The organism is Spirillospora sp. CA-108201 (genome assembly GCF_050936235.1).
Lineage (GTDB): Bacteria > Actinomycetota > Actinomycetes > Streptosporangiales > Streptosporangiaceae > Spirillospora.
On the sequence record NZ_JBNJNE010000001.1, the window covers coordinates 3754426 to 3810471 of the forward strand.

Here is a 56046-nt window from a genome sequence, read left to right on the forward strand (position 1 = left end):
ATCGCGTCCCGCACGCGGGGCCAGCAACGCGCGAACGGCTCGAACAGCTTGCGGTCGGTGACCTCTTCCGCGCGCACCCATTCGGCTCTGCGCGTCTCCCGCGACGCGGGCAGCACCCGCGCGCGCTCGGGCAACGAGCCCATGACCGAGGTGAACGACCATCCGCCGTGGTCCTCGACGCTCGTTCCGTGGACGCTGACCGTTCCCGTGTCGAGCGTGCACTCCTCGGACGTCTCGCGCAGCGCGCCGGCGACGACGTCCTCGTGGCTGTGCAGCGCGCCGCCGAACATGCCCCACGTCCCGCCGCCGAGCCCCCACCACGCGCGCTGCTGGAGCAGCACCCACATCTGTCCGGAGGAGTCGCGGTGGTAGGCCAGCAGGCCCGCGGCACCGAACCGCCCCCAGTGCGTGTGCCCCAGGCCGCAACTGGCCCAGCCGTCGCCGTCTCCCATGCGTCCGACGATAGCGCCGCGGACCCGTGACGAAGGGCACAGTGCCCTCACCCGGATCGCCGAATAGCATTCGGGGGTCACCGTGATCAGGGAGAGCGAGTTGAGCGTCGAGGCGACCCCGCAGGACCTGTGGAACACCCTGTCGGGCGCCGAGCTGATCCAGGCGATGGCGGACGGGCGCTTCCCGCAGATCTCCGACGTCAACGACCACATCGGCCAGGTCGTCACCTCCGCCGAGCCGGGCCGGGTCGCCATCGCGTGGACTCCGGGCGAGCGGCTCTGCAACCCCGGCGGCACCGTGCACGGCGGCTACATAGCGATGATCCTCGACAACGCGGTCTGCCTCGCGGCGAGCAGCACCTGCGAGCACTTCATGCCGATGCTGACGCTCAACCTGAACGTCGACTACCTGCGCGGCGTCCGGGCGGGCGAGACCTACACGGTGACCGGGACGTGCGTACACCCCGGCGGCACCCGCATGGTCTCCAACGCCCTGGTCGCCGACGGCCGCGGCCGCCCGGTCGCCCAGGCGTCGGCGAGCGTCATCCCCAACAAGGCGTTCGCGCGCTGACCCGCCGCCGTGCACCGGCCCGCCTCCGTGCACCGGCCCGCCTCCGTGCACCGGCCCGCCTCCGTGCGCGGGCCCGGCCGGTGGGCGGGAGCGGCGCCGGGCGAACGCATAGGCTGGGGCCATGGTGGATCCCGGCACAGTCGTCAACGTGATCAAACAGGCCCGCGACCGGCGGACGGCCCCGCTGATCCTCGAACTCGACCTCACCGAGGGCATCGTCGAGACCGCGCCGGCCGACCCCGTCTCGGCACTGCTGTCGATGCGCCGGCCGGGCCTGCGGGACGTCCTGGACGGGCTGCGCCGCGCCCGCTCCGACAGCCGGGTGCGCGCCCTCGTCGTGAAGGTCAGCGGCACCGTCGGGCTGGCGCTCGCCCAGGAGCTGCGCGAGGCGGTCCAGGGCCTGCGGGACGCGGGCAAGCACACCGTCGCCTGGGCCGAGACGTTCGGCGAGGGAGGCCGCGGCACCGTCCCGTTCTACCTGGCCACCGGGTTCGACAAGGTCTACCTGCAGCCCACCGGCGAGGTCGGGCTCACCGGCGTCGCGCTGGAGGAGCCGTTCTTCGCCGGCGCGCTGGAGAAGGCGGGCGTCCGGCCGCGGTTCGCCAAGCGCCACGAGTACAAGACCATGGCGAACACGTTCATGGAGAAGACCTACACGCCCGAGCACGAGGAGTCGTCGCAGCGCCTCGTCACCTCGCTCGGCGAGCAGATCACCGCCGGGATCGCCGACTCCCGCGGCCTGGCGCGGGAGAAGGTCCGCGAGCTCACCGACCGCGGCCCGCTGCTGGCCGACGAGGCGCTGGAGGAGGGCCTCGTCGACGGCCTCGCCTACCGCGACGAGATCTACGGCCGCCTGCGCGAGGAGTTCGGCACGGAGGCGCAGCTGCGCTACGTCTCCCGCTACAACCGGGCGCACGGCCTGGCGAACCGCCTCCCGCAGCCCGGCAGGCAGGACGTCGTCGCGTTCATCAACGGGCAGGGCCCGATCCGGCTCGGCCGCAGCGGCCGCGGCGGCCCGCTCCCGAACTCCGGGCCCGCCATGGGCTCGGACACGATCGGCGCCGCGTTCCGCGCCGCCGTGAAGGACGACCGGGTCAAGGCGATCGTGTTCCGCGTCAACAGCCCGGGCGGCTCCGCCGTCGCCTCCGACTCGATCTGGCGCGAGGTCGTCCTCGCCCGCCGCGCCGGCAAGCCCGTGGTCGTCTCCATGGGCAACGTCGCCGCGTCCGGCGGCTACTACGTCGCGATGGCCGCCGACACGATCGTCGCGCAGCCCGGCACCATCACCGGGTCGATCGGCGTCGTGGTCGGCAAGGCCGTGGTGAACGACCTGCTGGAGCGGGTCGGCGTCGGCCTCGGCTCGGTCGCCGACGGCGACCACGCCCGCATGTTCAGCGCCACCAAGGACTTCAGCGACTCCGAGTGGGAGCGCGTCAACGCCTCCCTCGACAGGATCTACGACGACTTCACCGCGAAGGTCGCCGAAGGCCGCGACCTGTCCCGCGAGCGCGTCCACGAGCTGGCCCGGGGCCGGGTCTGGACGGGCGCGGACGCGCGCGAGCGCGGCCTCGTCGACGAGCTCGGCGGCATCGACCTGGCCCTGGACCTCGCCCGCAAGAAGGCGGGCATGGCCTCCGACGCGCCGGTCCGGATCTACCCGCACACCTCGCCGCTGGAGCGGCTGCGCCCGCCGGAGTCCAGCGAGGACCGCACCGCCGCGTCCGCGCGCCTCGACGGGTGGGGCTCCCTCGGCGGCCTCGCCGCGCGGCTCGGCCTGCCCTCCGCGGGCCCGCTCACCCTGCCCGGCGCCTGGGAGATCCGCTGACCGCCGACTTCGTCGAGGCCGTCGCGGGCTTCGCCACCGGCGTGGTCGTGCTGACCGTCCGCGACGGCCGCGACGACCTCGGCACCACGATCACCTCGTTCATGTCGGTGTCGCTGGACCCCCCGATGGTGCTGGCGAGCGTGGCGTCCTCGTCCTACCTCACCGAGGTGCTCGGCCGGTGCCCGCGCTGGGCCGCGACGATCCTGTCCGCGGACCAGCGCGCCCTGGCCGGCCGGTTCGCCGCCGAGGGGCGCCCGAGCGCCCGCATCCTGCTGGCGAGCGAGCCCCACCACCGCGGCGGGCACTCCGGCGCCCTCATCCCGGCGACGGGCGTGTCGGCCCTGGAGTGCGAGACGCGCCAGACCGTCGAGGCGGGCGACCACACCCTCTTCGTCGCCGAGGTCGTCTCGACCGACTACGTCGGCGCCGGGCGAACCCCCCTGGTGAGGTCGGCCCGGCGCTACCTCCCCACTTAGGACTTCGGGAAGCGCTCCAGGAAGCCGCGCAGGTCGTCGGCGTGCTCCTCCTCCTGCGCGAGGATCTGCTCGAAGACGCGCTTGGTGGTGGGGTCGCCGTCGCCGAGCTGGACGATCCGCTCGGCCAGCATGTCGGCGTGCTGCTGCTCCTCGGCCGCGTGCTGGAGGAACTCGCTCGCGACGGTCTCGGCGTGGATGCCGGTGGCCGTGTAGTAGTGCCGCTTGTACCGCAGCACGCACACGATCTCGGTGGCCAGGGCCTCGTTGCAGACCTGGATCACGCGCTCGACGTCGGCGCCGTACGCCTCGGTGATCGGACCTTTGTCGATCTCCTGCCGAGCACGCTCGCGCAGGGTCTTGACGTCCGTCAGGAACTCCGCCATCCAGGGGCCTCCACAGTCGACTACAGGAGCCCCTTTACCCGGCGCCCGCGCTTCCACACGGCGTGTGTCTGGGGTACGCCCGGCCGGTAGGCGAGGTGGATGTAGGAGGGAGCGTCCAGAACGTGGACGTCGGCGCGGGCGCCGGGCGCCAGGTGCCCCACGTCGGTGCGGCGCAGGGCGCGGGCGCCGCCCGCGGTGGCCGACCAGACCGCCTCGGCGGGAGTCATGCGCATGTCGCGGACGGCCACGGCGATGCAGAACGCCATGCTGGAGCTGTAGCAGGATCCGGGGTTGCAGTCGGTGGCGAGGGCGACGGTGGCTCCGGCGTCCAGGAGGCGGCGGGCGTCCGGGTAGGGCTGGCGGGTGGAGAACTCGACGCCGGGCAGGAGCGTCGCGACCGTCCGGGACGACGCCAGCGCGTCCACGTCGGCGTCTCCGAGGAACGTGCAGTGGTCGGCGGACGCGGCCTCCAGCTCGACCGCGAGCCGCACGGCGGGTCCCTGCGTGAGCTGGTTCGCGTGGAGGCGCGGCATCAGGCCCGCCTTCACGCCCGCCGTGAGGACCTCCCGGGCCTGGTCGGCGTCGAAGGCGCCCTCCTCGCAGAAGACGTCCACCCAGCGGGCGTGCGGGGCGCAGGCGGCGAGCATGTCGGTCGCGGCGAGCCGGGCGTACCCGGCGGCGTCGCCCGCGTACTCGGCGGGGACGACGTGGGCGCCCAGGTAGGTGACCTCGTCGGCGTACTCGGCCGCGATGCGGACGGCGCGCGCCTCCTGGTCGACCGTGAGTCCGTAGCCGGACTTGCACTCCACCGTCGTGACCCCCTGCCGGGCCATCTCGTGCACGAGGCGGCGCACGTTGGCGCGCAACTCGTCGTCGGACGCGGCGCGGGTGCGCTCGACGGTCGTGCGGATGCCGCCCGCGGCGTACTTCTCGCCGCTCATCCGGGCGGCGAACTCCTCGGCGCGCTCACCGGCGAAGACCAGGTGGGCGTGGGAGTCCACGAAGCCGGGCAGCACCGCCCGGCCGGCGGCGTCGAACGACTCGTCGGCGGCGGGCGCGCGCGAGGACGGGCCCGTCCACGCGACCGCGCCGTCCTCGATCACCAGTGCGGCGTCGCGGACGACGGCCAGGCCGCCGCCCCGGTGATCGGCTGCGGCGGGGTCGTTGGTGACGAGCTCTCCGATGTCGGTGATGACCGTGCTCACCGAGGAAGGATCTCACGGACGCGGTCGCGCGACGACAGGCGGCGGCCCGGACCGACCGCCGCCGCCTCACCCCTGGCTGACCAGCACCGGGGTCCCGGTCACCCTGACCATGCCGCCCGGTGCGACCGTCCGCTGCGTCCCGTCGAGGTGCTCCACGGTCACCGGCCTCGGCCCGGCGGGCATCCATGCCTCGCCCTCGTGGGTCCAGCGGGCGAACGCGGTGGTCCGGCGCCCTTCGCGGCGGACGCCGAACTCGCACTGCCAGACATTGTCCGGCAGGCCGTTCCCGGCGCCGTGACCGCAGCCGCGGATCTCGGCGTCGTCGAGCCACCGCTGGAGCCGCTCGACATTCAGCGCCGCGCGGGTGGGCGCGCCGCCGTCCGGCTGCAGCACGATCGGGACGCGGTCGCTGCCCCAGCTGTACAGGTACATGCGCCGCAGGCTGTAGCGGTGGGCGTACAGGCCCGTCAGGTAGAAGCGGGCCGCGTATTCGGCGGCGACGGCGGGCGCGGGTTTGGCCTGGAGAGGAAGGCTGAATGTGGTGCCGGTGTTCCAGATCTCGGGGTGCACGCCCGCGGCGTGGAACTCGTGGTCCGCCAGCTCCAGGGCCTGGAGCATGAGCTCCGGGGGATCCTTCGCCTGCGGCTGGTAGAGCTTGACGCCCGCGGCCGTGCAGTGGCGGTAGCCGCCGAGTTCCGCGAACCGCCGGAGGACCCGGCGCCCCTCCGGTTCCCACAGCCGTCCCATCGACGGGCACACGATCTCCGCCCGGGGGTCGTGGCGACGGATGATGCGGCCCGCCCGGCGCGTCATGGCGACGAGGGTCTGCACGCTGCCGTTGTAGTAGTGCGGGTCGTTCGCCATGACCCAGAGCTCGTAGGCGCCGATGCGGCCGCGGGCGCGCTCGGCCAGCGCGGCGATGAACCGGTCCCAGTCGCGGAGGTCGTCGGGCGGCGCCGCCCGGGACCCGTCGGGGTAGGCCGCGCGGGGCGCGTCCGGCGCGGCCCACGCCGGGGTCCCGCCAAGGACGAACAGCGCCGGCAGCCCCGCCTTCTGCGCGCCGTCCAGGAGGCGGTCGAGCGTCGTCCAGTCGTACTCCCCCCGGGCCGGTTCCAGGCTCGCCCAGCGGGTTTCGCCGTCCCACAGCCGCACTCCCCCGACGAGGAAGGTCGGCATGGCGCCGCTGCCGCTGTTCACGGTGACCCCGAACATGGTCCGGGGCACGGGGGACGGCTCCGCCGCCCAGCTGGGCGCCGGGATCACGCGCGCGGACCTCGCCGCCCGGGCCTTCCCGTCGTCGCCCGCGCCCCTGTGGTCGCGGACGACGTCGCCGATCAGCACCACGGCGAGGGCGCACACGAGCAGGACGCGCACCGGAACGCTCCGGACCCGCGTGATAAGCCGGACGCCCCCGGCCGCACGGCGGTCCGGCGCGGGCCGTCCGCCGACCCCCGACGCCGACGGATGGCTCTCCGTCCGCACGGGCGGCGTCTCCTGCGGGGGGTTCGGGGGCTGACCCCCCACGCCGGACGGCACCGCGGTCGCCGCCCGCCAGAACCGGAGAAGGTCACCGAGTTCCTCCGGGGCCGCGCCGCATTCCTTCGCGATGCTCGTGACGAGCGCGTAGTCGGCGGGCACACGCGCGCCTCCGCAATAGCGGTGTAAAGCGGCACGGCTCGTGAACGTGCGACGCGCCAATTCCTGATAGCTCAGCCCGCTGCGCTCTTTGAGGTTCGTCAATAACGCCGAGAACTCGCTCACGGCCGCGGCTCGGTCCATGAACCCCCCTCATTCACGTACCGGGTGAAGTTTCCCATACCGATCAAGGCTTGGCCATCAGCGTCCCCGTCCCCGGGGACACGGCCAGGTCAGCGTGAGGTCGGGCGTCCCCGGCCCGGCGGGGACGCCGGGCGTCTTGCCGCTGTCGCCGGACGCCGGGGACGCTGGGCCCGTCCCGGTGGCGATCAGCGGCGCCGGGGCGTCATCGAGCAGCGTCCGGCGCCCGCCCCCGGGGGGACGGGGCCGGCAGCACGACACGGGGAGAGTCCATGCCATCGAAGGCCGTCAGCGTGACCGCCGCCGCCATCGGCGCGTTCGCCTTTCTGGTGATCGCGCCGTCCCAGGCCCAGGCCGCCGCGAGCGAGAACTGCGCGAAGAACGCCCTGAAACTGTGCGGCGAGGTCCACAACGGGTCGCACCTCACCATGCACACCACCGTCGATCTCGGAAAGGGAACGGACCACTGCGACGTCTGGAACTACGACGGCGGAACCATGAACAAGTGGGTGTACGCCAAGTGCACCCAGAAGTCGTTGGTTTCAGGGGGGAGCCGGGGAGGCGGCACGACGGACGTCGACGCCCTGACGTTCAACAAGGACGCCTACATGCTCGACTTCCACGGCACCCTGCTGTGGAAGGACAAGGGCGTGTGGACGAAGATCCACAACAACGAGACGGCGTCGTGCGGCACGGACGCGAGCTTCGGCATCCCCTTCTGCCGCATCGTCTGGGACTTCTGACCGCATGACGGGGACGAGGTGCCGGCCCGTGTCGGCGGGGCGGCACCTCGTCCGCTGCGTCAAGGCGTCGAACGACTCGTCGGCGTCGGGGGCGGGCCGGCGGTGACGGCGGCGATGGAACGGGCCAGGGCGGCGGGGACGTCGTCGACCAGCAGGTGCCGGCCGTCGTGGACGATCTGGCGGCCGGAGACGACGACGTGCCGGACGTCGGCGGCGGTGGCGGCGAACACGGCGGCCTCGGCGGCGTGGTCGGGGGCCGCGCCGGCGGTGCGGACCGAGTCGAGGGCGACGGTGACGAGGTCGGCGTAGGCGCCGGGCTCCAGGCGTCCCGCCTCGGGCCAGCCGAGCCCGTAGTGGCCGCCCGACGTGGCGGCGGTCAGCAGCTCCCCCGCCGTCCAGTGCCCCCGGGCGCGGGTGCGGAGCCGTTCGTCCAGCTCGACCGCGCGGGCCTCCTCGAACAGGTCGACGACGGCGTGCTGGTCGGAGCCGAGGCAGAGCGGGGATCCGGCGTCCGCCAGGTCGCGGGCGGGGCCGATGCCGTCGGCGAGGTCCCGCTCGGTGGTCGGGCACATGCACACGCCGGTCATCGTCGTCCCGAGCAGGCCGATGTCCTCCTCGGACAGGTGCGTCGCGTGCACGGCCGTGGCGAGCGCGCCGAGCGCCCCGGCCTCGGCCAGCAGGCGGGTCGGCGTCATGCCGTAGGCGTCCAGGCAGTCGCGGTTCTCGGCGGGCTGCTCGGACAGGTGGACGTGCAGCGGAGCGCGGTGCTCCCGCGCCCACGAGGCGACGGCGCGCAGCTGCTCGCGCGGCACGGCGCGGACGGAGTGGATCGCGGCGCCGACGCGGGCGTGGGAACGCCCGGCCTTGCCGGTCTGCTCGTGCAGGCTGTCGACGCGCCGCGCCCAGTTCCCCGCGGTGCCGTCACCGAACCGCAGCTGCGGCCCGGCGAGCGGCCGGCCGATGCCGCCGGTGAGGTAGCAGGTGTCGAGGAGGGTGATGCGGATGCCCGCGTCGGCGGCGGCGGCGATCAGCGCCTCGCCCATGGCGTTCGGGTCGGCGTAGGGGGCGCCGCCCGGCCGGTGGTGCAGGTAGTGGAACTCGCCGACGCAGCTGATCCCCGCGAGGGCCATCTCGGCGAACACGGCGGTCGCGAGCGCGCGGTAGGAGGCCGGGTCGAGCCGGTCGGCGACCTGGTACATCTGCTCGCGCCAGGTCCAGAACGTCCCGGAGTGCGCCTGCACGCGGGAGCGCAGGGCACGGTGGAACGCGTGGGAGTGGGCGTTGGCGAGGCCCGGCAGGGTCAGGCCGGGCAGGTGCGGGACGCCCGGCGGGGCCGGGACGCGGGGGGTGACGCCGGAGATGCGCTCGCCGTCGGCCTCGACGAGCACGTCGGCCGCGACGCCGTCGCCTAGCCAGGCGAACTGGGCATGCCACTGCATAACGGACTTCCTACCCGCGCGCCAGGTCGTCCAGTACCGCGGCGAGCGCCTCGACTCCGGCCAGGCGGTCGCCCGGCTCGGCGAACTCCTCGGGCGCGTGCGACACCCCGGTCGGGTTCCGCACGAACAGCATCGCGGTCGGCAGCCGCGCCGACAGGACGCCCGCGTCGTGGCCCGCGCCCGTCGGCAGGACGGGGACCCCGCCGAGCGTCGCCCGGACGCGATCCCGCAGCGCCAGGTTGAAGTCGACGATCTCGGTGTAGGACTCCTCGGCGAGATCGACGCACACCCGGTGCGGGCGCGCCGCGACCCGCGCGGCCTCGTCGACCTCCAGCACGGTCCGGCGGACGGCCTCGTCCGCGGGCCCCCGGGCGTCCAGCCAGGCGGTGACGGCCGACGGGATCGCGTTGACGCCGTTCGGCTCGACCCGGACCTTCCCGACCGTCGCGACGGTCCCGTTGCGCTCGGCGGCCTCCCGCGCGGCGATCACCATGTGCGCGAAGGGCAGCATCGGGTCGCGCCGGTCGGGGAGCCCCGTGGTCCCGGCGTGGTTGCCCTCGCCCGCGAAGTCGAACCGCCACCGGCCGTGCGGCACGATCGCGCTCGCGACGCCGACCGGCTCCTCCAGCGCCCGGCCCTGCTCGACGTGGAGCTCCACGTAGCAGCCGATCCGGCCGAGCAGGTCCTCGTCCGGGCCGATCGACCGCGGGTCGAGCCCGGCGTTGTGGACGACCTCGGCGAACGTGTGCCCGTCGGCGTCGGTGAGGCCGCGCGCCCGGGCCGGGTCGATCGCCCCGGCCAGCAGCCGGGAGCCGAGGCACGCCACCCCGAACCGCGCGCCCTCCTCCTCGGCGAACGCCGCGATCCCGATCGGCCGGGCCGGCCGGGCGCCGCGCTCGCGGAGCCGGTCGACCGCCGCGAACGCCGACACGATGCCGAGCGGCCCGTCGAACGCTCCCCCGCCGGGCACCGAGTCGAGATGGCTGCCGGTCAGGACGGCGTCCGCGCGGGCCCCGTCCTCCGGGTACCACCAGGCGACCATGTTCCCGTTGGGGTCGTGCTCAAGGGCGAGGCCGCGGCGGCGCGCCTCGTCGGCGAACCAGGCGCGGCACTCCAGCTCCGGCGGCGTCCACGCGAACCGGTGGTAGCCGCCGGTCGCCGCGTCCCGCCCGACCGGCAGCAGCTCCGCCCACATCTCCTCGAAGCTCATGGCCGCATCGGGACGCGCACGCCGCGCTCGTCGGCGACCTCGGCGGCCCGCTCGTAGCCGGCGTCGACGTGCCGCATGACGCCGGTGCCGGGGTCGTTGGTCAGGACGCGCCGCAGCTTCTCCCCGGCGAGTGCCGTGCCGTCGGCGACGCAGACCTGCCCGGCGTGGAGTGAGCGGCCGATGCCGACCCCGCCGCCGTGGTGGATCGACACCCACGTCGCGCCGGAGGAGGTGTTGAGCATGGCGTTCAGCAGCGGCCAGTCGGCGATGGCGTCCGACCCGTCCTTCATGCCCTCGGTCTCCCGGTACGGGCTGGCGACCGACCCGCAGTCGAGGTGGTCGCGGCCGAGCACGATCGGCGCGCTGATCTCGCCGCGCGCGACCAGGTCGTTGAACACCTCGCCCGCCCGGTCGCGCTCGCCGTAGCCGAGCCAGCAGATCCGCGACGGCAGGCCCTGGAAGTGGACCTTCTCCTGGGCCATCCGGATCCACCGGGTCAGCGGCTCGTTGTCGGGGAAAAGGTCGAGGATCGCCCGGTCGGTGCGGGCGATGTCCTTCGGGTCGCCCGACAGCGCCGCCCACCGGAACGGGCCCTTGCCCTCGCAGAACAGCGGCCGGATGTAGGCGGGCACGAAACCGGGGAACTCGAACGCACGCGTGTACCCGGCGAGCTGCGCCTCGCCCCGGATCGAGTTTCCGTAGTCGAACACCTCGGCGCCCGCGTCCAGGAAGCCGACCATCGCCTCGACGTGGACGGCCATCGAGGCGCGGGCCTTGGCGATGAACCCGTCGCGGTCCTTGTCGCGCTCGGCGGCCATGTCCTCGAAGGCGACGCCCTGCGGCAGGTAGGCGAGCGGGTCGTGCGCGCTGGTCTGGTCGGTGACGATGTCGATCGGCGCGCCGCGCCGCAGCAGCTCGGGGACGATGTCGGCGGCGTTGCCGAGCACCGCGACCGACAGCGGCCTGCGCTCGGCCCTGGCCGCCTCGGCGAGCCGCAGCGCCTCGTCCAGCGAGTCGGCCCGCACGTCGCAGTACCGGTGCGCGACCCGCCGCTCGATCCGGGACGGGTCGCACTCGACGCAGATCGCGACGCCGCCGTTCATCGTGACGGCGAGGGGCTGCGCGCCGCCCATCCCGCCGAGCCCGGCGGTCAGCGTGATCGTCCCGGCGAGGGTGCCGCCGAACCGCTTCTCGGCGACGGCGGCGAACGTCTCGTAGGTGCCCTGCAGGATCCCCTGCGTCCCGATGTAGATCCACGACCCGGCGGTCATCTGCCCGAACATCGTCAGGCCGAGCGACTCCAGGCGGCGGAACTCCTCCCACGTCCCCCACTGCGGGACGAGGTTGGAGTTGGCGATGAGCACGCGCGGCGCCCACTCGTGCGTCTGGAAGATCCCGACCGGCTTGCCGGACTGGACGAGCAGCGTCTCGTCCCCCTCCAGGTCGGCCAGCGACCGGAGGATGCCGTCGAAGGCGTCCCAGTTCCGGGCCGCCTTCCCCGACCCGCCGTAGACGACCAGCTCGTCCGGGTGCTCGGCGACCTCGGGGTCGAGGTTGTTCTGGATCATGCGCAGGGCGGCCTCCTGCGGCCACCCCTTGGCGGCGGTCAGCGAGGTGCCGCGCGGGGCGCGGACGGGGCGGGGACCGGACATGTGGGACTCCTTCAGGAGAGCGGGCCGGTGACGGCCTCGGCGGCGGCGACCAGTGAGCCGTCCCGGACCAGCGCGGTCGCGGCGGCGATCTCGGGGGCGAGGTAGCGGTCCGGGCCGGGAGGCGGGACGGCCTCGCGGAGCCTGGCGACCACGGCGGCGGTGGCCGGGCCGGGAAGCAGGGGCGTGCGCAGCTCCAGCGCCCGCGCGGCGGTGAGGATCTCGACGGCGACCACCTGGGCGAGGCCGTCCACCGCGCGGCGCAGCTTGCGGGCCGCGCTCCAGCCCATCGAGACGTGGTCCTCCTGCATGGCCGAGCTCGGGATCGAGTCGGCGCTCGCGGGCACGGCGAGGCGCTTCAGCTCCGACACGATCGCGGCCTGCGTGTACTGGGCGATCATGTGGCCGGAGTCGACGCCCGGGTCGTCGGCGAGGAAGGCCGGCAACCCGGCGGAGCGCCCCTTGTCGAGCATCCGGTCGGTGCGGCGCTCGGACATCGAGGCGACGTCGGCCGCCGGGACCGCGAGGAAGTCCAGCACGTAGGCGACCGGGGCGCCGTGGAAGTTGCCGTTCGACTCGACCCGCCCGTCCGGGAGGACGACGGGGTTGTCCACGGCGGACGCCAGCTCCCGTCCCGCGACCAGCTCGGCGTGCGCGAGCGTGTCGCGGGCGGCGCCGTTCACCTGCGGGGCGCAGCGCAGCGAGTAGGCGTCCTGCACGCGGGTGCAGTCGGGCCCCCGGTGCGACTCCATGATCTGCGAATCGGCCAGCAGCGCCCGCAGGTTCGCGGCCGACGCGGCCTGGCCGGGGTGGGGCCGCAGGTTCTGCAGGTCGGCGGCGAAGACGCGGTCGGTGCCGAGCAGCGCCTCGACGCTCATCGCGGCGGCGAGGTCGGCGGTCGTGAGCAGCCTCCGCAGGTCGGTGATGGCGAGGACGAGCATGCCGAGCATCCCGTCCGTGCCGTTCAGGAGGGCGAGCCCCTCCTTGGCGCCGAGCTCGACCGGCGCGATGCCCGCGTCCCGCAGGGCGTCCGCCGCCGGCCTCAGTTCGCCGGCGGCGTCCCTGACGGACCCCTCGCCGATCAGCGCGAGCGCCACGTGGGCGAGCGGCGCCAGGTCGCCTGAGCAGCCGAGGCTCCCGTACTCGAAGACCTGCGGGGTGATGCCGGCGTTGAGCAGCGCGGCCAGGGTCGTGGCGGTGACGGGCTGGACGCCGGTCCGCCCGGTGGCGAGCGTCCGCAGCCGGAGCAGCATCAGCGCCCGGACGACCTCCCGCTCGACCTCGGCCCCCGACCCCGCCGCGTGCGACCGGACGATGTTCAGCTGGAGCTGCGCCCGCATCTCGGGCGCGATGTGCCGGGTGGCGAGCGCCCCGAAACCCGTCGAGACGCCGTACACCGGTGTCGGGCGCACCGACAGCTCCTCGATGTGGGCCCGCGCCTCACCGACGAGCTTCAGCGCCGCGTCCGACAGCGCGACCCCGGCGCCGTCCCGCGCGACCGCCGCGACCTGCTCGAACGCCAGCGGTTCCGGCCCGACCACGACCCCTGCGTCCCCCATACTGAAACCCATACCCACCATTGGAGCGTTTCCCGGGCCGCGGCCCCAGCCCCGGACCGCGCTCTGTGTCTCGGATACGAGACAATCGGAGCATGAGCCAGGTCCCCGCCGCCCGCCGCGCCCTCGCGGTGCTGCGCCTCCTGGCGGGCGCGCCCGGCCCGCTGCCCGCCTCCGCGATCGCCCGTTCCCTCGGCCTCCCCCGCTCCAGCGCGTACCACCTGCTCACGGCGATGACCGAGGACGGCTTCGTCGCCTACCTCCCCGAGGAGCGCCGCTGGGGCCTCGGCGTCGCCGCCTTCGAGATCGGCTCCGCCTACCTGCGCCACGAGCCCCTGGAGCGCCTCGCCCGCCCCCTCCTGCGCCGCCTGGTCGACCGCGTCGGCGAGATCGCGCAGCTCGGCGTCCTGCACGGCGCCGAGACCCTCTACCTGCTGAAGGAGCAGCCGCCCCGGCACGCCACCCTGGTCACCGACGTGGGCGTCCGGATGCCCGCCCAGCTCACCGCGAGCGGCCGCTCGATCCTCGCGCACCTGCCGCCCGCGCAGGTCAGGGCCCTGTTCCCCGGCCGCTTCGTGGACCGCACCGGCCGGGGCCCGGCCACCCTGCGCGACCTGCGCCGCACCCTCGCCGAGGACGCCCGCCGGGGCTGGGCCGCCGAGGACGGCCACATCACCGAGGGCTTCGCCAGCATCGCCGCCTGCGCCTTCGACCACACCGGCCGTCCCACCGCGGCGATCACCGTGACGTTCCGCCGCGAGGACCATCCGGAGGAGGCGTGGCCCGCCCTGGCGAACCAGGTCCGCGCCACGGCCGCCGCGCTCACGACCCGCCTCACCGGCCGCCCGCCGGCCTGACCGCTACGCCCCGAAGCGGTCCGCGACCAGCCGGTCCGCCCAGCGCCGAAGCGCGTCCTCCACGGGCGGATGGCCCAGCCCCGCCGCCTCGGCCAGCGCGTCCGCCGAACGCGTGTCGTACCGCTCCTCGGACAGGAAGGACAGCGTCTCCGGCTCGACCCCGGTGAGCGCACGGGGCAGCCGCCGCACGAGCCCCACCGGCAGCGTCACCCGGGGCGGGCGCACCTCAAGGTGCCGTGCCAGGAGCCCGACGAGTTCCGGCAGGTCCGGGGTGGCATCGTCCAGGATCCAATGGGCGCGGTACGGCCCTTCGTCGTGCTCCGGCACGGCGGCCAGGAAGCGCGCCAGGTGGTCGACGGTGACCACGGGCACGAACGTGCGCCGAGACCCGGCCAGCGCGGGCAGGCGCCCGGCCCACAGATCCCGCACCATCGCGGCGAGCCCGATGTACTGCCCGGCCTCCCCGGTGACCGAATGCCCGATCACGGTCGCCGGATGCACAGCGGTGAGGGGCACGCCGCCCTCCTCCGCGACCGCGCGCACCGCCGCGTCCCCTTCGAGCTTGGACGCCTCGTACGCGCCCAGGCGCCGGTACAGCGCGTCCGTCTCCTTCGCGGGCGCCGGGTAGGCGAGCCTCTCCTCGGAGGCCACGCGATACCCGGACACATGGACGAGACGCCGCAGCCGGGGACGCGCGGCGGCCCACCGCACGACGTTCACGGCGCCGTCGACGTTCGCCCGCCGCGCCTCCTCCCGCCCCAGCCCGAACCGGAACAGGGCGGCGGCGTTGAACACGTCCCGCACGGCCTCCAGCCGCTCGCGGTCCTCCTCGTCCAGCCCCAGGTCCGGCCGGGTGATGTCGGCGCCGACGACCATCAGCCCCCGGTCGTCGACACCGTGCTCCCGCAGCCATCCCCGCAACTCGGCACCGCGCTCGGCGCCGCCCCGGACGGCCACGGCCAACGACCGCCCCTGGTTCAGCAGCTCCGCCGCCAGCCACCGCCCGACGAACCCCGTCGCCCCGACCACCAGGGCGTCGGCACGCCTCGACCCGGTCTCGCCCTCACTGAACATCATAGAGCGAAATTAGACCGGTCTACCTATTTTGTCGAGTGGTCTCCCAGCCAGGCCCGGACCGTCGCGACCTCCGCGGACGTGAACACCTCGCCGTCGGCGCGGCTGAGCACGTTCTCCACGAACGCCGCGCCGATCTCCGCCGGCTCGGGCGGCGGCTGCCGGTACAGCGGGCAGCCGCCGTACGAGGCGCCCCGCGCGATGACGCCGAGGCTGTTCCGGTTGACCGAGAGCCCCCGCTCGCGCAGCCGGTCGCGCGACCACCGCGTGCACTCGGTCAGGTTGAACCCGTGGGAGCGCGCGTACTCCGCCAGGGTCTCGTAGACGGGCGGCCACCACTCCTGCGGGAGCCGCGGCAGGCCGAACAGCTCCACCAGCCGCTCGACGGGCTCGGGAAGTTCGGTGCGCGGCAGCACACTCCCGGTGCTCTCGGGCGCGGCATGGCGGGCCCCGTCCCAGAGGTGGTGCTGCGAGACCCGCACCCCGGGCAGCCTCAGGCTGCCGACCGCGCGGGCGAAACTGCCGAAACCGAACCACCGCGTCTGGCCGACCGCGTCGCCCAGCCGGTCGCGGACCTGGTGCGCGAGGGTGGCGAGGATCAGCGGCTCCCCCGCGTCCTCGTACTCCGCGACGATGATCGAACGGAACAGCTCGTACGCGTCGTTCTGCTCGACCGGCACCGCACCCGCGTGCGCGGCGCCCTCCCCGAAATCGGCGGCCCCGTCGTCGTGGTCGTCGTCGAAGTCGACCGGCTCCCCCTGCACGAGCGCCAGCAGCCGCTGGCTGTCGAGGATCCGGTCGGCGATCGAGCTGAACGCCTCCGCCGTGTCCGCCGGGGAGACGATCATCGTCCGCCGGTCGGAGCGGCGCAGCCGCTGCAGCAGGGGCGTCATGTCGGAGTCGCCGGACGCGATGACGAACTCCTCGTACACCGTGTCGGCCGCCAGGGCGTCGACGGCGTCCACGACCATCCTGATGTCGGCGCCGTTCTTCGTGGCGTTGTAGCGGGGGCAGTCGATCACTTCGAAACCGGCGCGGACGAAGGACGTCCGGAACTTGGAGAAATACAGCCGCCACGGCTCGCCGTCGGCATCGCGATGACTCACCCAGCCGGCCGGATTGAGGTAGCACCGTAGAATCAGCCAGCGGCGCTCCGCATCGCCGGTCAACGCGGTGGACAGGTGGTGCAGCCAGGTCCCCGGCTCCGTGGCGAACCGGATCGCCATCTCCGGGTCGAGCTTGAAAAGCCCGCTGAAAACATTATCGAAGTCAAGATAGAGCGCAGCGCGGACATATTTCACGAGCGCAATATATCAGCCAATCGATTAATAGAGCAACTTCATCCCGAATAGCGACCACTATTCAATCGAAACCGCGTCACCCTCTCAACCGCGGACTTCTTCGTCGCCGAGGACGCCGATCCGGCAATGATCGACTGATCAAAGTGATCCTCATGTGACGACCGCGAGCCCGCCGACGCGGCCGGCGGGCCCGCCGAAGGGGCGTCAGCGCTTCTTCTTGGGGGTCACGCGGAGGCGGTGGTCCAGCTTCCAGAACCAGAGCGCCTTGCCCTTGCCCACGTAGACGTCATGCAGGCCGACGCACTGGCTGCGCCCCGACCCGGACAGGTCGGCCATCCAGGTGCCGGTCGGCTCGTACACGTCGAACTGGTAGATCTTGTACGCCCGGCCGATGTCGAGCCGGTAGTGCTTCTTCTGCGTCAGCGTCGGCGTGTACCCGAGGCTCCTCTGCCACTGCTTGTTCCCCTGGTACCCGAGGACGGCGTTGACGCTCTCGACCGTGGCGCCGAGGGAGATGGTGACCGTGTGCCCCACCGTGTACGAGGTGGCGGCGTTGAGAGTGCCGGGTCCCCAGCCCGACACGGTCCACGGGTCCCGGTTCTCCCAGCGGGTCCAGGTGCCGGCGAAATGCCGCTTCCCGCGCGCGACCCGCTTGTCGGTGCATTTCTGGCCGTTCTTCTTCGCCGACTGCCCGGCCTTCCCCGACTGCGCGCCCTGCCCCGACTGCGCGCCGAGCTCCTTCTTCGCCGCGACGCTGGCGGTCGGCCTGGCGTCCCCGCCGGACACCACCGTGGTCCCCACCACGGCCGCCGTGCCCAGGACGGCCACACCGGCGAGCGTCAACCCTGCCTTCTTCATCCGGGACTTCCCCTCTGTGACTCAGCCCAGCCCCTGGGCCGCACGAGCCATTCTTTTGAGTGGGCCGATCCCGAAATCAGGGCCTTAGGGCCCCAACCCTCCACAGCCGGGCCCTACCCCCGGCGGAAGCTCAGAGGCCGGATCGGCGCCTTTCGCTCTCGCGTTCCCTGGGGCGGGACCAGTCGGCGCGGAGGAGTTCGTATTCGACCTCGCCGTGTTCGGTGCCGGGAATGGGGTCGTCCCAATGCTGGTGGAAGGTGCGCAGGTAGGTCAGGCCGGACTTCTCCATGACGCGGCGGGACGCGGCGTTGACGGCCATGGTCTGGGCGAAGACGCGGTGGACGCCGAGGTCGGCGAACGCCTTGGCGATCAGGGCCCGCGATCCTTCGGTGGCGTAGCCCCTCCCCCAGCTGGCCGCGCGCAGGCAGTAGCCGAGCTCGGCCTGCCGGAGGTCATGGCCGTCTCCCGGTTCGAGGGCGAGCCAGCCGATGAAGTCGCCGCTGGAGCGCTCGACCGCGGCCCAGCGGCTGAGCGGGCCCCGCTCGTACCAGGCGAGGATCCTGGCGAGGGTCTGGTCCCTCAGGTGGGCGCGGGGGGTCGGCCTGCCGCCGGTGAGGAACCTCGTGACCCGCGGGTCGCCGTCGAGCCGGACCAGATCATCCAGGTCGTCCTCGGTGAAACGGCGCAGCAGCAGCCGGTCGGTGGTGAGAAATGCCCGCACGGGCCCCTCCGATCCGCGACCTCGCCCCGTGAGGTCGCCATCTGATGGGCGTTCCATCCTTTGCGTCCTTGGAACGGTCCTATTCGGACCGGGAGTCGCAAATGATCGAAATCGTCCGAGTTTCGCCCCTACACTCTCATGCGATCGGATACCCGGACAGGGAGGTCCGTCCGTGAGCGGTGAGCACCATCCGGAGTGGGTGGCCGATTCGGAAACGCCCAGCGTGGCCCGGATGTACGACTACTACCTCGGCGGCAAGGACAATTTCGCGGTGGACCGCGAGGCCGCCGACCAGGTGGTGGCGGCGATGCCGAACGTGCTGGAGTTCACCCGCGCCAACCGCGGGCTGCTGTCGCGGGCGGTGACGATGATGGCCGATCGCGGCATCCGGCAGTTCCTCGACATCGGCTCCGGGCTGCCGACGCAGGAGAACGTGCACCAGGTGGCCCAGCGCGCGGCCCCCGGCTCCACCGTGATCTACGTCGACAACGATCCGATCGTGCTCTCCCACGCGCGGGCGCTGCTGGCCGACAACCCGCTGACGACCGTCATCCAGGCCGACCTACGCGAACCGGAGGGCATCCTGGACGACCCCGAGGTGAAGGCCAGGATCGATTTCGACCGGCCGGTGGGCCTGCTGCTCCTGGCGATCCTGCACTTCGTCCCGGACGAGGCGCGCCCGGCCGAGATCGTGGCGAGGCTCCGCGCGCCGCTGGCCCCCGGCAGTTGCCTGGCCATCACGCACGGCCACCGCGGCGAGGTCACCACGCAGGTCGAGGAGCAGGTCCGGGGCGCGTACGGCAGGACGGGAGCGGGCGACATCATTCCGCGCGGGATCGACGAGGTCATGACGTTCTTCGAGGGCACCGAGCTGGTCGGCCCCGGCCTGGTCCAGGTGGCCGACTGGCGGGCGGACGCCGAGCCGTCCCCGCCCGACATGTCCCGGCCGGGCTTCCTCGCCGGCGTGGGAAGGGTGATCTGATGCTGCCGACGCACCTGCTGTTCGGCCGGGCCTTCAGCGAGGACCCGTACGCCGTGTACGCGGAGCTCCGGGCGGCGGGGCCCGTCCATCCGATCGACTTCCCTCCCGGCGCCGCCGCCTTCCTCGTGGTCGACCACGAGCACGGCCGCGCGGCCCTGAGCGACCCGCGCCTGTCCAAGGACACCGCGAACAGCACCGTCCCCGTCAACGCCGAGTTGTTCTTCGGCGGGACGATGCTCGGGATGGACCCGCCCGACCACACCCGGATGCGCGGTCTGGTGGCCAAGGCGTTCACCGCTCGGCGGGTGGAGCGGCTGCGCCCCCGCGTCCAGGAGATCGCCGACGGGCTGCTGGACGCCGTCGCGGCCCGCGGCGAGGCCGACCTGATCGAGGACTTCGCCGTCCCGCTGCCGATCCAGGTCATCTGCGAGCTGCTCGGCGTGCCGGCGGGCGACCGGGCCCGGTTCCGCGAGTGGACGGCCGTGCTGACCGTTCCGGCGCTGACCGCCGAGGCCCGCGAGCGCCGCCGCGAGGCGGCCCGGGCGTTCAACGGCTACCTGCTGGAGGTCATCGCCGAACGGCGGGCCCGCCCCGAGGACGACCTGGTCAGTGCCCTGATCAGCGCTCGGGACGGGGACGCCGCCCTGACCGGGGCCGAGATGCTCGGCACCGTCGCGCTGCTGCTCATCGCCGGGCACGAGACCACCGTCAACCTCGTCGGCAACGGGGTGCTGGCCCTGCTCCAGGCGCCCGGCCAGCTCGAACTGCTCCGGGCGCGGCCCGAGCTGATGCCGTCCGCGGTCGAGGAGCTGCTGCGGTTCGACGGCCCGGTGGAGCGGGCGAGCCAGCGCATCGCCCTGGAGGACATGGAGATCGCCGGGACGCCGGTCCCCAAGGGCGCCTGGGTGCACGTCGCGCTCGGCGCAGCGGACCGCGACCCCGCGGTGTTCGAGGACCCCGACCGGCTTGAGGTGACCCGGGCGCCCCAGGGGCACGTCGCCTTCGGCCACGGCCCGCACTTCTGCCTCGGCGCGCCGCTGGCCCGGCTGGAGGGGCGGATCGCCATCGGCGCCCTGCTCGACCGCTTCCCCGATCTCGCCCTCGCCGTTCCGGCCGAAGAACTGCGCCACCACCGCACCGGCTCGATCGTCCGCGGCCTGGTCTCGCTCCCGGTGCGGGTCTGAGCGCCATGTCCGGATCGCAGGCCGCGATCTATGCTCAAGGCGGTGGCAGGACGGGCGGGTGGTGACATGGCGACGGACGAGGGCGGCCTGCTCCGGCGCGTGCAGGCGCCGGGTGCGTGAGGACCGGGGCGGCCCGGCGACTGCTGCGCCGGCGGTGGTTCCTGCCCGCGGCCGCGGCCGCGGCGATCCTGCTCGCCTCCGGGTTCGTGCTGGTCGAGCCCCGGGCGGCCGGCGACGGGTCCGTGCGGGTCATGACGTACAACCTGCGCGGCGTGAACGATCCGCCGCCGCGCGACTGGAAGACCCGGCTGCCGCTGGTCAGGCGCCTTCTGCGGGAGCACGACCCGGATCTGCTCGGGGTGCAGGAGGCCCGGTGGCACCAGGTGCGGGATCTCGCCCGGACGCTGCCGGGGTACCGCTGGATCGGGCTCGGCAGCCAGGGCGGCACCCGCGACCAGTTCCTGGCGATCTTCTACCGCGAGCGGCGGTTCGAGGTGCTGGACTTCGACCACTTCTGGCTGTCCGACACGCCCTCCGTGATCGGCTCGGCCACCTGGGGCAACCGGTACGTCCGGATGGTGACGTGGGCGAAGTTCCGCGACCGGCGCACCGGAACGGTGTTCTACCAGGCCAACACGCATCTGGACAACCTGTCGGCGGACTCGCGGGTGAAGAGCGCCCGGCTGATCCTCGACCGCGTCCGCGCCTTCCAGCCGGGGGCGCCGGTCGTGCTCACCGGCGACTTCAACGACGCGGCCGGGGCGTCCCCGGCGTACGCGATCCTCACCGGTCCCGGCGCCCTGCGCGACACCTGGACGGCGGCCGACCGGCACGGGCCGCAGTACCGCACCGAGAACCACTGGAGACCCCCGGAACCGGGCGGGAGGCGGATCGACTGGATCCTCGTGCGGGGCCCGATCAGGACGACCTGGGCCGAGATCGACCCGTACCGCGCCGGCGGCGTCCACCCGTCCGACCACGATCCCGTGATCGCCCGCCTCGCCTTCCGGGACTGACCGCCACGCCGCGAGGAACTCCGGCAGGGCGGCGGTGAGCCCGGCGGGGCGGTCCTCCGGCAGCAGGTGCCCGGCCCGGTCGATGACGCGCAGGTCCGCACCGGGGACGAGGGGGGCGCCGGGCGCTGAGAGCACCCTCGGACGGCGAACGGCCGAGCCCCGGGCGGGGCTCGGCCGTCGGCGGTCTGCGAGGGGTCAGGCGAGGCCGGACTTCTTCAGCCACTCCTCGGCGACCTTCTCCTGGTCGTCCTTGTCGATGGCGACGCGCTTCATCATGTCCAGGAGGTCCTGGGTGGTGAGCTTGGCGGAGACGCCGTTCAGCGCCGCCCTGGCCTTCTCGTCCACCGCCTTCGTGTTGACCAGCGGCGTGACGTTCTGGGCGGAGAAGACGTTCTCCGGGTCCTCCAGGACGACGAGCTTGTTCTGCTGGATCGTCGGGTCGGTGGTGAACAGGTCGGCGGCCTGGACCTTGTTCTCGGTGAGCAGCTTCACCAGGGTGGCCTGGGCGCCGGCGTCGAACGGCTGGAACTTCTTGAACTTCAGGCCGTAGGACTTCTCGAGGCCGACGAGGCCCTGCTGGCGGGTCTTGAACTCCGAGGGGCCGGCGATGACGAGGTCCTTGGCGACCGGCTTGAGGTCGGCGATGGACTTCAGGCTGTACTTCGCGGCCGTCTGCGGGTTGACGGTGACGGAGTCCTTGTCCTCGGCCTTCGCCGAGTCCAGGATCTCGACGCCGGCGGGCAGCTTGGCCTTGAGCGCGGCGTTGATCTCGTCGGTGGTCGCGGCCGTGCTGGTCTTGTCGACCGAGGTGGTGAGCAGGGCGCCGTTGTACTCGGGCATCACGCTGATGCCGCCCTTGACGACCTGGTCGTAGTAGATCTCGCGGGCGCCGATGTTGAACTTGCGGGTGACCTTGACGCCCTTGGCCTCCAGCGCCTGCGCGTACAGCTCGCCGAGGAGGTTGCTCTCGGGGAAGTTCGCGCCGCCGACGGTGACGGTGCCGTTCCCTCCGCCTCCGGAGAGCGGGTTGCCGTCGTCTCCGGAGTCGCCGCCGCCGCAGGCGGACAGCGACAGGGCGGCCACGAGGCCGACGACCGCGCCCCTGATGAGTTTGTTCATGTGCTCTTCCTTCGGTGTCAGGAGGATCGGGCGGAGCCGAGCAGGCCCGGTGAGACGAGGAGGCGGCGCAGCGCCGCGAAGGCCGCCTGGACGATCAGCGCGAGCAGCACCACCAGGACGGTGCCCCCGACGACGAGCTGGTAGTCGTTGCGGGCCAGGCCGTCGATGATGTAGCGCCCGAGTCCGCCGAAGCCGGGATAGGCGGCGATGGTGGCGGTGGCGACGACCTGGATCGCGGACGTGCGCAGCCCCAGCAGGATGAGGGGCAGGGCCATCGGCAGCTCGACCCGCCACAGTACGCCCCAGCCGGTCATGCCCATGCCGCTGGCCGCGTCCTTGGCGTCGGCGTCGACGCCGCGGATGCCCTCGAAGGTGTTGACCAGGATCGGCGGGACGGCGAGGGCGACGAGCGCGACGAGCACCGGTGTGATGCTGTACTCGATCACTACGACGATCAGCACGAGGCCGAAGGTGGGGACGGCACGGGCGACGTTCGCCAGGCTGATCGCGAGGAACCCGCCCCGGCCGGTGTGCCCGACGAGCAGGCCGAGCGCGAGGCCGATGACCGCGGCGCACACCAGCGCCACGCCGCTGTAGTAGACGTGCTGGAGCAGGCGGTGCGGGATGCCGTCGCCGCCGTGCCACTGGGAGGACGTGGTCAGCCACGTCCAGAACAGGTCGATCTGGTTCCACAGCTCGTTCATGAGGTCATCCGGGCTCGGGCCCACGGGGTGAGCAGGCGTTGGACGGTGACCAGGATCGCGTCGGTGACCAGGGCCAGCAGGACGATCAGGACGGTGGCGGCCACGATCTGCGTCTGGAACTGGAGCTGGTAGCCGCGGATGATGTCGTAGCCGAGGCCGCCCTGGCCGATCAGCTGGCCGACCGCGACGAGGCTGATGGAGGAGACGGCGGCGACGCGCGTCCCGGCGATGACGATGGGCACGGCGATCGGCAGCTCCACCTGGAGCAGGCGCCGCAGCGGGCCGAAGCCCATCGCGGTGGCCGCCTGCCGGACGGGGTCGGACACCGACGCCAGCCCGTCCACCACGTTCGGGACGAGCACCGACAGGCTGTACAGGGTCAGCGGGATCATGACCGTGGACGCGGTCAGCCCGGTGTACTGGATGAAGACCATGAACAGCGCGAGCGACGGGATCGCGTAGAAGATGTTCGAGACCGTCAGCGCCGGCGGGTAGATCCAGGCCCAGCGGCGGCACAGCATGCCGACCGGCAGCGAGATGATCAGGCCGAACAGCACCGGCAGCAGTGCGAGCCGCAGGTGGATGAGGGCGTGCTCGGTCAGCGTGTCGGTGTGCTCGCCGATCCAGCCCCAGTCGATGTCCATCAGCCGGCGCCTCCGGCGTCGGCCTCCTCGGCATCGGCGGCCCGCTCGGCCTCGCCGGGCTGGTCGGGCTGGTCGGGCTGGTCGGCCTCGCCGGTCCGCTCGGGCTCGCCGGGCGCGGACGCGGCGGCGTCGCGGCCGTGGGTGGGGACGGCGAGCAGGTCGGTCCCGCTCGCGGTCCCGACGACCGCGCCGGTCTCGTCGACGCCGACCGCCAGCCCCGACGGGGACAGCACGGCCGCGTCCAGTGCGGTCCGCACGGTGTCGCCCCCGACGTGGAACGTGGAGCCGACCGGGCTGAGCTTGGCCTTCCCGAGCGGACCGGCCGCCTGCGCCGGGCGGGTCCAACCGAGGGGGCGGCGGTCGTCGTCGACGACGAGCACCCATTCCGTTCCGGCCGCCTCCGCCGCGTCGGCGCTCGCCGCGCGGACCGCGTCGTCGTTCAGCCGCAGGCCGCCGGTGTCGGCGAAGGAGAGGGTGCGGATGCCGCGGTTCTGGCCGATGAAGCCGGCGACGAAATCGTCGGCGGGGTGGGCCAGGAGGTTCTCGGGGCTGTCGATCTGGACGAGCCTGCCGCCGGTCTGGAACACCGCGATCCGGTCGCCGAGCTTGATCGCCTCGTCGATGTCGTGGGTGACGAACACGATCGTCTTGTGCAGTTCCTCCTGGAGGCGGAGGAACTCGTCCTGCAGTTCGGCGCGGACGACGGGGTCGACGGCGCTGAACGGCTCGTCCATCAGCATGATCGGCGGGTCGGCGGCGAGGGCCCGCGCGACGCCGACGCGCTGCTGCTGGCCGCCCGACAGCTGGAACGGGTACCGCTTGCCCATCGCGGGGTCGAGCCCGACCCGCTCCATCAGCTCCAGCGCCCGCTCCCGCGCCTTCTTCTTGTTCCAGGAGAGCAGGTACGGGACGGTGGCGATGTTGTCGAGGATGGTGCGGTGCGGGAACAGCCCGGCGTGCTGGATCACGTAGCCGATGCCGCGCCGCAGTTCGGCGGGCTTGCGCTCGCGGACGTCCTTCCCGTCGATCAGCACGCGCCCGGAGGTCGGCTCGACCATCCGGTTGATGGTCCGCAGCGCGGTGGTCTTACCGCCGCCGGACGTGCCGACGAACACGGTGATGCGTCCCGTGGGGCATTCCAGGCTCACGTCGTCGAGCGCGACGGTGCCCCCGGGATAGCGCTTGGTGACGCCCTCAAAGGTGATCAACAAATCACGTCCTCGCCGGGCGCCCCGCGTGACGCCGTTGCTCGAATTCCGTCTGGGTACCAACCGTAACCAAGGGGTACCGTCATCTCGATGTCCCGGCATGTCCGGAACGTCGAGCATGAAAGCATATCTACCGGGAATGCAGGGAAAGTAGCGTGTCGGCGTGGAGAACAGCCGAATCGTTATCGACGGGACTTTGCTCACATGCGCTCAGGTGGCGCGCGCGGCCCGTGAGGATGTGACGGTCGCCATAGCGGCGGCCGGCGTGGAGCGGGCGCGCGACGCCTGGCGGGTCGTCCGCGAGGTCACCGAGGCGCAGCCCGTGTACGGGCGGACGACCGGGGTCGGCGCCAACCGCGTCGTGGACGTCGAGTGGGAGGACGCCGACGCCCACGGCCTGCGGCTGCTGCGCAGCCACGCGGCCGGGGCCGGGCCGCTGCTCGCCCCGGAGATCGTCCGGGCGATGCTGACCGTCCGGCTGAACCAGATCGCGGCGGGCGGCTCGGGCGTGGAGCCGGGCGTGCTCCAGACCCTGGCGGACGTGCTCAACCTGGGCCTGCTCCCCCCGGTGCCGGTGTACGGGGCGATCGGCACGGGCGACCTGACGGCGCTGGCCTCGACCGCGCTGTGCCTGCTCGGCGAGCGGCCGTGGCTGCCGGGCCCCGACGGCGGGCAGGAGCGCGGCCCCGGCTACCGGCTCCGCTCCGCCGACGCGCTGGCCTTCATCAGCTCCAACGCCGCCACGCTCGGCGAGTCGGCGCTCGCGGTCGCCGACCTGCGGGAGGCGCTGCGCGCCTCGACGGTCGTGGCGGCGCTGTCGCACTTCGCCGTCCGGGGCTCGGAGGAGCCGTTCGCGCAGCCGGTGCAGGACGCGTGCCCGCATCCGGGCCAGCAGCAGGTCGCGGCGGCGATGCGCGGGCTGCTCGCCTTCGACCGGCCGGCGCCCATGCGCATCCAGGACCCCTACGGCTACCGGGCGTTCCCGCAGGTGCACGGCCCCGCGGTGGAGGCGGCCGGCTACGCCGAGGAGGTCGTCACGCGGGAGATCAACGCCGCCTCCGAGAACCCGCTGGTGGACGTCCCCGGGCGGACGGTCTGGCACAACGGCAACTTCCACACCGCCTACGTCGGGCTCGCCCTGGACGCGGCCCGCGCCGCCCTGTTCCAGACGATGGCGCTGGCCGCCGCACGCCTCGGCACGCTCGCCGAGCCGTCGTTCACCGGCCTCTACGCGTTCCAGGGCGAGACGGAGGCCTCGTCCGGGATCATGATCCTGGAGTACGTGGCCCACTCGTGCCTGGCCGACGTGCGGCGCCTCGCCACCCCCGCGGCGCTCGGCAGCGCGGTGCTGTCGCGCGGCGTCGAGGAGCACGCCGGCTTCTCGACGCAGTCGGCGCGGGCGACCACCGACGCGGTCGCCGCCTACCGGCTCGGGCTCGGCTGCGAGCTGGTGGCCGCCGTCCGCGGGCTGCGGATGCAGGGGCGGGCGCCCTCCGGCGGGCCGCTGCGCGCGGCGTGGGACATGGCGGGCGCCGTCCTGGACCCGCGGATCGAGGACCGGCCGCTGGACGCCGACATCGCCGCCGCCGCGGACCTCCTGCCGCACCTGGCCCGGCTCCACCCCTGACCCTCAGCCCGCCGCGGTCTCGCCGGTCGAGGCGCGGACGCGCAGCGACGGCTCGCGGACGACGCGGCGCTTGCGCGGCTTGCCGTCGATGACGTCCACGACCAGCCGGACGGCGGAGTGGACGATGCCCTCGATGTCCCACTCGACGCTGGTGAGCGGCGGGGACAGCAGCGCCGACATCGGATGGTTGTCGTAGCCGCAGACGGCCACGTCGCCGGGGACGTCCAGCCCCAGCTCGCGGGTGGCGGCGTAGACGCCGTAGGCGATGGAGTCGGCGAAGCAGAAGACGGCCGAGGGGCGGCCGGCGCCGCCGAGCACCCGCAGCGCGACCTCGGTGGACTCGGCGAGGGACTGCGGCACGACCACGACGTCCACCGACAGGCCGAGCCGCTCGGCCTCGGCGTTGACGTACACGTCGGCCGGGCGGTCCGGCGTGCTGTCGAGCGTGGGGGTGAACACGGTGAGGCGCTCGTGCCCGAGCGCCCGCAGGTGCTCCAGCGCGAGCGTCACGCCGCGCCGGTTGTCGAAGACGACCTCGCCCTGCGCCTGGCCGCCGTGCAGGGCGTCGCCGATGGACACGACGGGGATCGCTGCCGCCAGCTCCGACCACAGCGCGGCGGACGGGTCGAGCGGCTGGACGATCAGGCCGTCCACCCGCTGGTCGCGCAGCCGCCGGGCGAGGGCCAGCTCGCGCTCGGGGTCGCCGCCGGCGTCCACGATCAGGGCGTAGCGGCCACGGGCGAGCAGCGCCCGCCCGATGCCGACCGCGAGGGACTGCTGCCAGTAGTCCTCCAGCGAGCCGCACAGCAGGCCGACCTGATCGGTGCGCCCGCTGGCCAGCGCGCGGGCGATCGGGTGGGCCTCGTAGCCGAGCTCGCGCGCCGCGGCGCGGACGCGCTCCTGCGTCTCCTCGGAGGTCTGGATGCCGCGCAGCGCGTAAGAGACGGCCGCCGGCGACAGCCCCGTCGCCTGCGCCACTTCCCGGATGGTCGCGCGCTTGCGCTTTTCCGACATCCCTCCAAGCCTAGAGGCCGCCACCGACAGACCACGGCACCCCGCCCTTGACGGGAGCGTCACTGAAGCGGTTCACTGAAACGGTTAACTGATGCGGTTCAGAAGCCTTGGCCTGCCGATTCGCGACGGGTTGCGGGCGTAACGGGCCGCACCCACCGACAGTTTCGGAGAGGAGCGAACCCCGTGTCTTCCGAGGTCCTGCCCCGTCCCAGCGGCCTGGAGCGCCTGCCCGGCCGCGCCCTCGACAAGCGGGAACTGCGGGAACTGGTCGACGACCTGGCCGAGCGGCCCGGCCTCTGGCGGCCCCACGTGGCGTTCCCCGAGGGGCGCCGCCACTACGTCTCCCTGCACAGGGACGAGCACGTCGACGTCTGGCTGCTGTGCTGGACGCCCGAGAACGACACCGGCTGGCACGACCACGACGTCTCCTCGGGAGCCGTCCGCGTCGTCGCCGGCGCCATCGAGGAGAACAACCCGCGCATCGGCGGCGACCCCCTGCGGACCGTCATGCCGGAGGGCGCGTCCTTCTGCTTCGGCCCCGAGCACATCCACCGGCTCACGGGGGTGGAGGAGGCCAGCGTCTCGATCCACGCCTACTCGCCGCCGCTGTGGCGGCTCGGCCAGTACTCCGTCGACGAGACCGGCGTGATGCGCCGGACGCCGGTCAGCTACACGGAGGAACTCCAGTCGCCGGACGAGGCGGCCTGAGAGTCTCCGGCGGGCCCGCCCGGGGGTGACGGGGCCGCCGGAGACGGGGGCGTACGGCCGAAGCCCGCTCTCCTCGGCCGGACGCTCCTGTCCCCCTCAGCGCGGGCAGCCCCGAATGTGTCACAGGGCCGTCCGAAACAGCGGTCGCTCAGCGCGCAGACGGCGATGACGACGGCGAAGCAGGAGGCGGCGCCCCTCAGCAGGCCCGCCTCGTAATAGGTGTCCGTGACCAGGCGGACGGCGGCGTGGCCGGTCGCGGCTCCAGCGAGAAGCGCCACCGCCGCCTGGAGGGCCCAGAACGCGATGCGGGCCGCCCCAGCGCCGCTGAACGCGTTCCGCAGAGCGCATGCGGCGGCCGCCCCGCAGACGAGCAGCCCGGCCGCCGCCGCCAGGAGCGGAGTGCCGAAGTTCACTCCGTAGCGGATGGCGAGAGCCGGGACGAAGAAGAGAAGCAGGGTCCACCGCAGTCCGCTGATGACCGACGCCAGAGCGACGCCCACTTCGCCCGGTCTCAGGCGTGTCGACGCCCAGCGCGCACCCAGGACGACGCACCCGGCGACGGCCGCACCCGGTAGGCGTCCGCCCAGATGTCCGAGGTTGTAGAGCAGGGCAGTGTCATAGACGGTCAACACCAAGTGCCCCAGCCCCCACACACATGCGGCGAACAGGAGCATCTGCCGGAACGACTGCTCGTCCCTGCCGGTCTCCTCATTCCCTGCCAGCCATCGCAGCAGCAACGGCGTCACCACAGCCGAGCACGCCCGGATCACGATGTCGTCCGCGGTGTAGGGATTGCGGAGGTCCCATTCGACCGAGCAGAAGACGAAGGTGTAGAAGGCTGACGCCGCCCACACCAGCCACGAGCGCGCCAGACGCCGGTACAGGCCGCGATCCAGCCATCGCAGCACCGTCACATACGCGAGCAGCACCAACGGCAGTTCGAGGAACGCCTGCACGCGCAGCACGGACGGCGCCAGCAACCCCGGCATCGGGAGGCGTTCCGCCAAGCCGCGCATGGCCCGGCCGTCCTCAAGAGCGAACCATCCCTCGGGCAGGTACTTCGCGACGAACGAGACGTCTCCGCCGTGAACACGCAGTACGTACACGGTGAAGAGCACCTGGTTCAGATAGACGAGCCCCACCACCATGCACAGGAACACCTCTGGACGAGCCCAGCGTCGTCCGGCCCCGGGCCGGGGGTCAGGTGCGCGCCGCGTCCACCGGGGCGCGATCGCGAGGCTCACCGCCGTCGAGGCCAGCACCGCCCCGTCCACCCCGATCGCCACGAGCGACAAATGTAGACGCTTCCTCGGGCGGCCGCATGGGCTTCAGCGACGCCATGAGCCGCGCCCGCATCCACGCCGCGCCGGGACGCTCCACCAGGCGGTGCACCGCGTAGGCGGCCAGCAGGGAGGCTCCGACGGCCACCGCCAGCGCCGTCCAGCGGTCGAGCCCCGGATACACCGCGTCCAGCAGGGGAAGCGCGAGCTGGGAGTGGACCAGGTAGAGGGGGTAGGTGAGCGCCCCGAGCACGGTCAGGCCCCGCCAGCGCAGCCGGCTCAGGCGGCCGGTCGCGACGAGGATCATCACCGCGAAGATGCCCGTGATGACGGCGCTGACCACCGTCTCGTCCGCGCCCCTGAACACGTTCTCCGCGCGCCAGGCGCCCCAGCGCAGCGCCACCAGGTAGGACGCGGCCACGTACCCCCAGAGCAGCAGCGTCGGGCCGAACCGGTGGATCATGTACAGCGCCATGCCCGCGATGAAGTAGCAGCTCCAGGTCGGCACCAGCATCACCTGGAGCACCTTGCTGTCGGCCTCGTCGGCGAAGACCCCGCCGAGCATCCAGGCCGCCATGAAGATCAGGCACGAGCGGTAGGTGATGCCGATCCCGGCCAGGACGGCGGCGAGCACGTAGAAGTGCAGTTCGACCCAGAGCGTCCAGTAGACGGCGTCCACGTTCCGCAGGCCGAGCCCGCCCTGCAGCATCGTCAGGTTCGGGACGATCAGGCCGGGGACGCCGTGCCCCGTCCGGAACACCGCGTAGACGGCGGCGCCCAGCAGCACGCTCACCCAGTAGGCGGGCATCAGCCGGACGAGCCGGGAGATCCCGAACTCCCCCGGGCCGCGTCCCCACGCGCTCATGAGGATCACGAACCCGCTGATGACGAAGAACAGGTCGACGCCGAGGTACCCGAACCGGGTGACCGGCGCGAGCTCGGGGAAGACCTCCTGCGAGGGCGCGGGCCACGCCCCCGCGCCGCCGAATCCCGTGAAGTGGTAGAGCACCACCGCCAGCGCGGCCGCGAAGCGCAGCAGGTCGAGTTCGCGCAGCCGTTCCCGTCGAGTCACCGCGGCACCCTCCCGTCGCCAGGTGGCCCGGTCCGATCCGCCGGGTGAACGGCGGATGTAGGGAAGGACGCGATTCACCGCCGCGCGGCCCGAAGCGCCCGCCGCGCGCGGCCGGGGCACCGCCGTCGCGGTCGGTGATGGCGCGGCCGCGGCTCGGTGACGGCATGGTCGCGGAGTGCGCGCGTGAGCGGCGCAAGGTCAGTAAGATGCGGAGGCGTCCCCCGATCTCATTGGTGGTACTCCATGACATCTCGCCGCGCCCGACGCGGCGCGGCGACCCGGATGCTGTGCCTGTGCCTGGCGACGGTCCTGTCGCTCGCCGCAAGCTCCCTCGCCGCGGGCTGTTCCCTGGTCGCGGGTTCGGTGCACAAGCCCGCCGCGGCGGACGGCCCGAAGGGCGACGGGGCGCGCAAGGCCCCGCCCGTGGTGATGTTCCTCGGCGACAGCTACACCGTCGGCGACCGCGGCGTCGAGCCGGAGTCGACCTACGCCTCCGCGACCGCGCGGCTCCTCGGCTGGCAGGTCGTCGTCGGCGGCCGGTCCGGGACGGGGTACGTCCAGAAGGGCCGCGGCCCGCACGCGTTCCTCGGCCTGTTCGAGAGCCAGCTCGGCTGGCGCCCGGCGCCCGACATGCTGGTGGTGTCCGGCGGCCACAACGACTGGCGGATCCCCCCGCCTCAGGTCGCCGCGGCGGCGCACGTGCTGCTGGAGCGCGCCCGGCAGCGCTGGCCCGGGACCCGGCTGGTGGTGGTGGGCCCGCTCTGGGGGACGGGGACGCCGCTGCCAGGCGCGCTCGCCGTCCGGGACGCGCTGAAGAACCTCGCCGGGCAGCTCGGCATCCCGTTCGTCGATCCGATGGGCGAGGGCTGGATCACCGGCGACCTGCTGACGGGCCAGGGCAACGCCCCGCACCTCATCAAGCAGGACCGCACCCATCCGACGCCGGCGGGCCACCTGTACGTGGCGACCCGCCTGGCGGCGGACCTGAAGCGGATGGGCCTCACGCACCCCGTCCGCAAGAGCTGAGCGTCAGCGCGACACGGGGCGCGCAAGGGTGAGGGAGAAGTCGCCCGCCTCGTCCGTCCAGAACTCGGCGAGCTCCAGCCCGGCGGCGCCGAGCTCGGCCTCCAGCCGCTCCCGCCGGAACTTGGCGGAGATCTCGGTGCGGGTCTCCTCCCCCTCCGCGAACGACACCCCGAGGTCGAGGCCGTCGATCCGGACGTCCTGCGCGCGCAGCGACCGCAGCCGCATCTCGATCTGCTCCTCCGCCGCGTTCCAGACCGCGACGTGCCGGAACGCGCCGATGTCGAAGTCGGCGTCCAGCTCCCGGTTGATGACCGACAGCACGTTGCGGTTGAACTCGGCGGTGACGCCCGCCGCGTCGTCGTAGGCGCGCACGAGCCGCCCGGGGTCCTTGACGAGGTCCGCGCCGATGAGGAGGAAGTCGCCCTCGGCCATGGTGGCGCGCAGGCCGCCGAGGAACCCGATGCGCTCGGCGGGCGGCATGTTGCCGATCGTCCCGCCGAGGAAGGCGATGAGGCGCCGCTCGCCGCCGGGCAGCAGGGGCAGGTGCTGCTCGTAGTCGGCGGCGACGGCCCGCACGTCCAGGCCGGGATGGTCGGCGGCGATCCCGGCCGCGGCCTGCTCCAGGAAGTCGCCGCTGACGTCCACCGGCACGTAGACGCGCAGGGTGCCGGCCAGCGCGTCCAGCAGCACCCGGGTCTTCTCCCCCGAGCCCGCGCCGAGTTCCAGCAGCGTCCGGGCGCCGGTGGCGACGGCGATCTCCGGCGCCCGGGCGGTGAGGATCTCCCGCTCCCGCCGGGTCGGGTAGTACTCCTCCAGCCGCGTGATCTCCTCGAAGAGCGCGCTCCCGCGCTCGTCGTAGAACCACTTGGACGGCAGTGTCTTGGGCGTGCCGGCGAGCCCCTCCCTGACGTCCCGGCGGAGCGTCTTGGCGAGGTCGTCGTCGGTCAGGAACCGGTCCACGTGGTTCTCCTTCGTTGGTCGTGCGGATGCGGAGCCGAGGTCGTCGGAGCCGGGAGTGCTTCAGAGCGGGGAGACGCGGACGCCGGAGGCGAGCCCGGCGGTGACGAGCGAGCGGTCGGGGACGCGGCGCCACGCGGGGTCGCCGTCCAGCGGTTCGGACGCGATCTGGACCGCGTCCCCGCCCTCCCGGACGAACAGGGAGTCCCCCCAGGTCGTGGCGGCCAGGGACGTCCCGTCCGAGGCGAGCAGGTTGTAGCGTCCGGGGGCCAGCGCGGTGATCGTGGCGACGACGGCGGCGAGCCCCTCGCCGAGCGCCGCGCCCTCCCGCCAGTTGCGGACGGCGAGGGCGAACAGCGGCGCGGAGTCGACGGGGGCGCGGGCGTCGGGGACGTCGGCGATGTCCCCGGCCAGCTCCCGCAGCTTGGACTCGACGCCGCCGTAGCCCTCGATCTTCCCGTTGTGGCTGAAAAGCCACCGCCCGGCGCGGAACGGCTGGGCGCACGACTCGTCCACGGGGAACCCGACGGTCGCCGACCGCAGCGCGGCGACCGCGCACGACGCCCGGACGGATCCGGCGACCTCGCGGAACGACTGGTCGGTCCAGATCGGCTGGGCGCGGCGGAACCGGACGGCCTCGCCGTCCTGGTACCAGCCGACGCCGTACCCGTCGGCGTTGAGGATGGCGCCCTGCGTCATGCGCGGCGCGTACGACTGGGTCTCCAGCGAATGATCCCCCTCGTAGAAGAGGGAGTGCAGCGTCCGCTCGGGCCCCAGGTAGCCGAGATGGCGGCACATCTAGCGCGCCTCCCCCGCCGCCGAGCGGGCGCAGCGGAAACCGGAGAAGATCTGCCTGCGGACGGGGTAGTCCCAGTTGCGGAACGAGCCGCGTACGGCGAGCGGATGCGTCGCCCAGGACCCGCCTCTCAGCACCTTGTAGTCGGGGCCGAAGAAGACCTCCGAGTACTCCTTGTAGGGGAACGAGCGGAAACCGGGGTAGCCGTGGAAGTCCGACGACGTCCACTCCCACACGTCCCCCAGGAGGCGCCTCACGCCGTACGCCGACGCGCCGGCCGCGTAGGAGCCGGTTTCGGACGGATGGAGCGCGCGCTGGCCGAGGTTGGCGCGCCCCTCCTCGTAGACGTCGCCCCACGGGTAGCGGCGCGACCGTTCCGCGCCGGGGTCCCAGCGGGCGGCCTTCTCCCACTCGGCCTCGGTCGGCAGCCGCTTCCCGGCCCACCGCGCGTAGGCGTCGGCCTCGTACCAGCAGACGTGCTGGACGGGTTCGCCGGGCGGGACGGGTTCCGACCGCCCGAAGCGGCGCCGCGTCCAGTGCCCCCCTTCCCGTTCCCAGAAGGCGGGGGCGTGCTTGCCGCTGCTGTTGCGCCATTCCCATCCGGCCGGGTCCCACCAGCGTGGGTCGTCGTAGCCGCCGGCCTCGATGAACGCGGTGTAGGCCGCGTTGGTGACCGGCTCCACGTCGATGTAGTACGCGGGCAGGTCGACGGTGTGCACGGGACGTTCGTTGTCGTACGCCCAAGGCTCGTCTGACGTCCCCATCTGGAACGGGCCCGCCTCGACGAGCACTTCTTCGGCCCCGGACGCCTCGCCAGGGACCTGGAGTGGTTCCGCCTTGGAGTCGAGCAACGCGGGGGCTCCGCGGCGTAGCTGGTGGGTGGCCAGCATGGTCTCGTCGTGCATGTGCTCGTGCTGGACGACCATCCCGTACACGAAGCCGCCCGACGTCAGCGGGTCCGGGGTGTCGAAGCGCGCCGACGGCAGCGAGTCGAGCACCTTGGAGCGGACCGTGCCGATGTAGGACCGGGCCTCCTCGGGCTTCAGCAGCGGCAGCGCCGGCCGCTCCGCCCGCGGATGCTCGAACGCGTCGTACAGGTCGTCGATCTCGGGGCGCATCGCCTCGTGCCCGGCGGCCGCGCGCAGCAGCCACAGCTCCTCGTAGTTGCCGATGTGCGCGAGGTCCCACACGAGCGGCGACATCAGCGGCGACACCTGCGCGGTGAGGCCGTCCTCGGCGAGGACGTCCGTGGTGAGGCCGAAGCTGCGGTCGCGCGCCGAGCCGAGCTCGCCGGCGATCAGTTCCTTCAGGGCGGCCTCGTCGGCGGACGGGCCAGGCGAGCTCATGTCGGATCCTCCATGGGACGTGTCGGGGAGTCGGAGGCGGGGCGGTCGTCGGCGGGGCAGCGGCCTTGCAGGACGTACCGGCGGGCGTACTCCTCGACCAGGGGGGCGAGCCCGGACGCGCCGAGCCGCGGGAGCGCGTCCAGCGCCGCCGCGAAGCACGCCCGCGCGGCCCTGGCCAGGGCGGGGTCCGAGAGCCCGTCGCGGGCCGCCTCCGCCCACCGGTGCGCCACCGGCTCGGCGGCGGCCTCGGCGGCGCGCGAGGCCGCCGGGTCGTCCAGCAGGGCGGTGGCGACGGCGACGGGCACCGGCCAGAACGGGCCGGGCAGCGCGTCGATCATGCGCAGCTCCAGCCAGCCGCGCGGGCGGACCGGCGGGAACAGCGTGGACAGGTGGTAGGCGAGGTCGTCCTCGCCCGGCTCCCCCTTGGCCAGCCACTCCAGGAAGGACATCCCGGGGGCGGACACCCAGCGGTCGTCCGGGGTGTGGACGAGCATGACCTGCGCGTCGAGCGCGTACCGCGTCCACGCCTCGGCGGGGTCGCCGTCCGCCCCGTCCCGCAGCACCGGCAGCGTGCGGCACGGGTCCAGCTCGGTCCAGATGCCCTGCCGCGACGAGCGCATCCCGGTGCGCCGCCCGGCCCGCAGCGGCGAGTTGGCGAAGGCGGCGACCAGCACCGGCCCGAGCGCGTGCACGAGCCGCCAGCGGCGCTCCGCGTCCGCGTCGTCGGCGCCGATGTCCAGGTTCACCTGGACCGACGCGGTCGAGCACATCATCGCCATCCCCGCGTCGTGGAAGCCGCCCGCGCAGAAGTAGTCCCGCATGCACGCGTAGCGGGGGTGGTCGGCCTGGAACCGGGGCACGCGGACGGGATCGACGCCGTGCCCGGCGAGCGCGAGCCCGTCCGGCGCGAGCGCGTCCCGCACGTGCGCGATGTCCCGGCCGAGCGAGGCGGTCAGGTCGTCCAGCGTCCCGAACGGGGCGGAGCTGAGTTCGAGCTGCCCGCCGGGCTCGTAGGTGACCTTGCTGCCGCCGTCCGGCGGGCCGGCCCCGTCCATGAGGGCGCGCACCCGCTCGGCGGGCACGTGGGCGGCCGGGTCACCGGCGTCGACGACGAGCCACTCGGTCTCCGCGCCGACCGTCCCGGGCGGCCCCGTCTTGAAGCAGACGCCGCGAATGTGCTGGTAGACGTCGTCCACTGTGAGCCGGGTCACCTTTGACTCCTCGCGTAATTCGATAACGGGTTCGGACCTTCCCTGCTGAACCGGATCAGAAATCAGCGGTTTTTCAAGAAGTTTCGTAAATCTCCGTGAACGTCACCGTCCGCAGCGGTCACAGCTACCTTCCGTGCTATTCGACGTAGTGTCCGATCCCTGGCTTCTCATGGGTTGATCTGAACCGCTAGAGTCCCCCTGGCCAGCGATATGCACGATTTGTCGGAAGTGAAACCGGACGGAGACGGGGGGCCCACATGGGCGGAGACCTGGGCTCGCTCTACGACGCGCACGCCGACCGCCTGTACGCCTACTGCTGGTCGCTCGTCGGCGACCAGCTCGCGGCGGCGGCCGTCGGCGACACCTTCAGCGCGGCCGTGCACCAGCCGCCGCGCGGCGACAGCGTGCTCTGGCTCTACTCCCTCTCCCGGACGGCGTGCGCCGAGCGCGGCGCGTTCACCCGCGAGCCGGGCCTCGGCGCCGGCGGGCGCGGCCCCCTGTTCGCCGACCCCGACCCGCTGCTGCGCGCCGCCGGGAGCCTGCGCTCCGACCACCGCGAGGTGCTGCTGCTGTCGGCGGGCGAATGGCTCGAACCGCACGACATCGCCCGCGTCCTCGGCCTCGCGCCCGACACCGTCATGCAGCTGCTCAACGCGGCGCGGACGCGGCTGGAGCGGGCCGTCCTCGACATCCTGATGCGCGGCGCCACCGAGGCGCGGCTCGACCTGATCTCCGCGTTCGAGAAGGGGCGGCTGCCGCGGCTGCTCGCCGGCCGGGCCCCGGCGCACGCGCCCGGCTGGCTGCGCGACCAGGTCCTCGCGGCCTGCGAGGAGGAGGCGGCCCGGCCGCTGCCGAGCGTCATCTCGCCGAGCCCGCTCGTGGTCATCGGCCCGGCGCGGGCGGAGCGCCGCGGGCGCGGGGCCCGCGGCATCGCCTCACGGGGCCTCGGCGCGGTCGCGGGCGTCGCCGCGTCGGCCGCCGCCGTCATCGGGCTGCTGGTGTCCTGGCCCGCGGCCAAGGGCGGTGGCGCCGCCTCGCTCACGCCGACCGCGAGCAAGGGGCAGACGCATCCGGCGTCCACGTCGAGCCGCGGCGTCCCGCAGGACCCGGCGCCCGGCCTGACCGGCTCCGAGCGCGCGGACGGCGACGCATCGCGGAACCCGGTGACCGGCGCGTACGGCTCGCCGCCGCAGCAGGCCGGCGGCGGCGCGGCGCCCGCGCCGCCCTCCGCGCCGCCGTCGAAGGCGCCCGCGCGCGCGAAGCCGCCGGCGTCGGGCACCCCCGCGAAGCCGGAGCAGCCGTCCACGCCCCCGGACGACACGACGCCGAGCACGCCCCCGGACACGCCGTCCGACCCGGCGACCCCGCCGGACGACGGCTCCGCCGATCCGACGACGCCGCCCCCGACCGGCACCCCGTCCGACCCGCCGACGGACCCGGGCACCCCGAGCCCGAGCCCCACCTCGAATCCGGCGCCGCAACCGGGCGGCGAGGGCTGACCGGGCTCAGGCCTCGGCGGTCCCCGCGGCCGGACGGCCGGCGGGCACCGCGCCGAGCGGTGCGGGCCCGCGCCGGCGTTCGCGGAGCAGGAGCAGCCCCCCGGCGGCCGCGCCGGTGAGCATGGCCACCAGGTGGCCGACGGCGGCGATCTCCAGCGCGGGCAGGCCGTCCAGCAGCACGGGCACGAGCGCGCACCACCAGGCCAGCGCGACCAGGCGGCGGACCCGCCCGTGCCCGTACAGGAACGCCGCGACGAGCGCCGCGCACAGCACGTAGGACGGCCCGACGTCGGGGATGGTGCGGACGGAGTCCGAGAGCAGGCCCGCCTCCAGCCGCACGAGCGCGGTCCCCTGGCTGACGAGGGTGCCGAGCACGTGCGAGGCCGCGATGAGGGCGACGGCCCGCAGGTTCCCGAACCGCCGGGTGACGGGGAACAGCCCGATCGCCGCCGCGACGAGCAGCACGCCCTGCGACCCCTCGGCGACGAACGCCGAGGCGACCATCGTCCCGACCGGGTTGACCGCGAGGTTGGCCAGGTTCGTGCTGGCCCAGGCGATCACCGCCTGCCGCGCCCCCGGAGGCAGGATCAGGACCTGCACCATCCACATGGCCGCGAACAGCCCGAGGAACGTCAGCGGCGTCGGATAGGACCTGAGGATCCGGCGAAGCCTCGCGAAACCCATCACACCGGCAGCCTAGACCGGGACCTACCCGGCGACCGCGCCTTCGACCGGAGAGGTCCCGCGCCGCACCAGGAGCGCGGCGAGGATCGCGACGAGCGCGACGGCGCCCGCCACGGTCAGGGACGTCTGGAAGCCGTCCATGAAGGCGAGGTGGCTCCCGGTCGTGATGGCGTCGGCCGCCGGCTTCGGCGTGCCGGGCGGCACCGGCGCCACCCCCTGCGAGACGAGCCCGCCCTGCCCTTCGAGCCGGTGCGCCGCCGCGCCGGGAAGTCCCGCGCCGGTGAGGCGCCCGAACAGCACGTCCCCGACCCTGGTCGACAGCAGCACGCCCAGCACCGACGTGCCGAGGACCCCGCCGACCTGCGCGGCGGTCTGCTGGAGGCCGCCCGCGACGCCCGCGAGGTGGGCGGGCGCGTTGCCGACGATGGCCTCGGTGCCGGCCACGATGACCATCCCGAACGCCAGGCCGACCAGCACGAACCACGGCCACAGCTGCACGTACGGGGCGTCCACCCCGATGCGCGACAGGCCGAACAGCGCGGTCGCGGTGAACGCCATCCCGAGGACGAGCGGCACCCGCGGCCCGAACCGGCTGGTCAGCGCGCCCGCCACCGGGGAGGCGACGATGAACACCCCGGTCATCGGCAGCATCCGCACGCCCGCGTCCACCGGGCTCATGCCGTGCACCTGCTGCAGGTACAGGGTGATGAAGAAGATCGTTCCGAACATCCCGAAGAAGCCGAGCACGATGAGGCCGGTCGCCGCCGACAGCGACACCGACCGGAACAGCCCGAGCGGCAGCAGCGGGTTCTCCGCCCGCAGCTCGTTCCAGACGAACGCGGCGAACAGCACGACGGACGCGGCGAACGACACGAGCGGGACGGCGTCGCCGAACCCGTTCTCGCCGGCCTTGATGAGCCCCCAGACCAGCGCGAACAGCGCGCCGGTGAGCAGCGCGACGCCCGGCAGGTCGAACGAGCCGGCGGCCTCCTCGTCCCGGGACTCCCGGATCACCCACAGGCCCACGAGCAGCGCGACCACCCCGAGCGGGGCGTTCAGGAAGAACACCGACTCCCAGCTGACGTTCTCCACCAGCAGCCCGGCGACGATCGGTCCGCCGGCGATGGAGATGCCGACCGTGGACCCCCAGATGCCGATCGCGGCGTTGAGCCGCTCGGCCGGGAACGTGTTGCGCAGCAGGGCGAGGCTCGCGGGCTGCAGGAGCGCCCCCGCGAACCCCTGCACGACCCGCCAGAAGATCACCATGCCGAGCCCGCCCGAGAGCCCGATCAGCACCGACGACACGGCGAACCCGACGACGCCCGCGAGGAAGGTGCGCTTGCGGCCGAACCGGTCGGCGATCTTGCCGGCCGGGATCAGCGTGACGGCCAGGGCCAGCAGGTAGGCGTTGGTGACCCACTGGAGGCCGGACAGGCTCGCGCCGAGGTCCTTGGCGATCGCGGGGTTGGCGATGGACACGACGGTCGCGTCCAGCCCGACCATCATCACGCCCAGCGCCACCGCGATGAGCGTGAGCCAGGGATGCCCGTGCCCCGCTCGTGCGGGACGACCGCGCGCCTGGTCGCGCGGGGGGATGGGGACGGCGCCCGGTTCGAGGGTCCCGGCGCCAGGGGAACGAGTCATCATCGACCTCCGGCTTGGCAGGCGTCAAAACTGTCATGGCATGACAGTTGTCGTCAACTGCCCTTGGTTTGCATGCGACATGTTTCACGTCACGACAACTCGGGGTCGACGGACGATCGCCGGGCGATTACAATGCGCGCATGACCGCGACCGCCCCCGAGACCGGCACGTCCGGCCCCGGTTCCCAGCCCCCGGGCAGGCGCGAACGCAAGAAGCAGCGCACCCGAGAGGCGCTCGTCGACGCCGCGTTCACCCTCTTCGCCGAGAAGGGGTTCGACGCCACCACCGTCGAGGAGATCGCCGACGCCGTGGACGTCTCGTCCCGCACGTTCTTCCGCTACTTCGCCTCGAAAGAGGACGTCGCCCTCACCTTCCAGGAAGAGCAGACCCGCGCCGTGCTGGGCAGGCTCGCCGAGCGCCCCCCGGACGAGCCGATCATGACCGCGCTGCGGCACACCGTGGTGGAGATCGCCCGCGCCTGCGAGGCCGGCGAGCTCGGCTTCGATCCCGGCCGCTTCGAGTGCATGCTCACGATGATGAGCGACAGCCAGACGCTCATGGCGGGCAGCCTGGAGCACGCGCAGAAGAAGCAGGCGCTGTTCACCGAGGTCATCGCCGAGCGGATGGGCCTGGACCCCGCCACGGATCTGCGCCCGCACGTCGTCGCCGCCGCCACCGCCTGCGCCTTCCAGGCCGCCTCCGACGCCACACGCCGCCTCGGCGGGACGTTCGCCACGCTGTCGGAGACCGTCGACCAGGCCTTCGCCATCCTGGAGAACGGCCTGAACCACCCAGCGCCGCCGCCGGCCTGACCTGCGACGACACACTCACGCCGTGTGTGCGCGGGCGGCGCGCGGGTACGTGCCGTGCGAGACAGGGGGACGCCCCGTCCCCGCACGGACGAGGAGGCGACATGGCTCCGAGGCACCCGCACGGCCGTGACCTGGAGGTCAACCCGATCTTCACCCGGGAGCCCCTGTCGGTCCCCCGGTACCGGCTGCCCGCCGGGGAGATGGAGCCGTCCACCGCCTACCAGGTGGTGCACGACGAGCTGATGCTGGACGGCAACGCGCGGCTGAACCTGGCGACGTTCGTCTCCACGTGGGCCGAGCCGGAGGCGCGGCTGCTGATGGCCGAGTGCGCCGAGAAGAACATGATCGACAAGGACGAGTACCCGCGCACCGCCGAGCTGGAGCTGCGCTGCGTGCACATGCTCGCCCGGCTGTGGAACGCCGGCGACCCGCGCCGCGCCGTGGGCTGCTCCACCACCGGGTCCAGCGAGGCCGCGATGCTCGGCGGGCTCGCGCTCAAGCGCCGCTGGCGGGATCGGCGGCGGGCCGCGGGCGAGCCCGCGGGCCGCCCCAACCTCGTCATGGGCGTCAACGTGCAGATCTGCTGGGAGAAGTTCGCGAACTACTTCGAGGTCGAGCCCCGCTACGTGCCGATGGAGGGCGACCGCTACCACCTCGGCGCGCGCGAGGCCGTGGAGCTGTGCGACGAGAACACCATCGGCGTCGTCGCCGTCCTCGGCTCCACCTTCGACGGGAGCTACGAGCCCGTGGCCGACATCGCGGCGGGGCTCGACGACCTGCAGTCGCGCACCGGGCTCGACGTCCCGATCCACGTGGACGGCGCGTCCGGCGCGATGATCGCCCCGTTCCTCGACCCGGACCTGCTCTGGGACTTCCGGCTGCCCCGGGTCGCCTCCATCAACACCTCCGGCCACAAGTACGGGCTGGTCATGCCGGGCGTCGGCTGGGCGCTGTGGCGGGACGAGGCCGCGCTGCCGGACGACCTCGTCTTCCACGTCAACTACCTCGGCGGGGACATGCCGACGTTCGCGCTGAACTTCTCCCGGCCCGGGGCGCAGGTCGTCGCCCAGTACTACAACTTCCTGCGGCTCGGCTTCGACGGGTACCGCCGCGTCCAGCAGGGGTGCCGGGACGTCGCCACCGGGCTCGCCTCCGAGATCGGCCGGCTCGGCCCGTACGAGACGCTCACCGGCGGCGACGAGCTCCCGGTGTTCGCGTTCCGGGTCCGGGACGACGCCGGCTTCACCGTCTACGACGTGTCCGCCGCGCTGCGCGAGAGCGGGTGGCTCGTCCCCGCCTACAGCTTCCCCGAGAACCGCACCGACCTCGACGTCCTGCGCGTCGTGGTGCGCAACGGGCTGGGCCACGACCTCGCCGAGCTGTTCATGGACGACCTCCAGCGCGTCACGTCCCGGCTGCGCACCCGCGAGCACGGCCACCGCGACCCGCGGGAGGCCGGCGGCTTCGCCCACGGCGCCGAGCCGAAGAAGGTACACGCCAGGAAGGTCTGACCCGGCCGGCCCCGCGCGGCGTCAGCGCGGCGCCCGGGGCAGCCCGAGGCCGATCATGGCGATCAGCTCGCGCTGGATCTCGTTGACGCCGCCGCCGAAGGTCAGCACCAGCGCGCCCTTGGCGAGCCGGTCCTGGGACGCCATGAAGTCCGCCGTCTCCGGGTCGCCCGGGTCGCCGTACCGGGCCAGCACGTCCCCGACGATCCGGCCGACCTCCTGCATCCGCTCCGAGGCGTAGATCTTGGTGGCGGACGCGTCGGCCGCGCCGAGCCAGCCGAGGTCCTGGTTCGCCGCGACCTGCCAGTTGAGGAGCTCGTTGGCGCGCAGGTAGGCGTAGACCCGCGCGACCGCGCGGCGCACGGCCGGCTCCTCGATGAGCGGGCGGCCGTCCGGCCCACGGGTCGCGCGGGCCCAGCGCGCGAACCGGACGTGGGTGTGCCCGATGTTGCCGGCCGGGCCGAGCGTGACCCGCTCGTGGTTGAGCTGGTTGACGATGAGGTCCCAGCCCTTGTTCTCCTCGCCGATCAGCATGTCGGCCGGGACGCGGACGTCCTGGAAGTACGTCGAGTTCGTGTGGTGCGCGCCGTCCATCGTGATGATCGGCGTCCAGGAGAAGCCCGGGTCCGCGCAGTCCACGATGAGCATCGAGATGCCCTTGTGCTTCTTGGCCTCGGGGTCGGTGCGGGCCGCGAGCCACACGTGGTCGGCGTGGTGGGCGCCCGAGGTGAAGATCTTCTGCCCGTTGACGACGTAGTGGTCGCCGTCCCGGACGGCGGTGGTGCGCAGGGCCGCGAGGTCGGTGCCGGCGCCCGGCTCGCTGTAGCCGATCGCGAAGTGGCACTCGCCCGCGAGGATGCGCGGGATGAACCGCTCCTTGTGCGCGTCCGACCCGTACTGCAGGATCGTCGGCGCCACGGAGTTCAACGTGATCAGCGGGTAGGTGACCTCCGCGCGGGCGATCTCCGTGGCGAAGATCGTCTGCTCGACCGGGCCGTAGCCGCGGCCGCCGTACTCCTTCGGGAGCGCGACGCCGAGCATCCCGTCGCGGCCGAGGCGCCGGCAGTGCTCCAGGTAGGGCGGGCCGAACGGGTCGGCGCGGATGGCGGCGCGCTGCTCCGCCGTCAGGCAGTTCTCGAAGTACTCGCGCAACTCGGCGCGCAGCCGCTTCTGCTCGTCGGTCAGGTCGATGAACATTCAGGCCTCCTGGGCGATGAGGGCGCCGAGCGCGTCGAGACGGTCCTCGCCGCCGCCGAGCAGATGCCCGCAGTGCCTGCCCCAGGCGAAGTACCGGTGCAGCGGGTAGGTGATGTCCAGGCCGATGCCGCCGTGCAGGTGCTGGCAGGTGTAGAGCGCCTTCACCACGGGGTCGCACGCGTTGTAGGCGGCGATGGCGAGGACCTCCTCGGCGTCGTCCGCGCCCTGCGCGAGGCGCCACACGCCCGCCCACACGGCCACGTCCAGCGCGCGCTTGGCGATGTAGACGTCCCCGATCTGCATCGTGACCGCCTGGAACTGCGCGAGCGCCCGGCCGAACTGCTCGCGCGTCTTCGTGTACTCCTTGGTCAGCTCCAGCGCGCCCTCGATGACGCCGGACGCGACGGCGACCGCGCCCGCGACGGCCGAGCGGCGCAGGGTGTCCCAGGCGGCGCCGTCCGCGGCCCCGCCGAGCAGGGCGTCCGCGCCGACCCGGACGCCGTCCAGGACGACGCGCGACAGCGGCTCGGTCGTCGCCGACGGCTGCTCGGTGATCGTCACGGCGGCGGGCTCCACGAGGAACACCCCGACGCCGCCGCCCTCGACGCGCGCCGGAACCAGGATCAGGGACGCCTCCCGCGCGTACGGGACGAACGTCTTCACGCCGTCCAGCACGTGGCCGCCGCCGTCCGCGCGGGCCGTCGCGGCGACCTCGCCGACCGGGCCGACCTCGCGGCAGGCTCCCGTCAGGATCGTCGCGCCCTCGGTGAGCGGGGCCAGCAGGGCGCGCTGCTCCGCCGTCCCGTGCGCCCCGATCGGGACGGCCGCCAGCGCGAGCGAGGCGTACGCCGGGACGGGCGCGGTGCGGGCCCCGACCTCCCGGAGGACCACCGCCAGCTCGACCGGCCCCAGCCCGGCGCCGCCGGCGTCCTCGGGCAGGACGAGGCCGAGCAGCCCCGCCTGCGCGAGGGCCTTCCACGTCACGTCGTCATAGGGCGCCCCGCTCTTCTCGAACGCCTCCAGCCGCTCCCGCGCGGCCTCCCGCGCGAGCACGTCCGCCGCGAGCCCCTTGATCTCTTGCTGGGTCTCGTCGAGGTTGAAGTCCACTCATCCGCTCCCTTCCAGCAGGTGCAGCCGGCCGCTGCGCTCGAACTCGGCCCGCAGCGCGGCCGCGTCCGCCGCGCTCATCGGGCGGTAGTCGAGGTCGCGGCCGGGCCGCCACCACACCGGGTCGCCGGTGCGCCAGGCGTCCCGGGCCAGCCGGCGCTTGAGGATCTTGTTCGAGGCGGTCGCGGGCAGCTCCCGCACCACCCGGACGTACCGCGGGACCCATTTCGGTCCGAGGTCGGCGCGCCCGCGCAGATAGGCGGCGAACGCGCCCGGGTCGAACGCGTCGGCGGCGACGGCGAGCATCACCTGGTCGCCGGACGCCGCGTCCGGCACCCCGTACACGGCGAGCTGCCGGACGCCGGGCAGCTCCGCCAGGACGCGCTCCACCTGGACGGCGCCGAAGTTCTCGCCGTCCACGCGGAGCCGGTCGCCGCTGCGCCCGGCGAAGAAGACGTAGCCGTCCGCGTCGGCGTAGGCGAGGTCGCCGCTCCAGAACATGCCGCCGCGGAGCCGGTCGGGGGCGTCCTCCTTGTAGTACCCGTCGAACAGGCCGAGGTCGCCGGTGTTGACCAGCTCCCCCACGGCCTCGTCGCCGTTCACCAGTCGCCCTGCCCCGTCGAACACGCCGTGCGGGCACGGCCGTCCCGCAGGGTCGAGGATCGCGATGCCGTCCGCCAGCCGCCCGAGCGCGCCCTGCGGGCCGAACGGGTCGGGCGCCAGCGAGATCGCGGTCTCCGTCGAGCCGTAGCCGTCAATGACGAAACACCCGAAACGCTCACCGAACGCCTTCTGCTCCAGCGGCGCCGCCTCGTTTCCGAAGGCGAACTGCAGCGGATTGTCGGCATCGTCCTCCGCCGCCGGGGTGGCCAGCACGTACGAGAGCGCCTTGCCGACGTAGTGCACGTAGGTGCAGCCGTGGGCGCGCACGTCCGGCAGGACGGCCGACGCCGAGAACCGGGCGCGCAGCACCAGTTCCGCCCCGGCGGCCAGCGCGGGCGCGTACGCCGCCATGACCGCGCCCGAGTGGAACAGCGGCATCGGGCAGTAGACGACCGCCTCCGGCGACAGCATGCGCCCGGCGAGCATCTCGCCCGGCACGACCACCTTCCGATGGGTGACGCGGACGGCCCGCGGCCGCCCCGACGTCCCGGAGGTGAAGATCAACATCAGCAGCGTGCCCGCCTCGACCGCCGAGGCGCCCGGCAGCGGCGATCCCGCGAAGGGCGCGACCATCGCGCCGAAGGCGTCCACGTCCACCACCGGCAGCCCGAGCGCGGCGGCCTTCTCGGCGTACCGCGGCCGGGTCAGCACCAGATCGCAGTCGGCGCGCTCGGCGTCGCCCGCCAGCTCGGCGCCGCTCCGCGTCGGGTTCAGCGCCACGACCACCGCCCCCGACAGCGCCGCGCCCCCGAGGAGGAACACCACCTCGGGAAGGTTGTCGAGAAGAACGCCGACGTGGACCGGCCGTTCGGGACGCGCCTCGCCGCGCATCCACGCGGCGCGCGCCGCGCACTCGGCCACGACCTCCCGCCACGTCCAGGCCCGGCCGTCGTCCGCGGACCGCAGCCCCGGGCGGTCGTCGTCCGCCCGCGCCTCCAGCAGCGCCGCGACGCTCACCGGCCCACCTCCCCGCTCGGTCCCACGGCGAAAAAGTAGAACAGATTCTACTAAGTGTCCAGAGGGCCGATCTCTCCCGCCCGAAACCCGGTTCGCCTGGGTGTCATGGGAAACCGGACGGGCGCGGGCAGCCGGATACGCGAGCGCGGCGAACTGATCAGATAACAGGTTCTCGCAAGAGCGGTACGCTGGGGGGGACGCGTCGGGCGACCGTGCCCGCACAGAAGGGAAGGCGACCGTGACCGCAGAGCCGACAGTGACCGGAGAGGAGACCCGGGGTCAGCCGGGCGGCCAGGGCGTGCGCTCCCGCAGCCAGCACCAGCGGCGCAAGCGTATCGTCCAGGCTGCCGCGGCGCTCGCATCGCGCGGCGGGATCGAGGCGATGCAGATGCGCACCGTGTCCGAGCGCGCGGGCGTCGCCCTCGGCACCCTCTACCGCTACTTCCCGTCCAAGATGGACCTGGTCGTCGCCGTCGTCAGCGAGGAGCTCGACCTCCTCGAAGGCAGCATCGAGCGCCGCCCGCCCCGCGCCGGCGGCGCCCCGGAACGCGCCGTCGAGGTGCTGATGCGCGCCACCCGCGGCCTGATGCGCGAGCCGGAACTGGCCGAGGCCCTGATCCGCTCCCTCCTCCTGTCCGACGTCAAGACCGACTTCGGCGACCGCATGAGCGAGCTGCTCCTGCGCGCCGCGTCCGGCCCGCCCGAGGACATCCCCGCCGAGGACCCCCGCCGCCTCGTCGCCCGCGCCCTGTCCGGCATCTGGACCATGGAGATGATCGAGATGCTGCGCGGCAACGCCACCGCCGAGGAGATCCAGGCCCGCCTGGAGATCACCGCCTCCCGCCTCCTGATCGACTGAGCGGCACGGGAGGCGAACGGAGAGTCACCGCTTTCCCGCGTGCCGCCCATGCCCGGCCCATTAGCCTTGGACCCGACAGGAGCCAGGACGAAGAAGGGGTGCCAGTGACCGGACAGGAACCGATCCTCAGCGACGGGGTCATCATCGAGTTCATCGATGGCAAGGACGTCCCCGTCCAGCACAAGGACTTCGGTGAGCGGGCCGTCGTCATGCGCGACGCCAAGAACCCCGAGGGGCCGATCCTCTACTTCACCGAGGCCGAGTGGGACGCCTTCATCGCCGGCGTCAAGGACGGCGAGTTCGACGACCTCCTGGAAGACCCCACCGAGGCCCCGTGACCAGGAAACGCCCCCGGCACCCCCGGGGGCGTCCTCACCCGACGAAGCGCGAACGCCTCAGCCGAACACCTCGTCGACCCGCTCGGCCTTGACGGCGCGGAACAGCCACTGATCCAGTTGCACCTGGTCAGTGCAGGCAAGGATCTGCTCGCGCATCTCGTCCGACACCGACAGCCCCCGCGCGTCGAGAACCTTCAGCACCGACTTCGCCACACCCCTGGCCTCACTTTCGGCCCTGCCTTCGGCGTACCTGCGCCGGAACAGATCGCTCTTGTACTTCGAACAGGCCAGCGCCCAGTCAGCCTCACTGATAGCCACAGGCTTCTCCTGTGAGTGCTCGCGGCTCAGTCGAACAGGTGGTCGGCGCGCTCGGCCGTGGCGGCACGGACCAGCCACTGATCCAGTTGCTCCTGGTCAGTGCACGCCAGGATCCGCTCGCGCATCTCGTCCGACACCGACAGCCCCCGCGCGTCGAGAACCTTCAGCACCGACTTCGCCTCGCCCATGACCTCGCCCCTTGCCTGGGAGCGCAAGAACAGGTCGCTCTTGAACTCGTAGTCGGCGATGTCAGCATTCACAAGTTCCTCCAGGATGCGACGCGCAGCCGTCGGCAGCGCGTTGAGCACAAGGTCAGTGTAGAGGTCGGCGTTCTCGTGACCCGCGTTCTCGATGGCGACCAGGGCGGCGTGGGTGATCTCTATTGCCTCCTGCCCGGGAGGGACGACGTTGGCCAGGGTGCCCATGATGGCCATCTCGGGCGTGAATTGGGCCACGACTTCCGGGTTGTCCCGGATGATCTTTATGGGCCCTTCATGTTTGGCGGTGACCATGCACAGGAAGTTACTTGACCATCACTGTTAGATGTCGTGACTATCCAATGAATGTTCGTGTGACGTGCATCACAGTCTGCTATTGGCGAGTGTGGGTGTTCCATTGAGTTGTTAGGGCTTGTTCGACTTTGGGATTCAGGGAACCCCAGAGGCGTAGGCGGGCCAGGCCCCCGTCGGGGTAGATGTCCAGGCGGACCTTTGCAACCTCCGGGGTCTTCAGGCGGAAGCGGTGGCGGGTGTCGGGTTGCAGGCGGGTGCGCTGGAGGATGACGGTGCGGTCGCCTTCGGTCGTGGTGGCCGTCAACCGGGCTTCTGCGGGGGCGTTGAATTTGAGGTTCGAGGTGTCGAGCTCGGCCAGTTCGATGGTGCCGGGGGCGGCCAGGGCTATGTCGGCCCAGTCGTTGCCGTCGTCGCGGCGGCGGGCTGTCTCCCAGCCTTCGGCCTGGGTGCGGGCCAGGCCGGGGAACAGCATGTTGTCGGGGGACGAGTAGAAGCGGTCGGAGCAGTCGAGGACGTGGGCGCCGTTCTCCAGGGCGGCCAGGTCCACCGTCAGGCCCGTCAGGTGCGCGGGGTCGGGGACGACCCTGCCGTGGACGCGGAGGCGCGCGATGCCGCCGTCCGGGAGCATGCGGAGGCGCACATGGGTGAAGACGCGTTCTGATTCGGTGGTCGGAAGAGCGTGTGCGGTGTCGCCCTTGAGAGGCGTTCTCGGGACGATTTCCAGCCAGTCGGCGGCTTCGAGTTCGGCGGGAGCCGGATAGCCGTCGGCGAAGCACGCCTCCACCGAGGCGTGCGGGGGGTAGTTGCCCCTGAACCAGGCCGTGTCGATGACGATGCCGTGGATCCGGCCCGGGAGGCCCAGGCGGATCAGGGCCCAGTCGTGGCCGGGGGTGCGGCGGCGGGCGGTCTCCCAGCCGTCGTAGAGCTGGCCCTTCGGGCCGAAGGTCTCCGGGTGGAAGGCCGGTTTCCAGGGGTTGAGCAGGTTCTCCTTCTCGGCGAAGGACTCGTCGCTGGCGGCGATGACCGCGCCGCCCAGCGTGCGGACGGCCAGGTCCGGCAGGGAGGTGAAGTCGGTCATCGTGCCTCCGAGCGGGTGAGCAGGCGTCCGGTGGGGGCGTCGCCGACGGGTGCGCCGCGCAGCCAGGTGGTCTTCACGACGCCCGCCAGCGTTCTGCCTTCGTAGGGGGTGACGGGGTGGCGGTGGTGGAGGGACGCGGGGTCGACGGTGAAGGTCTCGTCGGGGGCGAAGGCGACCAGGTCGGCGTCGTTTCCGGGGGCGATGGCGCCCTTGCCGGGGACGGCGGCGAGGGCGGCGGGGGCCTCGGACATCCAGCGGACGACCGCGGCCAGGTCGTGGCCGCGGGCGCGGGCGGCCGTCCAGACGGCGGGCAGGCCGAGTTGCAGGGACGAGACGCCGCCCCACGCGGTGGCGAAGTCGCCGCGTTTCAGGTCGGGCGTGCAGGGTGAATGGTCGGTGACGACGCAGGAGATCACGCCGGAGGCGAGCCCCTGCCAGAGGCGGTCGCGGTTGGCTGCGTCGCGGATGGGCGGGCAGCACTTGAACGCGGCGGTCCCGGCGTCGCCGTCGCGGAGGGTCAGGTAGTGCGGGCAGGTCTCGGCGGTGACCGGCAGGCCGTCGGCCTGCGCCTTCGCGAGGACGTCCAGGCAGCCGGCCGCCGAGAGGTGCAGGATGTGGGCGCGCGCGCCGGTCTCCTCCGCCAGCCGGACGACCTGTTCGACGGCCCGGCGCTCGGCGGACGGCGGGCGCGAGGCGAGGAAGGCGGCGTAGTCGCCGCCCGACGGCGGAGACAGCGCCGCCGGGTCCTCGGCGTGCACGATGACCAGGCCGCCGAAGGCGGCGATCTCGCGGAAGGCCGCCTTCATCCCGGCGGGCGCGAGGGGCGGGAACTCCGGGACGCCCGAGTCGGAGGTGAAGCACTTGAATCCGAAGACGCCGAGGTCGTGCAGCGGGCGGAGCGAGGGCGCGTTGCCGGGGATCGCGCCGCCCCAGAAGCCGACGTCCACGGCGCAGGCGCCCTCGGCGGCGGCGCGTTTGACCGCGAGCGCGGCCGGGGCGACGGTCGGGGGCAGCGAGTTGAGCGGCATGTCGACGAGCGTGGTCACGCCGCCCGCCGCCGCGGCGCGGGTCGCGGTGGCGAAGCCCTCCCACTCGGTGCGGCCCGGCTCGTTGATGTGGACGTGGGTGTCGACGAGCCCGGGGAGCAGCGCGACGTCGCCGAGGTCCACCGAGGCGGGGGTGTCGTAGGGCGAGATCGCGGCGATGCGGCCGGAGCGGATGGAGACGGCCGCCGGTCGCTCTCCTTCCGGCAGGACGGTCCGGCGGGAACGGATGACGAGGTCGTCCCCGGTCATGGGCCGGCCACGATGTGCTCCGGCCGGACGGGGACCCGCGCCAGCGCCCGGCCCGTCGCGTCCCGGATCGCGGCGACGACCGCGGGCGTGGACGACAGCGTGGGCGGCTCCCCCGCCCCGCGCAGCCCGTACGGCGCCTCCGGGTCGGGGTTCTCCAGGATGTCGAGCCGCATCGGCGGCATGTCGAGGATGGTGGGGATCAGGTAGTCGGTGAAGGACGGGTTGCGGACGAGGCCGCCGGTCACGACGATCTCCTCCATCAGCGCCAGGCCGAGGCCCTGCGCGGTGCCGCCGTGGATCTGCCCCTCCAGCGCCGTCCGGTTGAGGATCTTCCCGACGTCCTGGACGGCGGCGAGCTCGACGACCTTGACGAGGCCGAGGTCCACGTCCACGTCGACGACGGCGCGGTGCACGCAGAGCGCGAGCTGGGTGTGGCTGCGGCCCTGCCCGGTGACCGGGTCCAGGGCGGTGGTGGGCCGGTGGTGGTACTCGCGGGTCTCCTCGATGGCGGTGTCGCCGAGGACGTCCTCGATCGTGCCGAGCGCGCCGCCGGCCAGCGACATGATCTTGCCGCCGGCGACGGCCAGGTCGCCGCGGCCGAAGCGGCGGGCGGCGCGCGCGAGGAGTTCGGCGCGGACCGCCTCGCAGGCCGCCCTGACCGCGCCGCCCGTCATGTACGACTGGCGGGACGCGCTGGAGGACCCGGCGTCGCCGACCCGGTTGTCGGCCGGGGCGATCGTGACCTTCTGGACGCCGAGCTCGGTCCGCGCGATCTGCGCCTTGACCGTGACGAGGCCCTGCCCGACCTCGGCGGCGGCGGTGTGCACGAGGGCGGTGGCCTCCCCGCCGATGACCTCCAGCCGGACGCGGGCCGTGGACAGGTCGTCGAAGCCCTCGGAGAAGCAGATGTTCTTGATCCCGACGCCGTAGCCGACGCCCCGCGCGACGCCCTCGCCGTGGGTCGTCTGGGAGACGCCGCCCGGCAGGTCGCGCAGGTCGCGGCGGCCGGGGTCCGGAGGCATCGGCACGGCCTCCAGCCGGGTGAGCATCTCCGCGAGCGGCGCGGGCGACTCGATGACCTGCCCGGTCGCCAGCCTCGACCCCTGGGTGACGGCGTTGCGGCGGCGGATCTCGACCGGGTCGAGGCCGCAGGCGGCGCCGAGTCTGTCCATCATCGACTCGTAGGCGAAGCACGCCTGGACGGCGCCGAACCCGCGCATCGCGCCGCACGGCGGGTTGTTGGTGTAGACGCCGTACGCGTCGATCCGGATGTTGGGGATCTCGTAGGGGCCGACGCCCAGCGAGGCGGCGTTCCCGACGACGTTCATCGTGGACGAGGTGTACGCGCCGCCGTCCAGGACGATCTCGACGTCGGCGTAGAGGAGGCGCCCGTCGCGCGTGGCGCCGTACTCGTACCGCATCTGCGCGGGGTGCCGGTGGACGTGCCCGAAGAACGACTCGTACCGGTTGTACGACATCTTCACGGGCCTGCCGGTGTGCAGTGCCAGCATCGCGGCGTGGATCTGCATCGACAGGTCCTCGCGTCCGCCGAAGGCGCCGCCGACGCCGGCGAGCGTCATGTGGATCTGGTCCTCGCGCAGCGCGAGGCAGGGCGCGATCTGCTTGAGGTCGTTGTGGATCCACTGCGTGGAGACGTGCAGGTCGACGCCGCCGTCCTCGGACGGGATCGCCAGGCCCGCCTCCGGACCGAGGAACGCCTGGTCCTGGATGCCGACCTCGTACTCGCCGGACACCACGACCTCCGCCGCGGACCTGGCGGCGTCCACGTCCCCGACCCGGACCGGCTGGTGCCGGGTGATGCCGCCGCGGTCCTGGACCTTCAGGCCCTCCGGGTCGGCGATCACCGCGCGCGGGTCGGTGACGGGCTCCAGCACCTCGTACTCGACGGCGATCCGGCCCATCGCGCGCCGGGCCGTCTCCGGGTGGTCGGCGGCGACGAGCGCGACCGGCTCGCCCTGGTGCCGGACCTGGTCGACGGCGAGGACGGGCTGGTCGTCGGTGCGGTCGATGCCGAACACCTTGCGGCCGGGCACGTCCTCGTGGGTGAGGACGGCGCGGACGCCGGGCACCGCGAGGGCGGGCCCGACGTCGAGCGACCGGATCAGCGCCCGGGGGTGGGGGCTGCGGAGCGTCGCGCCCCACAGCATGCCCTCCAGCCACAGGTCGGAGGCGAAGGCGAACTCTCCGGCGACCTTGAGCGTTCCGTCGGGGCGCAGCGGGCTCTCGCCGACCCCGCCGATCGCCGGGGCGGCGGCGTGCGGCGGGCTCTCGGCCGGGGACGTCATTCAGAGCACCTCCTCGGCGAGGCGCATCAGGCGGCGGTGCGCGTCCGCGCCGCGCCGCCCGGCCTCGTCCTGCGGGACGGTGACGAGCGTGTCGCCGTCCACGACGGTGCGCCCGCCGACGAGCAGGCGCTCCAGCGGCGGCGTCGGCCCGAACGCCAGCGCGACGACCGGGTCGTCGACCGCCGCCCGGAACCCGTCGATCCGCCACAGCGCGATGTCGGCGAGGCGGCCCGGAGCGAGGGCGCCGATCTCGTCCTCGCGGCCGAGGCAGCGGGCGCCGCCGAGCGTCGCCATCTCCAGGGCCTGCCGGGCGTTCAGCGCGGTCGGCCCGTACCGGGCGCGCTGCATGTAGATCGCCTGCCGCAGCTCCCCGGCCAGCGGGACGAGTTCGGCCGACGCCGCGCCGTCCACGCCGAGCCCGACGGCCGCGCCCGCCCCCAGCAGGTGCGACACGCGGGCGATCCCGGCGCCGAGGCGGGCGTTGGAGCTCGGGCAGTGGGCGGTGCCGGTGCGGGTCTCGGCGAGCCGCTTGACGTCGGTGTCGTGCAGGTGGACGCAGTGCGCGAGCCACACGTCGGGGCCCAGCCAGCCGATCGAGTCCATGTACTCGGCGGGCGTCATGCCGAACTGCTCGCGCGTGTGCTCCTCCTCGTCGAGCGTCTCGGCGAGGTGGGTGTGCAGGCGCACGCCCTTGCCGCGCGCGAGCCGGGCCGACTCGACCAGCAGGTCCCGGCTGACGGAGAACGGCGAGCAGGGCGCGACGGCGACGCGCAGCAGGGAGCCGGGCGAGGGGTCGTGGTACCGGTCGATCGCGGCCTCGGTCTCGGCGAGGATCGTGTCGATGTCCTCGACGACCTCGTCCGGCGGCAGCCCGCCCTGCGACTCGCCCCGGTCCATCGATCCCCGGCACGGGTGGAACCGGACGCCGATCTCCCGGGCGGCCTCGATCTCGGCGGCGAACAGGTCGCCGCGCCCCTTGGGGAACAGGTAGTGGTGGTCGGTGGACGTCGTGCAGCCCGACTTGGCGAGCCATCCGAGCCCGGCGGTGGCGGCGCCGGCGACGACCTCGGCGTCCATCTTCGACCACGGCTCGTAGAGGGTGGTCAGCCATTCGAACAGGGTGCCGTCGACGGCCATGCCCTGGCTGGCCCACTGGTAGAGGTGGTGGTGGGAGTTGACCAGGCCGGGGGTGGCGAGGCATCCCGTGCCGTCGATCCGCTCGGTCCCGGCCTCCGCCTCCGGCGCGGGGCCGGGCCCGACCGCCGCGATCCGGTCGCCCTCGACCACGATGTGGCCGCCGGGGTGCTCGTCACCGGAGACGGTGGCGATGTGGGCGTTCTCGATGACGACGCGCCTCATCCGGCGGCCGCCCTGCGCTCGGCGGCGAGGCGCACCGCGTCGAGGATCTTCTCGTAGCCGGTGCAGCGGCACAGGTTCCCGGCCAGCGCCTCGCGGATCTCGGCGTCGGACGGCGCCGGGTTCCGCTCGATCAGGTCGTGCGTCTGGACGATCAGGCCGGGCGTGCAGAACCCGCACTGGACCGCGCCCGTCTCCAGGAACGCCTCCTGGACGGGGTCGAGCCGCTCCTCGCCCGGCGGCCCCTGCGCCAGGCCCTCCACGGTGACGACCTCGCGGTCCTGCGCCTGGCCCGCCGCGACCAGGCAGGCGCACACGGGAACGCCGTCCAGGTAGACGGTGCACGAGCCGCATTCGCCCTGCTCGCAGGCGTTCTTGGAACCGGGCAGGCCCATCCGCTCGCGGAGCATGTAGAGCAGGCTCTCGCCCTCCCACACGTCGTCCACGGCCTCCTCGGCCCCGTTGACGGTCAGGTTCACGCGCATCACGAGGCCGCCTTTCCCACGGTCGTCCTGCGGTAGTCGTCCCAGGCCCAGGAGAGGGTGCGGCGCGCCAGCACCGCCAGGGCGTGCCTGCGGTAGCCGCCCGTCCCGCGGACGTCGTCGATCGGCGAGGCCGCGTCGCGCACCAGTTCGCCGAAGCGCCGCGCGGCCGGCTCGGTGAGGGGTCGGCGCCCGTCCCAGTCGAGCTCGCCGGAGATGAACGCCTCGGCCTCGGTCGCGCGGCGCGGGGTCGGGGCGGCCGAGCCGAGGCCGGTTCCGACGCGGCGCTCGCCCGGGTGCAGCGCGACGGCGAACGAGCAGACCGCGATCACCATCGCGTTCCGGGTGCCGATCTTGGAGAAGTACTGCGGGCCGGGCGCGGGCGGCGCCCAGAACGCGCGGATCAGCTCGTCGGGCGCGAGCGCGTTGCGCTTCACGCCGGTGAAGAACTCCGCGACCGGGATCATCCGGACGCCGCGCTCGGCCGACTCGGCCTCCACCACCGCGTCCCCGGCCAGCAGCGGCGGATGGCCGTCCCCGGCGGGCGACGCGGCGCCGAGGTTGCCGCCGACCGTGCCGCGGTTGCGGATCTGCGGCGACCCGACCGTGCGGGACGCCTGGGCGAGGCCGGGCAGCAGCCCGCCCAGCTCGCCGATCAGCCGCGCGTAGGGGACGCCGGCGCCGACGCGGAGCCGGTCGTCCGCCGTGTCCCATTCGGTGAGGGCGCGGATCCGGGTCAGGTCGAGCAGCGCCTCGGGCCGCCGCGCGTCGAAGTTGATCTCGACCATGACGTCGGTACCGCCCTGGACGGGCAGCGCACCCGGCCGCGCGGCCCGGGCGGCCAGCGCGTCCTCCCAGGTCAGCGGTCGCAAGAAGTCCATATCTCAGTATTCCTCCATGACGGCCTCAGCCGAAGGCCGCCGGTGCGGCGGGCGCGTCGTCGGTCCGCACCGTGCCCTCGATGAGCCCGTAGGGGCGGTCCGCCGCGAAGTAGACCTCGTTGTCGTTGTCCAGGCCGAACGGCTCCAGGTCGACCAGGAAGTGGTGCTTGTTGGGCAGCGAGAGCCTGACCTCGCAGACCTCCGGGCGCTCGTCCAGGACGCGGCGCCCCATCTGGAAGAGCGTCTGCTGGAGCGACAGGCTGTGCGTCTCGGCGAACGCGCGCAGCAGTCCGTCGCGGGCGGCGGCGTAGGAGTCGTCCCAGGCCCCGGTCGTGTCCCGGTGCCGCCATTGGGCGGTCACCGCCGTGGCGAGGATCCGGTCGTCGGCCGGTTCGAGCGTCGTGTACGCGTCCCTGGCGAAGCCGTGGAACTCGCTGCCGGTGGAGTTGAGGACGACCAGGTCGGTGAGGCCCGAGACGACCGACTCCGCCTCGGCGCCGCAGTGGACCAGCGCCGTCCGCACCTCGCCGCCGTCCCGGACGAACGAGTGCCCGCCCGTG

At 73.3% G+C, this 56046-nt stretch carries 54 protein-coding genes (2 of these 54 cut by a window edge); 16 read left to right on the plus strand and 38 right to left on the minus strand.

Annotation, left to right across the window (positions count from 1 at the left end; all coding sequences use genetic code 11):
• On the minus strand, nt 1-452 hold the 5' portion of the coding sequence (locus tag ACQEU6_RS18250) for an NUDIX domain-containing protein (protein WP_499333442.1). Its footprint begins 406 nt before the window's first position; 452 of the gene's 858 nt are visible here — the first part of the coding sequence; the start codon lies at nt 450-452; the stop codon falls past the left edge of the window.
• 100 nt (nt 453-552) lie between these two features.
• On the opposite strand from ACQEU6_RS18250, the gene ACQEU6_RS18255 reads away from it, so the two are divergent.
• The 3 genes from ACQEU6_RS18255 to ACQEU6_RS18265 all read left to right on the plus strand — a co-directional run bounded on the left by ACQEU6_RS18255 (nt 553) and on the right by ACQEU6_RS18265 (nt 3324).
• The gene (locus ACQEU6_RS18255) at nt 553-1023 is read left to right on the plus strand and encodes a PaaI family thioesterase (RefSeq protein ID WP_499333444.1); all 471 of its coding nucleotides are present in this window, start codon (nt 553-555) and stop codon (nt 1021-1023) included.
• A 121-nt stretch (nt 1024-1144) separates the two neighbouring features.
• Entirely contained in the window at nt 1145-2848 is a 1704-nt protein-coding gene (gene sppA / locus ACQEU6_RS18260; RefSeq protein WP_499333446.1) for a signal peptide peptidase SppA, read from the plus strand.
• Entirely contained in the window at nt 2833-3324 is a 492-nt protein-coding gene (locus tag ACQEU6_RS18265) for a flavin reductase family protein (RefSeq protein ID WP_499340243.1), read from the plus strand. Before sppA ends, ACQEU6_RS18265 begins: the two co-directional genes overlap by 16 nt.
• Here the strand turns inward: ACQEU6_RS18265 and ACQEU6_RS18270 are convergent.
• From ACQEU6_RS18270 to ACQEU6_RS18285, 4 genes are all read right to left on the minus strand, one after another.
• Nucleotides 3321-3707, minus strand: a complete 387-nt coding sequence (locus ACQEU6_RS18270) for a ferritin-like domain-containing protein (protein WP_499333448.1) — start codon at nt 3705-3707, stop codon at nt 3321-3323. The genes ACQEU6_RS18265 and ACQEU6_RS18270 overlap by 4 nt on opposite strands.
• A 20-nt stretch (nt 3708-3727) precedes the next feature.
• Entirely contained in the window at nt 3728-4912 is a 1185-nt protein-coding gene (gene hutI, locus ACQEU6_RS18275; RefSeq protein WP_499333450.1) for an imidazolonepropionase, read from the minus strand.
• A 66-nt stretch (nt 4913-4978) separates the two neighbouring features.
• Entirely contained in the window at nt 4979-6691 is a 1713-nt protein-coding gene (locus tag ACQEU6_RS18280; protein ID WP_499333453.1) for a helix-turn-helix domain-containing protein, read from the minus strand.
• A 57-nt stretch (nt 6692-6748) separates the two neighbouring features.
• Nucleotides 6749-6967, minus strand: coding sequence for a hypothetical protein (locus ACQEU6_RS18285; RefSeq protein ID WP_499333456.1), 219 nt, complete (start codon nt 6965-6967; stop codon nt 6749-6751).
• On the opposite strand from ACQEU6_RS18285, the gene ACQEU6_RS18290 reads away from it, so the two are divergent.
• Nucleotides 6961-7431 (plus strand): hypothetical protein, encoded by a 471-nt coding sequence (locus ACQEU6_RS18290; RefSeq protein WP_499333459.1) that lies wholly within the window; start codon nt 6961-6963, stop codon nt 7429-7431. The genes ACQEU6_RS18285 and ACQEU6_RS18290 overlap by 7 nt on opposite strands.
• Before the next feature lie 59 nt (nt 7432-7490).
• On the opposite strand, the gene ACQEU6_RS18295 is transcribed toward ACQEU6_RS18290, so the two are convergent.
• From ACQEU6_RS18295 to hutH, 4 genes are read right to left on the minus strand one after another with little or no spacing between them, the layout of a single operon-like run.
• The gene (locus ACQEU6_RS18295; protein ID WP_499333462.1) at nt 7491-8870 is read right to left on the minus strand and encodes a formimidoylglutamate deiminase; all 1380 of its coding nucleotides are present in this window, start codon (nt 8868-8870) and stop codon (nt 7491-7493) included.
• A gap of 10 nt (nt 8871-8880) precedes the next feature.
• A complete protein-coding gene (locus tag ACQEU6_RS18300) occupies nt 8881-10080 on the minus strand; it encodes an allantoate amidohydrolase (RefSeq protein WP_499333464.1) in 1200 nt (399 codons plus the stop codon).
• Entirely contained in the window at nt 10077-11732 is a 1656-nt protein-coding gene (gene hutU, locus ACQEU6_RS18305; RefSeq protein WP_499333467.1) for a urocanate hydratase, read from the minus strand. Before hutU ends, ACQEU6_RS18300 begins: the two co-directional genes overlap by 4 nt.
• Nucleotides 11733-11743: 11 nt before the next feature.
• Nucleotides 11744-13288, minus strand: coding sequence for a histidine ammonia-lyase (gene hutH, locus ACQEU6_RS18310; RefSeq protein ID WP_499340245.1), 1545 nt, complete (start codon nt 13286-13288; stop codon nt 11744-11746).
• A 92-nt stretch (nt 13289-13380) separates the two neighbouring features.
• Between hutH and ACQEU6_RS18315 the strand changes: the two genes are divergently transcribed.
• On the plus strand, nt 13381-14142 hold the full coding sequence (locus tag ACQEU6_RS18315; protein WP_499333469.1) for an IclR family transcriptional regulator: 762 nt from the start codon (nt 13381-13383) through the stop codon (nt 14140-14142).
• Between the two features lie 3 nt (nt 14143-14145).
• Here the strand turns inward: ACQEU6_RS18315 and ACQEU6_RS18320 are convergent, their stop codons facing one another.
• The 4 genes from ACQEU6_RS18320 to ACQEU6_RS18335 form a co-directional block, all read right to left on the minus strand.
• A complete protein-coding gene (locus ACQEU6_RS18320; protein ID WP_499333470.1) occupies nt 14146-15219 on the minus strand; it encodes an SDR family oxidoreductase in 1074 nt (357 codons plus the stop codon).
• A 23-nt stretch (nt 15220-15242) separates the two neighbouring features.
• Complete coding sequence (locus ACQEU6_RS18325) at nt 15243-16517, minus strand: NYN domain-containing protein (protein ID WP_499333472.1); 1275 nt, start codon at nt 16515-16517, stop codon at nt 15243-15245.
• Nucleotides 16518-16721: 204 nt separating this feature from the next.
• A complete protein-coding gene (locus ACQEU6_RS18330) occupies nt 16722-17375 on the minus strand; it encodes a hypothetical protein (protein WP_499333474.1) in 654 nt (217 codons plus the stop codon).
• Nucleotides 17376-17505: 130 nt separating this feature from the next.
• Nucleotides 17506-18096 carry a GNAT family N-acetyltransferase gene (locus tag ACQEU6_RS18335; protein ID WP_499333476.1) on the minus strand — a complete coding sequence of 197 codons (591 nt, stop codon included), beginning with the start codon at nt 18094-18096 and terminating at the stop codon, nt 17506-17508.
• 172 nt (nt 18097-18268) lie between these two features.
• Between ACQEU6_RS18335 and ACQEU6_RS18340 the strand changes: the two genes are divergently transcribed.
• From ACQEU6_RS18340 to ACQEU6_RS18350, 3 genes are all read left to right on the plus strand, one after another.
• Nucleotides 18269-19078, plus strand: coding sequence for an SAM-dependent methyltransferase (locus ACQEU6_RS18340; protein WP_499333478.1), 810 nt, complete (start codon nt 18269-18271; stop codon nt 19076-19078).
• Complete coding sequence (locus ACQEU6_RS18345) at nt 19078-20262, plus strand: cytochrome P450 family protein (protein ID WP_499333480.1); 1185 nt, start codon at nt 19078-19080, stop codon at nt 20260-20262. Before ACQEU6_RS18340 ends, ACQEU6_RS18345 begins: the two co-directional genes overlap by 1 nt.
• Before the next feature lie 116 nt (nt 20263-20378).
• Nucleotides 20379-21278, plus strand: a complete 900-nt coding sequence (locus ACQEU6_RS18350) for an endonuclease/exonuclease/phosphatase family protein (RefSeq protein ID WP_499333481.1) — start codon at nt 20379-20381, stop codon at nt 21276-21278.
• A 195-nt stretch (nt 21279-21473) separates the two neighbouring features.
• On the opposite strand, the gene ACQEU6_RS18355 is transcribed toward ACQEU6_RS18350, so the two are convergent.
• The 4 genes from ACQEU6_RS18355 to ACQEU6_RS18370 are packed head-to-tail and all read right to left on the minus strand — an operon-like array spanning nt 21474 to nt 24953.
• A complete protein-coding gene (locus tag ACQEU6_RS18355; protein WP_499333483.1) occupies nt 21474-22397 on the minus strand; it encodes an ABC transporter substrate-binding protein in 924 nt (307 codons plus the stop codon).
• Between the two features lie 17 nt (nt 22398-22414).
• Nucleotides 22415-23101, minus strand: coding sequence for an ABC transporter permease (locus ACQEU6_RS18360; protein WP_149264104.1), 687 nt, complete (start codon nt 23099-23101; stop codon nt 22415-22417).
• The gene (locus ACQEU6_RS18365) at nt 23098-23745 is read right to left on the minus strand and encodes an ABC transporter permease (RefSeq protein ID WP_499333484.1); all 648 of its coding nucleotides are present in this window, start codon (nt 23743-23745) and stop codon (nt 23098-23100) included. Before ACQEU6_RS18365 ends, ACQEU6_RS18360 begins: the two co-directional genes overlap by 4 nt.
• Complete coding sequence (locus ACQEU6_RS18370) at nt 23745-24953, minus strand: ABC transporter ATP-binding protein (protein ID WP_499333486.1); 1209 nt, start codon at nt 24951-24953, stop codon at nt 23745-23747. The genes ACQEU6_RS18365 and ACQEU6_RS18370 overlap by 1 nt, the downstream gene beginning before the upstream one ends.
• A gap of 163 nt (nt 24954-25116) precedes the next feature.
• On the opposite strand from ACQEU6_RS18370, the gene ACQEU6_RS18375 reads away from it, so the two are divergent.
• Nucleotides 25117-26580: an aromatic amino acid ammonia-lyase gene (locus ACQEU6_RS18375; protein ID WP_499333487.1), complete on the plus strand. Its 1464-nt coding sequence runs from the start codon at nt 25117-25119 to the stop codon at nt 26578-26580.
• A gap of 3 nt (nt 26581-26583) precedes the next feature.
• On the opposite strand, the gene ACQEU6_RS18380 is transcribed toward ACQEU6_RS18375, so the two are convergent.
• Entirely contained in the window at nt 26584-27594 is a 1011-nt protein-coding gene (locus tag ACQEU6_RS18380; protein WP_499333489.1) for a LacI family DNA-binding transcriptional regulator, read from the minus strand.
• A gap of 183 nt (nt 27595-27777) precedes the next feature.
• On the opposite strand from ACQEU6_RS18380, the gene ACQEU6_RS18385 reads away from it, so the two are divergent.
• The gene (locus tag ACQEU6_RS18385; RefSeq protein WP_499333490.1) at nt 27778-28302 is read left to right on the plus strand and encodes a cysteine dioxygenase; all 525 of its coding nucleotides are present in this window, start codon (nt 27778-27780) and stop codon (nt 28300-28302) included.
• On the opposite strand, the gene ACQEU6_RS18390 is transcribed toward ACQEU6_RS18385, so the two are convergent.
• Nucleotides 28263-29588: a hypothetical protein gene (locus tag ACQEU6_RS18390; RefSeq protein ID WP_499333491.1), complete on the minus strand. Its 1326-nt coding sequence runs from the start codon at nt 29586-29588 to the stop codon at nt 28263-28265. The genes ACQEU6_RS18385 and ACQEU6_RS18390 overlap by 40 nt on opposite strands.
• Nucleotides 29503-30654 carry an acyltransferase family protein gene (locus ACQEU6_RS18395; RefSeq protein WP_499333492.1) on the minus strand — a complete coding sequence of 384 codons (1152 nt, stop codon included), beginning with the start codon at nt 30652-30654 and terminating at the stop codon, nt 29503-29505. The genes ACQEU6_RS18390 and ACQEU6_RS18395 overlap by 86 nt, the downstream gene beginning before the upstream one ends.
• A gap of 243 nt (nt 30655-30897) precedes the next feature.
• On the opposite strand from ACQEU6_RS18395, the gene ACQEU6_RS18400 reads away from it, so the two are divergent.
• Nucleotides 30898-31680: an SGNH/GDSL hydrolase family protein gene (locus tag ACQEU6_RS18400; RefSeq protein ID WP_499333494.1), complete on the plus strand. Its 783-nt coding sequence runs from the start codon at nt 30898-30900 to the stop codon at nt 31678-31680.
• Nucleotides 31681-31683: 3 nt separating this feature from the next.
• On the opposite strand, the gene egtD is transcribed toward ACQEU6_RS18400, so the two are convergent.
• The 4 genes from egtD to egtA are packed head-to-tail and all read right to left on the minus strand — an operon-like array spanning nt 31684 to nt 35990.
• Nucleotides 31684-32640 (minus strand): L-histidine N(alpha)-methyltransferase, encoded by a 957-nt coding sequence (egtD, locus tag ACQEU6_RS18405; RefSeq protein ID WP_499333495.1) that lies wholly within the window; start codon nt 32638-32640, stop codon nt 31684-31686.
• 60 nt (nt 32641-32700) lie between these two features.
• On the minus strand, nt 32701-33435 hold the full coding sequence (gene egtC, locus ACQEU6_RS18410) for an ergothioneine biosynthesis protein EgtC (protein ID WP_499333497.1): 735 nt from the start codon (nt 33433-33435) through the stop codon (nt 32701-32703).
• Entirely contained in the window at nt 33436-34779 is a 1344-nt protein-coding gene (gene egtB / locus ACQEU6_RS18415) for an ergothioneine biosynthesis protein EgtB (protein ID WP_499333498.1), read from the minus strand.
• The gene (gene egtA, locus ACQEU6_RS18420) at nt 34776-35990 is read right to left on the minus strand and encodes an ergothioneine biosynthesis glutamate--cysteine ligase EgtA (protein ID WP_499333500.1); all 1215 of its coding nucleotides are present in this window, start codon (nt 35988-35990) and stop codon (nt 34776-34778) included. The genes egtB and egtA overlap by 4 nt, the downstream gene beginning before the upstream one ends.
• Before the next feature lie 257 nt (nt 35991-36247).
• Here egtA and ACQEU6_RS18425 point away from each other — a divergent pair, with 257 nt between their 5' ends.
• Nucleotides 36248-37489, plus strand: a complete 1242-nt coding sequence (locus ACQEU6_RS18425) for an RNA polymerase sigma factor (protein ID WP_499333502.1) — start codon at nt 36248-36250, stop codon at nt 37487-37489.
• Between the two features lie 6 nt (nt 37490-37495).
• On the opposite strand, the gene ACQEU6_RS18430 is transcribed toward ACQEU6_RS18425, so the two are convergent.
• Entirely contained in the window at nt 37496-38173 is a 678-nt protein-coding gene (locus ACQEU6_RS18430; RefSeq protein ID WP_499333504.1) for a rhomboid-like protein, read from the minus strand.
• A gap of 24 nt (nt 38174-38197) precedes the next feature.
• The gene (locus ACQEU6_RS18435) at nt 38198-39820 is read right to left on the minus strand and encodes an MFS transporter (RefSeq protein WP_499333506.1); all 1623 of its coding nucleotides are present in this window, start codon (nt 39818-39820) and stop codon (nt 38198-38200) included.
• Nucleotides 39821-39957: 137 nt separating this feature from the next.
• Between ACQEU6_RS18435 and ACQEU6_RS18440 the strand changes: the two genes are divergently transcribed.
• Nucleotides 39958-40629 carry a TetR family transcriptional regulator gene (locus ACQEU6_RS18440; protein WP_499333508.1) on the plus strand — a complete coding sequence of 224 codons (672 nt, stop codon included), beginning with the start codon at nt 39958-39960 and terminating at the stop codon, nt 40627-40629.
• 101 nt (nt 40630-40730) lie between these two features.
• Nucleotides 40731-42140, plus strand: a complete 1410-nt coding sequence (gene gad / locus ACQEU6_RS18445; protein ID WP_499333510.1) for a glutamate decarboxylase — start codon at nt 40731-40733, stop codon at nt 42138-42140.
• Nucleotides 42141-42161: 21 nt separating this feature from the next.
• On the opposite strand, the gene ACQEU6_RS18450 is transcribed toward gad, so the two are convergent.
• The 3 genes from ACQEU6_RS18450 to ACQEU6_RS18460 are packed head-to-tail and all read right to left on the minus strand — an operon-like array spanning nt 42162 to nt 46061.
• The gene (locus tag ACQEU6_RS18450) at nt 42162-43334 is read right to left on the minus strand and encodes an acyl-CoA dehydrogenase family protein (protein ID WP_499333512.1); all 1173 of its coding nucleotides are present in this window, start codon (nt 43332-43334) and stop codon (nt 42162-42164) included.
• Nucleotides 43335-44441, minus strand: a complete 1107-nt coding sequence (locus ACQEU6_RS18455) for an acyl-CoA dehydrogenase family protein (RefSeq protein ID WP_499333514.1) — start codon at nt 44439-44441, stop codon at nt 43335-43337. It lies immediately after the preceding gene.
• Nucleotides 44442-46061 carry an AMP-binding protein gene (locus tag ACQEU6_RS18460; RefSeq protein ID WP_499333516.1) on the minus strand — a complete coding sequence of 540 codons (1620 nt, stop codon included), beginning with the start codon at nt 46059-46061 and terminating at the stop codon, nt 44442-44444. It abuts the gene before it with no gap.
• 238 nt (nt 46062-46299) lie between these two features.
• Between ACQEU6_RS18460 and ACQEU6_RS18465 the strand changes: the two genes are divergently transcribed.
• Together ACQEU6_RS18465 and ACQEU6_RS18470 are read left to right on the plus strand one after the other, a co-directional pair.
• Nucleotides 46300-46920: a TetR family transcriptional regulator gene (locus ACQEU6_RS18465; RefSeq protein ID WP_499333518.1), complete on the plus strand. Its 621-nt coding sequence runs from the start codon at nt 46300-46302 to the stop codon at nt 46918-46920.
• A gap of 104 nt (nt 46921-47024) precedes the next feature.
• Complete coding sequence (locus ACQEU6_RS18470; RefSeq protein ID WP_089314270.1) at nt 47025-47258, plus strand: DUF397 domain-containing protein; 234 nt, start codon at nt 47025-47027, stop codon at nt 47256-47258.
• A gap of 57 nt (nt 47259-47315) precedes the next feature.
• Here ACQEU6_RS18470 and ACQEU6_RS18475 read toward each other — a convergent pair whose 3' ends face one another.
• The 9 genes from ACQEU6_RS18475 to pucL all read right to left on the minus strand — a co-directional run.
• On the minus strand, nt 47316-47576 hold the full coding sequence (locus tag ACQEU6_RS18475; RefSeq protein ID WP_499333523.1) for a hypothetical protein: 261 nt from the start codon (nt 47574-47576) through the stop codon (nt 47316-47318).
• Between the two features lie 26 nt (nt 47577-47602).
• Entirely contained in the window at nt 47603-48088 is a 486-nt protein-coding gene (locus ACQEU6_RS18480; protein ID WP_499333525.1) for a hypothetical protein, read from the minus strand.
• Between the two features lie 79 nt (nt 48089-48167).
• Nucleotides 48168-49166, minus strand: a complete 999-nt coding sequence (alc, locus tag ACQEU6_RS18485) for an allantoicase (protein WP_499333526.1) — start codon at nt 49164-49166, stop codon at nt 48168-48170.
• Complete coding sequence (gene allB, locus ACQEU6_RS18490; RefSeq protein ID WP_499333527.1) at nt 49163-50461, minus strand: allantoinase AllB; 1299 nt, start codon at nt 50459-50461, stop codon at nt 49163-49165. The genes alc and allB overlap by 4 nt, the downstream gene beginning before the upstream one ends.
• A complete protein-coding gene (gene pucD, locus ACQEU6_RS18495; RefSeq protein ID WP_499333529.1) occupies nt 50458-52767 on the minus strand; it encodes a xanthine dehydrogenase subunit D in 2310 nt (769 codons plus the stop codon). Before pucD ends, allB begins: the two co-directional genes overlap by 4 nt.
• Nucleotides 52768-54126, minus strand: coding sequence for an 8-oxoguanine deaminase (locus ACQEU6_RS18500; protein WP_499333531.1), 1359 nt, complete (start codon nt 54124-54126; stop codon nt 52768-52770).
• Nucleotides 54123-54608 carry a (2Fe-2S)-binding protein gene (locus ACQEU6_RS18505; protein WP_499340247.1) on the minus strand — a complete coding sequence of 162 codons (486 nt, stop codon included), beginning with the start codon at nt 54606-54608 and terminating at the stop codon, nt 54123-54125. Before ACQEU6_RS18505 ends, ACQEU6_RS18500 begins: the two co-directional genes overlap by 4 nt.
• Nucleotides 54608-55486, minus strand: coding sequence for an FAD binding domain-containing protein (locus ACQEU6_RS18510; protein WP_499333533.1), 879 nt, complete (start codon nt 55484-55486; stop codon nt 54608-54610). The genes ACQEU6_RS18505 and ACQEU6_RS18510 overlap by 1 nt, the downstream gene beginning before the upstream one ends.
• A 25-nt stretch (nt 55487-55511) precedes the next feature.
• On the minus strand, nt 55512-56046 hold the 3' portion of the coding sequence (pucL, locus tag ACQEU6_RS18515; protein ID WP_499333534.1) for a factor-independent urate hydroxylase. It continues 326 nt past the right edge of the window; the window shows 535 of its 861 coding nt (coding positions 327-861); its start codon lies beyond the right edge, outside the window; it ends in the stop codon at nt 55512-55514.

What these genes read in the sequence shown, in the direction of transcription:
- sppA (WP_499333446.1), top strand. Translation starts at nt 1,145, where the DNA reads ATGGTGGATCCCGGCACAGTCGTCAACGTGATCAAACAGGCCCGCGAC.
- ACQEU6_RS18270 (WP_499333448.1), bottom strand. Translation starts at nt 3,707, where the DNA reads ATGGCGGAGTTCCTGACGGACGTCAAGACCCTGCGCGAGCGTGCTCGG.
- ACQEU6_RS18280 (WP_499333453.1), bottom strand. Translation starts at nt 6,691, where the DNA reads ATGGACCGAGCCGCGGCCGTGAGCGAGTTCTCGGCGTTATTGACGAAC.
- ACQEU6_RS18290 (WP_499333459.1), top strand. Translation starts at nt 6,961, where the DNA reads ATGCCATCGAAGGCCGTCAGCGTGACCGCCGCCGCCATCGGCGCGTTC.
- ACQEU6_RS18285 (WP_499333456.1), bottom strand. Translation starts at nt 6,967, where the DNA reads ATGGCATGGACTCTCCCCGTGTCGTGCTGCCGGCCCCGTCCCCCCGGG.
- ACQEU6_RS18295 (WP_499333462.1), bottom strand. Translation starts at nt 8,870, where the DNA reads ATGCAGTGGCATGCCCAGTTCGCCTGGCTAGGCGACGGCGTCGCGGCC.
- ACQEU6_RS18300 (WP_499333464.1), bottom strand. Translation starts at nt 10,080, where the DNA reads ATGAGCTTCGAGGAGATGTGGGCGGAGCTGCTGCCGGTCGGGCGGGAC.
- hutU (WP_499333467.1), bottom strand. Translation starts at nt 11,732, where the DNA reads ATGTCCGGTCCCCGCCCCGTCCGCGCCCCGCGCGGCACCTCGCTGACC.
- hutH (WP_499340245.1), bottom strand. Translation starts at nt 13,288, where the DNA reads ATGGGGGACGCAGGGGTCGTGGTCGGGCCGGAACCGCTGGCGTTCGAG.
- ACQEU6_RS18315 (WP_499333469.1), top strand. Translation starts at nt 13,381, where the DNA reads ATGAGCCAGGTCCCCGCCGCCCGCCGCGCCCTCGCGGTGCTGCGCCTC.
- ACQEU6_RS18320 (WP_499333470.1), bottom strand. Translation starts at nt 15,219, where the DNA reads ATGATGTTCAGTGAGGGCGAGACCGGGTCGAGGCGTGCCGACGCCCTG.
- ACQEU6_RS18330 (WP_499333474.1), bottom strand. Translation starts at nt 17,375, where the DNA reads ATGAAGAAGGCAGGGTTGACGCTCGCCGGTGTGGCCGTCCTGGGCACG.
- ACQEU6_RS18345 (WP_499333480.1), top strand. Translation starts at nt 19,078, where the DNA reads ATGCTGCCGACGCACCTGCTGTTCGGCCGGGCCTTCAGCGAGGACCCG.
- ACQEU6_RS18355 (WP_499333483.1), bottom strand. Translation starts at nt 22,397, where the DNA reads ATGAACAAACTCATCAGGGGCGCGGTCGTCGGCCTCGTGGCCGCCCTG.
- ACQEU6_RS18360 (WP_149264104.1), bottom strand. Translation starts at nt 23,101, where the DNA reads ATGAACGAGCTGTGGAACCAGATCGACCTGTTCTGGACGTGGCTGACC.
- ACQEU6_RS18365 (WP_499333484.1), bottom strand. Translation starts at nt 23,745, where the DNA reads ATGGACATCGACTGGGGCTGGATCGGCGAGCACACCGACACGCTGACC.
- ACQEU6_RS18380 (WP_499333489.1), bottom strand. Translation starts at nt 27,594, where the DNA reads ATGTCGGAAAAGCGCAAGCGCGCGACCATCCGGGAAGTGGCGCAGGCG.
- ACQEU6_RS18400 (WP_499333494.1), top strand. Translation starts at nt 30,898, where the DNA reads ATGACATCTCGCCGCGCCCGACGCGGCGCGGCGACCCGGATGCTGTGC.
- egtC (WP_499333497.1), bottom strand. Translation starts at nt 33,435, where the DNA reads ATGTGCCGCCATCTCGGCTACCTGGGGCCCGAGCGGACGCTGCACTCC.
- egtB (WP_499333498.1), bottom strand. Translation starts at nt 34,779, where the DNA reads ATGAGCTCGCCTGGCCCGTCCGCCGACGAGGCCGCCCTGAAGGAACTG.
- ACQEU6_RS18425 (WP_499333502.1), top strand. Translation starts at nt 36,248, where the DNA reads ATGGGCGGAGACCTGGGCTCGCTCTACGACGCGCACGCCGACCGCCTG.
- ACQEU6_RS18430 (WP_499333504.1), bottom strand. Translation starts at nt 38,173, where the DNA reads ATGGGTTTCGCGAGGCTTCGCCGGATCCTCAGGTCCTATCCGACGCCG.
- ACQEU6_RS18435 (WP_499333506.1), bottom strand. Translation starts at nt 39,820, where the DNA reads ATGATGACTCGTTCCCCTGGCGCCGGGACCCTCGAACCGGGCGCCGTC.
- ACQEU6_RS18440 (WP_499333508.1), top strand. Translation starts at nt 39,958, where the DNA reads ATGACCGCGACCGCCCCCGAGACCGGCACGTCCGGCCCCGGTTCCCAG.
- gad (WP_499333510.1), top strand. Translation starts at nt 40,731, where the DNA reads ATGGCTCCGAGGCACCCGCACGGCCGTGACCTGGAGGTCAACCCGATC.
- ACQEU6_RS18450 (WP_499333512.1), bottom strand. Translation starts at nt 43,334, where the DNA reads ATGTTCATCGACCTGACCGACGAGCAGAAGCGGCTGCGCGCCGAGTTG.
- ACQEU6_RS18480 (WP_499333525.1), bottom strand. Translation starts at nt 48,088, where the DNA reads ATGGTCACCGCCAAACATGAAGGGCCCATAAAGATCATCCGGGACAAC.
- alc (WP_499333526.1), bottom strand. Translation starts at nt 49,166, where the DNA reads ATGACCGACTTCACCTCCCTGCCGGACCTGGCCGTCCGCACGCTGGGC.
- allB (WP_499333527.1), bottom strand. Translation starts at nt 50,461, where the DNA reads ATGACCGGGGACGACCTCGTCATCCGTTCCCGCCGGACCGTCCTGCCG.
- pucD (WP_499333529.1), bottom strand. Translation starts at nt 52,767, where the DNA reads ATGACGTCCCCGGCCGAGAGCCCGCCGCACGCCGCCGCCCCGGCGATC.
- ACQEU6_RS18500 (WP_499333531.1), bottom strand. Translation starts at nt 54,126, where the DNA reads ATGAGGCGCGTCGTCATCGAGAACGCCCACATCGCCACCGTCTCCGGT.
- ACQEU6_RS18505 (WP_499340247.1), bottom strand. Translation starts at nt 54,608, where the DNA reads ATGCGCGTGAACCTGACCGTCAACGGGGCCGAGGAGGCCGTGGACGAC.
- ACQEU6_RS18510 (WP_499333533.1), bottom strand. Translation starts at nt 55,486, where the DNA reads ATGGACTTCTTGCGACCGCTGACCTGGGAGGACGCGCTGGCCGCCCGG.